General features: G+C 42.4%; 58 protein-coding genes (1 of these 58 running past the window's edge). 11 read left to right on the top strand and 47 right to left on the bottom strand.

What is annotated here, in order from left to right:
- Positions 1-474 carry the 5' portion of a flagellar motor protein PomA gene (gene pomA, locus Q4557_RS14435; RefSeq protein WP_102439523.1) on the bottom strand. It extends 294 nt beyond the left edge of the window, so the window shows 474 of its 768 coding nt (coding positions 1-474); it begins with the start codon at positions 472-474; its stop codon lies beyond the left edge, outside the window.
- Between the two features lie 398 nt (positions 475-872).
- Here pomA and xseB point away from each other — a divergent pair, with 398 nt between their 5' ends.
- From xseB to dxs, 3 genes are read left to right on the top strand one after another with little or no spacing between them, the layout of a single operon-like run.
- On the top strand, positions 873-1,109 hold the full coding sequence (gene xseB, locus Q4557_RS14430; RefSeq protein ID WP_076540313.1) for an exodeoxyribonuclease VII small subunit: 237 nt from the start codon (positions 873-875) through the stop codon (positions 1,107-1,109).
- A 2-nt stretch (positions 1,110-1,111) separates the two neighbouring features.
- Complete coding sequence (gene ispA, locus Q4557_RS14425; RefSeq protein WP_102439522.1) at positions 1,112-1,993, top strand: (2E,6E)-farnesyl diphosphate synthase; 882 nt, start codon at positions 1,112-1,114, stop codon at positions 1,991-1,993.
- 19 nt (positions 1,994-2,012) lie between these two features.
- Positions 2,013-3,890, top strand: coding sequence for a 1-deoxy-D-xylulose-5-phosphate synthase (gene dxs / locus Q4557_RS14420; protein ID WP_303413548.1), 1,878 nt, complete (start codon positions 2,013-2,015; stop codon positions 3,888-3,890).
- 176 nt (positions 3,891-4,066) lie between these two features.
- On the opposite strand, the gene grpE is transcribed toward dxs, so the two are convergent.
- Entirely contained in the window at positions 4,067-4,684 is a 618-nt protein-coding gene (grpE, locus tag Q4557_RS14415; protein ID WP_076540307.1) for a nucleotide exchange factor GrpE, read from the bottom strand.
- 98 nt (positions 4,685-4,782) lie between these two features.
- On the opposite strand from grpE, the gene nadK reads away from it, so the two are divergent.
- On the top strand, positions 4,783-5,661 hold the full coding sequence (gene nadK, locus Q4557_RS14410; RefSeq protein WP_102439520.1) for an NAD(+) kinase: 879 nt from the start codon (positions 4,783-4,785) through the stop codon (positions 5,659-5,661).
- Between the two features lie 114 nt (positions 5,662-5,775).
- Here the strand turns inward: nadK and Q4557_RS14405 are convergent, their stop codons facing one another.
- Complete coding sequence (locus tag Q4557_RS14405) at positions 5,776-6,816, bottom strand: GTP-binding protein (protein WP_303413544.1); 1,041 nt, start codon at positions 6,814-6,816, stop codon at positions 5,776-5,778.
- 59 nt (positions 6,817-6,875) lie between these two features.
- On the bottom strand, positions 6,876-8,201 hold the full coding sequence (locus Q4557_RS14400) for a DEAD/DEAH box helicase (RefSeq protein ID WP_102439518.1): 1,326 nt from the start codon (positions 8,199-8,201) through the stop codon (positions 6,876-6,878).
- Between the two features lie 282 nt (positions 8,202-8,483).
- Here Q4557_RS14400 and Q4557_RS14395 point away from each other — a divergent pair, with 282 nt between their 5' ends.
- The 4 genes from Q4557_RS14395 to Q4557_RS14380 all read left to right on the top strand — a co-directional run bounded on the left by Q4557_RS14395 (position 8,484) and on the right by Q4557_RS14380 (position 12,960).
- On the top strand, positions 8,484-9,101 hold the full coding sequence (locus Q4557_RS14395) for a peptidylprolyl isomerase (protein ID WP_102439517.1): 618 nt from the start codon (positions 8,484-8,486) through the stop codon (positions 9,099-9,101).
- Positions 9,102-9,400: 299 nt separating this feature from the next.
- Positions 9,401-10,549 carry an L-threonine dehydrogenase gene (gene yiaY / locus Q4557_RS14390; RefSeq protein ID WP_102439516.1) on the top strand — a complete coding sequence of 383 codons (1,149 nt, stop codon included), beginning with the start codon at positions 9,401-9,403 and terminating at the stop codon, positions 10,547-10,549.
- 331 nt (positions 10,550-10,880) lie between these two features.
- Positions 10,881-11,246, top strand: a complete 366-nt coding sequence (locus Q4557_RS14385) for a cytoplasmic protein (protein WP_303413540.1) — start codon at positions 10,881-10,883, stop codon at positions 11,244-11,246.
- A 412-nt stretch (positions 11,247-11,658) separates the two neighbouring features.
- On the top strand, positions 11,659-12,960 hold the full coding sequence (locus tag Q4557_RS14380) for an NAD(P)/FAD-dependent oxidoreductase (protein WP_102439514.1): 1,302 nt from the start codon (positions 11,659-11,661) through the stop codon (positions 12,958-12,960).
- Between the two features lie 164 nt (positions 12,961-13,124).
- Here Q4557_RS14380 and Q4557_RS14375 read toward each other — a convergent pair whose 3' ends face one another.
- The 5 genes from Q4557_RS14375 to Q4557_RS14355 all read right to left on the bottom strand — a co-directional run bounded on the left by Q4557_RS14375 (position 13,125) and on the right by Q4557_RS14355 (position 16,884).
- The gene (locus tag Q4557_RS14375) at positions 13,125-13,493 is read right to left on the bottom strand and encodes a hotdog domain-containing protein (protein ID WP_076540291.1); all 369 of its coding nucleotides are present in this window, start codon (positions 13,491-13,493) and stop codon (positions 13,125-13,127) included.
- A gap of 257 nt (positions 13,494-13,750) precedes the next feature.
- Positions 13,751-14,776: a low-specificity L-threonine aldolase gene (gene ltaE / locus Q4557_RS14370; protein ID WP_303413538.1), complete on the bottom strand. Its 1,026-nt coding sequence runs from the start codon at positions 14,774-14,776 to the stop codon at positions 13,751-13,753.
- 88 nt (positions 14,777-14,864) lie between these two features.
- Entirely contained in the window at positions 14,865-15,449 is a 585-nt protein-coding gene (gene tpx, locus Q4557_RS14365) for a thiol peroxidase (protein ID WP_102439548.1), read from the bottom strand.
- Positions 15,450-15,536: 87 nt separating this feature from the next.
- Complete coding sequence (locus tag Q4557_RS14360; protein ID WP_102439512.1) at positions 15,537-16,361, bottom strand: mechanosensitive ion channel family protein; 825 nt, start codon at positions 16,359-16,361, stop codon at positions 15,537-15,539.
- A gap of 25 nt (positions 16,362-16,386) precedes the next feature.
- Positions 16,387-16,884, bottom strand: a complete 498-nt coding sequence (locus tag Q4557_RS14355; protein ID WP_277869331.1) for an OmpA family protein — start codon at positions 16,882-16,884, stop codon at positions 16,387-16,389.
- Between the two features lie 615 nt (positions 16,885-17,499).
- On the opposite strand from Q4557_RS14355, the gene Q4557_RS14350 reads away from it, so the two are divergent.
- Positions 17,500-18,969 (top strand): peptide MFS transporter, encoded by a 1,470-nt coding sequence (locus tag Q4557_RS14350; protein WP_303413535.1) that lies wholly within the window; start codon positions 17,500-17,502, stop codon positions 18,967-18,969.
- Positions 18,970-19,083: 114 nt separating this feature from the next.
- On the opposite strand, the gene Q4557_RS14345 is transcribed toward Q4557_RS14350, so the two are convergent.
- The gene (locus Q4557_RS14345; RefSeq protein ID WP_102439509.1) at positions 19,084-20,229 is read right to left on the bottom strand and encodes a response regulator; all 1,146 of its coding nucleotides are present in this window, start codon (positions 20,227-20,229) and stop codon (positions 19,084-19,086) included.
- 51 nt (positions 20,230-20,280) lie between these two features.
- Complete coding sequence (locus tag Q4557_RS14340; protein ID WP_241901018.1) at positions 20,281-21,018, bottom strand: VacJ family lipoprotein; 738 nt, start codon at positions 21,016-21,018, stop codon at positions 20,281-20,283.
- A gap of 481 nt (positions 21,019-21,499) precedes the next feature.
- Here Q4557_RS14340 and Q4557_RS14335 point away from each other — a divergent pair, with 481 nt between their 5' ends.
- Positions 21,500-23,299 (top strand): hypothetical protein, encoded by a 1,800-nt coding sequence (locus Q4557_RS14335; RefSeq protein WP_303413532.1) that lies wholly within the window; start codon positions 21,500-21,502, stop codon positions 23,297-23,299.
- 34 nt (positions 23,300-23,333) lie between these two features.
- A complete protein-coding gene (locus Q4557_RS14330; protein WP_303413531.1) occupies positions 23,334-23,633 on the top strand; it encodes an EscU/YscU/HrcU family type III secretion system export apparatus switch protein in 300 nt (99 codons plus the stop codon).
- Between the two features lie 20 nt (positions 23,634-23,653).
- Here Q4557_RS14330 and Q4557_RS14325 read toward each other — a convergent pair whose 3' ends face one another.
- From Q4557_RS14325 to Q4557_RS14150, 36 genes are all read right to left on the bottom strand, one after another.
- Complete coding sequence (locus Q4557_RS14325) at positions 23,654-24,052, bottom strand: DUF2802 domain-containing protein (RefSeq protein WP_102439505.1); 399 nt, start codon at positions 24,050-24,052, stop codon at positions 23,654-23,656.
- Between the two features lie 89 nt (positions 24,053-24,141).
- Entirely contained in the window at positions 24,142-24,636 is a 495-nt protein-coding gene (locus Q4557_RS14320) for a chemotaxis protein CheW (protein ID WP_076540271.1), read from the bottom strand.
- 8 nt (positions 24,637-24,644) lie between these two features.
- Complete coding sequence (locus Q4557_RS14315) at positions 24,645-25,727, bottom strand: chemotaxis protein CheW (RefSeq protein ID WP_303413529.1); 1,083 nt, start codon at positions 25,725-25,727, stop codon at positions 24,645-24,647.
- Entirely contained in the window at positions 25,711-26,502 is a 792-nt protein-coding gene (locus Q4557_RS14310; RefSeq protein ID WP_102439503.1) for a ParA family protein, read from the bottom strand. Before Q4557_RS14310 ends, Q4557_RS14315 begins: the two co-directional genes overlap by 17 nt.
- Before the next feature lie 73 nt (positions 26,503-26,575).
- Entirely contained in the window at positions 26,576-26,980 is a 405-nt protein-coding gene (locus Q4557_RS14305) for a membrane anchored protein in chemotaxis locus (RefSeq protein ID WP_241901015.1), read from the bottom strand.
- Between the two features lie 13 nt (positions 26,981-26,993).
- A complete protein-coding gene (locus tag Q4557_RS14300; RefSeq protein ID WP_303413526.1) occupies positions 26,994-28,151 on the bottom strand; it encodes a chemotaxis response regulator protein-glutamate methylesterase in 1,158 nt (385 codons plus the stop codon).
- A 23-nt stretch (positions 28,152-28,174) separates the two neighbouring features.
- Positions 28,175-30,454: a chemotaxis protein CheA gene (locus Q4557_RS14295; RefSeq protein ID WP_303413524.1), complete on the bottom strand. Its 2,280-nt coding sequence runs from the start codon at positions 30,452-30,454 to the stop codon at positions 28,175-28,177.
- 16 nt (positions 30,455-30,470) lie between these two features.
- Entirely contained in the window at positions 30,471-31,208 is a 738-nt protein-coding gene (locus Q4557_RS14290; protein ID WP_102439501.1) for a protein phosphatase CheZ, read from the bottom strand.
- A gap of 14 nt (positions 31,209-31,222) precedes the next feature.
- Positions 31,223-31,606, bottom strand: coding sequence for a chemotaxis response regulator CheY (gene cheY / locus Q4557_RS14285; RefSeq protein ID WP_076540257.1), 384 nt, complete (start codon positions 31,604-31,606; stop codon positions 31,223-31,225).
- Positions 31,607-31,647: 41 nt separating this feature from the next.
- Positions 31,648-32,367: an RNA polymerase sigma factor FliA gene (locus Q4557_RS14280; protein ID WP_102439500.1), complete on the bottom strand. Its 720-nt coding sequence runs from the start codon at positions 32,365-32,367 to the stop codon at positions 31,648-31,650.
- Positions 32,360-33,241, bottom strand: coding sequence for a MinD/ParA family protein (locus Q4557_RS14275; RefSeq protein WP_076540438.1), 882 nt, complete (start codon positions 33,239-33,241; stop codon positions 32,360-32,362). Before Q4557_RS14275 ends, Q4557_RS14280 begins: the two co-directional genes overlap by 8 nt.
- Before the next feature lie 4 nt (positions 33,242-33,245).
- A complete protein-coding gene (gene flhF, locus Q4557_RS14270; RefSeq protein WP_102439499.1) occupies positions 33,246-34,631 on the bottom strand; it encodes a flagellar biosynthesis protein FlhF in 1,386 nt (461 codons plus the stop codon).
- Positions 34,632-34,661: 30 nt separating this feature from the next.
- Entirely contained in the window at positions 34,662-36,761 is a 2,100-nt protein-coding gene (flhA, locus tag Q4557_RS14265) for a flagellar biosynthesis protein FlhA (RefSeq protein ID WP_102439498.1), read from the bottom strand.
- A 115-nt stretch (positions 36,762-36,876) separates the two neighbouring features.
- Positions 36,877-38,007 carry a flagellar biosynthesis protein FlhB gene (gene flhB, locus Q4557_RS14260; RefSeq protein WP_102439497.1) on the bottom strand — a complete coding sequence of 377 codons (1,131 nt, stop codon included), beginning with the start codon at positions 38,005-38,007 and terminating at the stop codon, positions 36,877-36,879.
- A gap of 7 nt (positions 38,008-38,014) precedes the next feature.
- Entirely contained in the window at positions 38,015-38,818 is an 804-nt protein-coding gene (fliR, locus tag Q4557_RS14255) for a flagellar biosynthetic protein FliR (protein ID WP_102439496.1), read from the bottom strand.
- 4 nt (positions 38,819-38,822) lie between these two features.
- Positions 38,823-39,092 carry a flagellar biosynthesis protein FliQ gene (gene fliQ, locus Q4557_RS14250; protein WP_076540242.1) on the bottom strand — a complete coding sequence of 90 codons (270 nt, stop codon included), beginning with the start codon at positions 39,090-39,092 and terminating at the stop codon, positions 38,823-38,825.
- 18 nt (positions 39,093-39,110) lie between these two features.
- Positions 39,111-39,818 carry a flagellar type III secretion system pore protein FliP gene (fliP, locus tag Q4557_RS14245; RefSeq protein WP_241901019.1) on the bottom strand — a complete coding sequence of 236 codons (708 nt, stop codon included), beginning with the start codon at positions 39,816-39,818 and terminating at the stop codon, positions 39,111-39,113.
- A 35-nt stretch (positions 39,819-39,853) separates the two neighbouring features.
- Complete coding sequence (gene fliO / locus Q4557_RS14240) at positions 39,854-40,282, bottom strand: flagellar biosynthetic protein FliO (RefSeq protein ID WP_241904031.1); 429 nt, start codon at positions 40,280-40,282, stop codon at positions 39,854-39,856.
- 30 nt (positions 40,283-40,312) lie between these two features.
- A complete protein-coding gene (gene fliN, locus Q4557_RS14235; protein WP_076540237.1) occupies positions 40,313-40,696 on the bottom strand; it encodes a flagellar motor switch protein FliN in 384 nt (127 codons plus the stop codon).
- 152 nt (positions 40,697-40,848) lie between these two features.
- On the bottom strand, positions 40,849-41,874 hold the full coding sequence (fliM, locus tag Q4557_RS14230; protein WP_102439494.1) for a flagellar motor switch protein FliM: 1,026 nt from the start codon (positions 41,872-41,874) through the stop codon (positions 40,849-40,851).
- A gap of 26 nt (positions 41,875-41,900) precedes the next feature.
- A complete protein-coding gene (gene fliL, locus Q4557_RS14225) occupies positions 41,901-42,425 on the bottom strand; it encodes a flagellar basal body-associated protein FliL (RefSeq protein WP_102439493.1) in 525 nt (174 codons plus the stop codon).
- Between the two features lie 91 nt (positions 42,426-42,516).
- Positions 42,517-43,989: a flagellar hook-length control protein FliK gene (locus Q4557_RS14220; protein ID WP_303413515.1), complete on the bottom strand. Its 1,473-nt coding sequence runs from the start codon at positions 43,987-43,989 to the stop codon at positions 42,517-42,519.
- Between the two features lie 147 nt (positions 43,990-44,136).
- A complete protein-coding gene (fliJ, locus tag Q4557_RS14215; protein WP_102439491.1) occupies positions 44,137-44,583 on the bottom strand; it encodes a flagellar export protein FliJ in 447 nt (148 codons plus the stop codon).
- Complete coding sequence (fliI, locus tag Q4557_RS14210; RefSeq protein WP_102439490.1) at positions 44,583-45,920, bottom strand: flagellar protein export ATPase FliI; 1,338 nt, start codon at positions 45,918-45,920, stop codon at positions 44,583-44,585. The genes fliJ and fliI overlap by 1 nt, the downstream gene beginning before the upstream one ends.
- The gene (gene fliH / locus Q4557_RS14205) at positions 45,889-46,866 is read right to left on the bottom strand and encodes a flagellar assembly protein FliH (protein ID WP_102475401.1); all 978 of its coding nucleotides are present in this window, start codon (positions 46,864-46,866) and stop codon (positions 45,889-45,891) included. Before fliH ends, fliI begins: the two co-directional genes overlap by 32 nt.
- Before the next feature lie 44 nt (positions 46,867-46,910).
- Complete coding sequence (fliG, locus tag Q4557_RS14200; protein WP_102439488.1) at positions 46,911-47,954, bottom strand: flagellar motor switch protein FliG; 1,044 nt, start codon at positions 47,952-47,954, stop codon at positions 46,911-46,913.
- Complete coding sequence (gene fliF / locus Q4557_RS14195) at positions 47,944-49,638, bottom strand: flagellar basal-body MS-ring/collar protein FliF (protein WP_102439487.1); 1,695 nt, start codon at positions 49,636-49,638, stop codon at positions 47,944-47,946. The genes fliG and fliF overlap by 11 nt, the downstream gene beginning before the upstream one ends.
- A gap of 54 nt (positions 49,639-49,692) precedes the next feature.
- Complete coding sequence (gene fliE, locus Q4557_RS14190) at positions 49,693-50,034, bottom strand: flagellar hook-basal body complex protein FliE (RefSeq protein WP_102439486.1); 342 nt, start codon at positions 50,032-50,034, stop codon at positions 49,693-49,695.
- A 228-nt stretch (positions 50,035-50,262) separates the two neighbouring features.
- Entirely contained in the window at positions 50,263-51,606 is a 1,344-nt protein-coding gene (locus Q4557_RS14185; protein ID WP_102439485.1) for a sigma-54 dependent transcriptional regulator, read from the bottom strand.
- On the bottom strand, positions 51,599-52,774 hold the full coding sequence (locus Q4557_RS14180) for a PAS domain-containing sensor histidine kinase (protein WP_303413506.1): 1,176 nt from the start codon (positions 52,772-52,774) through the stop codon (positions 51,599-51,601). Before Q4557_RS14180 ends, Q4557_RS14185 begins: the two co-directional genes overlap by 8 nt.
- Positions 52,775-52,926: 152 nt before the next feature.
- The gene (locus Q4557_RS14175; RefSeq protein ID WP_102439483.1) at positions 52,927-54,357 is read right to left on the bottom strand and encodes a sigma-54 dependent transcriptional regulator; all 1,431 of its coding nucleotides are present in this window, start codon (positions 54,355-54,357) and stop codon (positions 52,927-52,929) included.
- A 401-nt stretch (positions 54,358-54,758) separates the two neighbouring features.
- Positions 54,759-55,163: a flagellar export chaperone FliS gene (fliS, locus tag Q4557_RS14170; protein WP_303413503.1), complete on the bottom strand. Its 405-nt coding sequence runs from the start codon at positions 55,161-55,163 to the stop codon at positions 54,759-54,761.
- Between the two features lie 12 nt (positions 55,164-55,175).
- A complete protein-coding gene (locus tag Q4557_RS14165; RefSeq protein ID WP_303413501.1) occupies positions 55,176-55,490 on the bottom strand; it encodes a hypothetical protein in 315 nt (104 codons plus the stop codon).
- A 15-nt stretch (positions 55,491-55,505) separates the two neighbouring features.
- Positions 55,506-56,873 (bottom strand): flagellar filament capping protein FliD, encoded by a 1,368-nt coding sequence (fliD, locus tag Q4557_RS14160; protein WP_303413499.1) that lies wholly within the window; start codon positions 56,871-56,873, stop codon positions 55,506-55,508.
- A gap of 35 nt (positions 56,874-56,908) precedes the next feature.
- Positions 56,909-57,298, bottom strand: a complete 390-nt coding sequence (locus tag Q4557_RS14155; RefSeq protein WP_303413497.1) for a flagellar protein FlaG — start codon at positions 57,296-57,298, stop codon at positions 56,909-56,911.
- Positions 57,299-57,395: 97 nt separating this feature from the next.
- Positions 57,396-57,671 (bottom strand): flagellin (locus Q4557_RS14150; RefSeq protein WP_303413495.1); only part of this gene is annotated, 276 nt, incomplete at its 5' end.

Genomic DNA, 57,671 nt, shown 5'->3' with positions numbered 1-57,671 from the left:
GGTACCAATCATGCCCATGGCTGGGGCCACATCACCTAAGGATTTAAAAATGCCAATGCCGGTTTTATGCCTTTCCTCGGTCAGGGCAATATCTTTTTCTAAGGCTTCACGCACCACATCACCATCATGGCCATCCACTAACATGTCGACCGCTTTTTGCATAAAACTGTTACCGATCTGCGCTTCTTCTAATGCTAAAAAGCCCCCTTTACGGGCTGCATCAGCCATATTCACTGATTGGTCAATTAACTCCTCAGGCTTATCAATTTTAAACATGAAAGCTTTAGCGCCAATTTTTACCGCGCCTAAAAATTGCTTAAGATTATATTTCATCATCACAACGAAAAGAGAACCAATAAGCACAATCATCACCGATGGCGCATCAATAAAAATCGAAATCCCACCACTGTTCACCATAGAACCAATAATAAAAGCGAAGGCGCCTATTAAACCTATTAGGGTTGCTAAATCCACAATTTCTCCTTGAGCGCAGTCTTAATAATGCTGCCTTACTTCTATGAATACCAATGTAACACTCTGAGCTATTAGGACAAATGTTCAAACGAACAAAAAAAACTCATACAGTGACACTTTCATCGATTAATTGGCTGGTTTATCAAAAAAGCATCAAAAAATGCTATTACGACTACCATTATTACTACCATGGATTTCAAACTTCGCTTAAAGCGACCGCTTGACACTGGTATTCATTATCTATATCGGTCAAACTTAGCCCAAGTTTAGGAATATTTTATGAATTATATAAATATTCAGTCACAAAGCGTGCTATTGAGCAAATAAACAACGACTGAATTTGACCCTTAGCGCGGCCTGATATACCTTGTCCCCGCATAATAGAAGGAATAAGAATTGTGGCAAAAAAACCTGAGAATCTAAGTTTTGAAGAATCCTTATCGGAGCTTGAAAACATTGTTGCAGATCTTGAGCAAGGTGAAGTCACTTTAGATAATGCCCTTAAACAATTTGAGCGCGGCATTAAGCTAGTGCGCCAGAGCCAATCTAAGCTAGAACAGGCTCAACAAAAAGTTTCCATCTTATTAAATGAAGACGATACCAACCTCAGCCCATTTACCGTTGAAGGCGAATAAGTGTGTTAGCCCAGTCAATTGAACAATACCAACAACGCGTGAACCAAGTTTTAGCAACTAAACTTGCCCAGCTTGATGACGCTGCCCCTATATTAAAAGCCGCAATGACCCACGGCGCCTTATTGGGCGGCAAACGCATTCGACCTTTTATGGTTTATAGCATTGGTGAAATGTTAGGTGCTGATTTAAAGCAGCTTGATAACGCCGCAGCCGCTATCGAATGTATTCATGCCTACTCATTAATCCATGATGATTTACCTGCCATGGACGATGATGCCCTGCGCCGCGGCCAGCCAACGGTGCATATTGCTTTTGATGAAGCCAGCGCTATCCTTGCAGGCGATGCCCTGCAAACCTTAGCCTTTGAACTTATTTGCGAGCCTAATGAGAGCATTAGCGCCTCTCAGCAACTTGCTATGGTAACCGCTTTAGCTAAAGCATCGGGTTATAGTGGTATGTGCGGCGGACAAGCTATTGATCTAGGCGCCACCAATAAGCGTATAGACCTTGAGCAGCTAACCCTGTTACATAATAAAAAAACCGGTGCCTTAATTAGCTGCGCTGCAGAACTTGCCTTAATCGCGGCATCAGCATCAAGCCTAGACCAACAAATTATCAGAGACTTTGCCGCCAATATTGGCTTAGCCTTTCAAGTACAAGATGACATTTTAGACATCATTGCCAGCACTGAAGAATTAGGTAAACCCCAAGGCAGTGATCAAGAGTCCAATAAAAGCACATTTCCTAAATTATTAGGGCTTAAGGGTGCAAATGAATGCGCCGAGCAACTAATTAACGATGCACTATCAGCGCTGGCAAAATTGACCTACAATAGCCAGTTAATTGCAGACTTCGCCCGCTATATCATTGCGCGAAGAATATAAAGAGACAGTTTACCGCCATATGAGTTTCGATAATTCTCAATTTCCGGTATTAGCTCAAGCTAATACCCCTGACGATTTGAAAAAGCTGCCGCAAGGCATGCTGCCACAGTTATCCGATGAATTAAGACAGTTTTTGCTTAAATCAGTCAGTAACTCAAGTGGCCATTTTGCTTCAGGCCTTGGTACTGTTGAATTAACAGTAGCACTTCATTATGTCTATAATACGCCTTTTGACCGCGTAGTATGGGATGTAGGCCACCAAGCTTACCCCCATAAAATTCTCACTGGTCGTCGTGACAGAATGCATACCATTCGTCAAAAGAACGGTTTACACCCTTTCCCATGGCGTGAAGAAAGTGAGTACGACACCTTTAGTGTCGGGCATTCTGGTACCTCTGTTAGTGCAGCATTAGCCATGGCTGTGGCTGCCCAAAAAGAGCAGAAAAATCGTAAAGTCGTGGCCGTTATCGGTGATGGTGCGATGACCGGCGGTATGGTGTTTGAGGCCATGAACCATGCAGGCGATCTGCACAATGACATGTTAGTGGTGTTAAATGACAATGAAATGTCTATCTCAGAAAATGTCGGCGCACTGAATAACCATTTAGCCCAACTAATGTCAGGCCGCTTCTACACCACCATTCGTGAAAGCAGCAAAAAAGTGCTCAAAGGTATGCCTGTCATTAAAGAAATGGCAAAGCGTACTGAAGAACACCTTAAAGGTATGGTCGTACCTGGAACCTTATTTGAAGAACTAGGTTTTAACTATATTGGCCCGATTGATGGTCATGATGTTGATTCATTAGTTGAAACCCTGCGTAATATGCGCGATTTAAAGGGCCCGCAAATCCTGCATATCATGACTAAAAAAGGTCGTGGATATGAGCCTGCTGAAAAAGATCCTATCGGTTGGCATGCAGTACCTAAATTTGACCACACTCAATTTAGAAAGCCGAAAACAAAACCAAGTTCACCGACATTTTCGCAAATTTTCGGTAAGTGGTTATGTGATGTTGCTGAAAAAGATGACAAGTTACTCGCCATTACACCAGCCATGCGTGAAGGCTCGGGCATGGTTGAGTTTTCACAGCGTTTTCCAAACCAGTATTTTGATGCCGCGATTGCTGAGCAACACGCGGTCACCTTAGGTGCTGGTTTTGCGTGTGAAGGCTACTCAGCTGTTGTCGCTATCTATTCAACTTTCTTGCAGCGTGGTTACGATCAGTTAATTCACGATGTAGCTCTACAGCGCTTACCTGTGTTATTTGCTATCGATCGCGGTGGTATTGTTGGCGCTGATGGCCCAACTCACCAAGGTGCTTTTGATTTAAGCTTCCTGCGTTGTGTTCCCAATATGGTCGTTATGGCACCATCTGATGAAGATGAATGTCGCCAAATGCTCTATACCGGTTATCGCTATAAAGATGGCCCAACGGCGGTTCGCTACCCTCGTGGTTGTGCGACAGGTATTGAACCAACTGAAGAAATGACTCCTATTGCGATTGGTAAAGGCTTGGTTAAACGTCAAAGCCAACAGCAGACGCAACGTGTAGCCATTGTTAACTTTGGTACTACTCTTGCTGCAGCGCTTGAAGCCGCTGAGACGCTCGATGCCACCGTTGCCGATATGCGCTTTGTTAAGCCATTAGATTTAACCCTGCTCGCTGAGCTTGCTCATAGTCATGACGTGATTGTCACCGTTGAAGAAAATGCCATTATGGGCGGTGCGGGTAGCGGCGTCATTGAAGCGCTGCATCAAATGAAAATCTTAAAGCCTGTGCTGCAAATTGGCTTACCTGATGAATTTATCAAGCATGGTGGACCGGATGAAATCATCCAAGAGCTTAAATTAGATGGTGCGGGTGTTTTAGCCCAAATCCAAGACTATTTAAGTTAACCGCCTCAGGGAGTTAAGCCAATTTGATTGGCGCTACTAAAAATCACAAAAAAGGACTGCATTGGCAGTCCTTTTTATTAACTCTTTATTACTAACGCTTGATTACTAACTATTGCTTTGCCAACCCTTTGCTTATTGATTGGCAAACCAAGAAGTCAGTTTTCAATTGTTATGCATTACGCTTGTGTATCAACACTTGCGCCACCTTGAGACACCATAACCATCGCAGGGCGAAGTACACGGTCTTTTAAGATGTAACCTTTTTGCATAACTAGCATCACGGTATCTTTAGGGTATTCTGCACTTGGCTGCATACCGATAGCTTGATGATGATTTGGATTAAATGCTTCACCTAATGGATTAACAAGCACTACGCCATTTTTCTCAACTGCTGCCATTAACCCTTTCATGGTCAATTCAACACCTTCAGCAATCGCTTTAGTTGCTTCATCTTCAGCATCAACACCAGCAAGTGCACGTTCCATATTATCTAATACAGGCAAAAGCTCATTCACGAACTTTTCTAATGCGAAGGCACGGGCTTTTTCAACATCTTTTGCTGCACGAGCGCGGATGTTTGCCGTTTCAGCAGCGGCGCGAATTTCAACATCTTTACGCTCAGCTAAGGCTGCTTGAGTTTCAGCAAGTTGTTGCTCTAATGCTTCAATTTTAAGGTTAGCTTGAGTTAACGCATCAACTTCGGTGGCCTCTTCTGCTGCGACTTCAGTTTCCGTTTCATTGACGACTTCTGCATCAATGATCTCTTGATCTACTTTGTTTGACTCGTTGCTCATTTTCACTCCAGCTAAAAATGCTTTGTTTCTGATTACTATGGGCATATTATGGGGATCATTTTCTTCGTTTCAAGCCTTTGTGCAAATCAAATACTAATATGACTAAAAAGTTTCAAACAATCGGCCTCATTGGCAAGCCACATCATCAAGGTACCAATCGCACTTTAAAGCGTTTGCATCATTGGCTTTCCATGCAAGGCTTCGACATATTAGCCGAAGAGCGAGTGGCTTCTGAGTTAAAAGTTGAAGTGGAATCTGTTGATTTAACTGAATTAGGTGAGCGCTGCGATCTCGCTATTGTCGTCGGTGGTGACGGTAATATGCTCGGCGCCGCGCGGGTATTGTCTCGCTTTGACATTGGGGTTATTGGGGTTAACCGTGGCAACCTTGGTTTTTTAACGGATTTACCACCCGATAACTTTGAAGAATCACTTTCTAAGGTACTTGAAGGCGAATACGATACAGAGAACCGCTTTTTGCTAGAGGCTGAAGTGCATCGTCATGGGATTTTAAAAGCCAGTAACTCTGCGGTTAACGAAGCGGTATTGCATCCGGGTAAAGTGGCGCACATGATCCAGTTTGAGGTCTATATTGATGAGCAATTCATGTATAGCCAACGCGCCGATGGCATGATTGTATCAACCCCAACGGGCTCAACAGCTTATGCCTTGTCTGCTGGCGGCTCAATTTTAACCCCTAACCTGCAAGCATTAATTTTAGTGCCTATGTTCCCTCATACACTATCGTCTCGCCCTATTGTGGTGGATGCATGTAGCACCATAAAATTAGTGGTATCACCGGATAACGGCGAGAACTTAGAAGTCAGCTGTGATGGTCACGTTGATTTAGCTGTGTTGCCTGGGGATGAAATTTTTATTCGCCGTAGCAATAATCATTTAAGAATGATCCACCCTAAAGGCCACAATTACTTTGATGTTTTGCGCGCTAAATTGGGCTGGGGCAGCAAACTGTTTTAAGGGCTAATGTTAGCTGCAGTGGTTGAAAATAACTGATGCTTTAGTAACTGTTGTTACTTTAGTAGCAGTTGTTTTAGGAAAAAATTTAACAACAACCACTGTGATCTAGCCCGTCTAAGCCATGTCACTCAAGCAATTGAGGATTTGCTCTGTTAATAATGCCTCTGATAACGGGTTTAAGCTAATTATCTCTAATCTTGAGTCCATGACTTCATCAAGCTCGTTAATCGACAGCCTGCCATCGACAGCATTAAAAGCGCCAATGCCTTCTTCTGTGATCATTACCGCTTTTATGCGTAGCACCTCATTAAGTAAGCCGTCACACCAGGCAACTAACTTATCAAAGTCAAAACAATGCTCGGCGCTAAAAATCCAGCCAATACTATGCGCTCCTTGCGCTTGATTTAACTTGGTTATAAAACCTTGGCCATTGAACTCATCATCAACCACAGCAGCATTTGAGTCAAACAGTGATTGGCTAGGCTTGGTCACTGACTTGGCTAAATAAGATGCTTGAGTGCTTGAACTGCTGAGACTAATTGCTCGCGGCTTTATCAACGCCCAATAAACATGATTAAGCACATCAGCTGTGTTAGAGGCAATACACAGTTTTTTATCATTAGCTAAGTAAGCTGACAAAGAGGCAAAATCATCTTGCTGATATAAATCGGCCTTGCTGGCGTAAATCACTTCTGCAATGTCTATTTGCTGATTAAAGTTACTATTTTCAGTGTAGCGAGTGTCTTTGAGCTTGCGCGCATCAACCACACATAAGGTTTGATTTAACTGCAATACTTGCTGATTAAACTCATTGGTCAGTACCTTGAGTATTTCAGCAGGATGGCCAAGTCCAGTTGGTTCAATTAACAATCTATCTGGCTTAGCTTTTTGAATAATTTGATTAATCGCCACTTGCATCGGTACGCCTGCAGCGCAACATAAGCAGCCACCAGCAACTTCTTTTATGACCACTTGTTCGGATGAGTTGCAGCCAGTTATCAGGCTCGCATCAATACCCACTTCGCCAAACTCATTAACTAGCACAGCCCAAATTTCACCCTTGGGTTTGATTGCCAGTAACGACACAATTAAGCTGGTTTTACCTGCCCCTAAAAAGCCGGTAATGAGGTTAGTATTAATGCGTTTACGGATCACCTGATAAATTCCACTAAATAACTAAATTAAACCCATGTAAATAATAAGCATTGTGATTATTATTTTTTAGCGTACTTGCCTTGTCTAGTCGGCTTAGCGTTCCCATCAGCACGACTACCTTTACCAGCAGGGCCACTTTTAGCTGCGCCGCCGCGATTTCGGTTGCCACCTTGGCGTTTATGTTTAAACAGCTTTTTAGGTTTTTCAGCATCGACTTCTCTATATCGAGCCGGTAATGGCGCGCCAAGTTCATAACCGGGTAACACTACCACAGGTATTGAGGTGCTAATGAGTGCTTCAATGTCTTCTAACAGCTCCATTTCATTTTGTGCGACCAATGAAATGGCCTGACCGGTTAAGCCTGCGCGGCCCGTACGGCCAATACGGTGAACATAATCTTCAGGCTCTGGGGGTAATTCAAAATTAATCACTAATGGTAAAGCTTCAATATCTAGACCCCTTGCGGCGAGATCGGTCGCTATCATGACGCGCAGCTTACCCGTCTTAAACTCTTCTAAAGCACGGTTGCGAGCGCCTTGAGTTTTGTCACCATGAAATACGGCAGCTTTAATACCATCTAACTTAAACTCTTTAAGTAAGTGCTCAGCCGTTTCTTTTAGGCTGGTAAATACCATCACCTGTTGCCAGTTATTACGGCCAATCAGCTCTGACAGTAACTCTGCTTTACGGCGTTTATCTACTTGATATACCGATTGGGTTACCGTTTCAGCAGGTTTTTGATTCGATATATGCACATACTCGGCATTTTTGAGCATTTTTGCCGCTAAGCTTTTGACATCATTAGAATAGGTCGCTGAAAACATCATGGTTTGATGTTGACGATTGATCATCCGCTTCACTTTTTCGATATCTTTAACAAAACCTAAGTCCAACATGCGATCGGCTTCATCGATAACTAAATGGGTCACAAAGGATAAATCAAGGTCATGCTGACCAATAATATCGAATAATCGCCCAGGAGTTGCTACCAAAATGTCGACACCTTTAGCGAGGGCTTTTCGTTGCGGGTTGATATTCGAACCGCCATAAACCGCGAGGCTCTCAAAGGGTAAAAACTGGGCATAGTTAACCAGATTTTGTTCGATTTGAATCGCCAGCTCGCGAGTTGGGGTCATGATCAGTACCCGTAAACGTTGCCAAGCTGTTTTGCTCTCTTGTTCGGCTATTTCAAGCTCAAGACGAGTTAATAAAGGTAAAGCAAATGCAGCAGTTTTACCGGTACCAGTTTGTGCGCTGGCTAATATATCCTTACCTTCAATAGCTAATGGGATCACAATTTGTTGTACGGGGGTCATATCGCTATAACCACATGTGTTAACCGCATCCAAAATCGGTTGTGACAAGCCTAATGAATCAAAAGTCATATTGTTCTCTGAAAACTACTGTTAAAGGCGCTATTGTAGCGACTTAGGTTAATATTAGCGAAATAAAAACCACAGCTAAATAAAGGCACTTAGGCTTAATGCAATGCATTAACCTGTAAAATCAGCCAAGTACATATAAGTTAGCTCTGTTTTATAACACGCTAAGATATGTTATTTCGGCCTTTAGGTAACACTTTGTATCTTATGGTTTTATTTATTGATTTAATTGGCACATTTTAGCAACATAGGTCTCACAATAATAAAACAACTAATAGGCCTGTGATGAAACTGCTATACCCGTTATTATTTGCATTAACCCTTAGCGCTTGTGGTGGCTCAGACTCTGACTCTCAAGTTCCAGAAACTCCTGAGACTACACCACCTGTCGAACCTACTGAGCTAGTTGCCGATATTTGCTATGTTATGTCGACAACAATGGGCGACATCAGCTTAGCCATCGATACCACTAATACACCCATTACTGGAGCGAATTTTAAACGCTATGTCGATGAGCAGTTTTATGATGGCACACTATTTCACCGCGTTGTCTATCAATTTGTTTCACAAGGCGGTGGCTTTACCACAGGATTAGTGAGCAAGCCTGGCTTTGAAGCTATCACATTAGAAGACAATGTCGGCCTAACTAACGCACGTGGCACCATAGCGATGGCGCGCACCACAGTGGCAGATTCAGCCACATCACAGTTTTATATCAACGCCCTCGATAATCCTCAATTAGATTATTCCAGTGGCCAACGTGGTTATGCGGTTTTTGGTCAAGTGTATGACGGTATGGCTGAAGTGGTCGATCAAATTAACATGGTATCGATTAATAGTAATAGCGTACCTGTAACAGATATCGTCATCAACAGCGTTGAAGAAACCAGCTGCCCACAATGATAACCTAGCAAAAAATTTGTATGTGACTAATGTATAGCGCTTTATTATTAACGCCCGCAACAATTATTGTTGCGGGCTTTTTATTGGTTTACAGCGCAAATAAAACCAAAAGTACAATCAAGATTACACTTCACTAGCAAAATCAGAGCTAGCTCCGCTAATTACGATTAAAACCACAGAAACAACATGAACAAGTTTAAATGTATGAAATAAGTCACAAATTATAGTCAATATGATTGGTAATTTAATGACATTAAAGAATTCTGTATTAATTATTTTAATCATTAAAGAGGTTTCCCATGGCGACTAAATTTTTCATTCCTAGCGTAAATATTCTCGGTCAAGACAGTGTTAATGAAGCAATCAATGACATCAAAACACTGGGCTTTAAGCGCGCACTTATTGTTACTGATGCACCGTTAGTAAAAATTGGTTTAGTTGATAAAGTAGCGGCTAAGCTTATGGACAATGGCATTGCAGTATTTATCTTTGATGGCGTACAACCTAACCCAACCATGGGAAATGTTGAAGCAGGCTTAGCAATGCTTAATGCCAACGAGTGTGATTTTGTTATTTCGTTAGGTGGCGGCTCGCCACATGATTGCGCTAAAGGTATCGCTTTAGTGGCGACCAATGGTGGTAGCATCAAAGACTACGAAGGCTTAGATGTTTCAACAAGACCACAAATGCCGCTAGTCGCAATTAACACTACGGCTGGCACAGCCAGTGAGATGACCCGTTTCTGTATTATTACTGATGAGTCACGTCATATTAAAATGGCGATTGTCGATAAAAACACCACCCCTATTTTGTCAGTAAATGACCCTGAACTCATGGTTGAAAAACCTGCGGCGTTAACAGCCGCAACCGGTATGGATGCATTAACTCATGCGGTGGAAGCTTATGTATCAACAGCTGCGAACCCAATTACCGATGCTTGTGCAATTAAAGCCATCGAGCTGATTAAAGCTAACTTGGTTAATGCGGTTGAACAAGGTGATGATATCAATGCTCGTGAGCAAATGGCTTACGCGCAATTCTTAGCGGGAATGGCATTTAATAATGCTAGCTTAGGTTATGTTCATGCGATGGCCCATCAACTTGGCGGCTTTTATGATTTACCACACGGTGTGTGTAATGCACTATTACTGCCGCATGTACAAGCTTACAATGCGCAAGTGGTGCCAGGTAAATTAAAAGACATTGCTAAAGCAATGGGTGTAGATGTGGCGCAATTAGATGATACTCAAGGCGCAGCGGCTGCAATCGAAGCCATTAAAACCTTGTCTGTTGCAGTCAATATCCCAGCAAATTTAACTGAACTTGGAGTTAACCCAGAAGACATCCCTACACTGGCTGATAATGCGTTAAAAGATGCCTGTGGCCTCACTAACCCAAAACAAGCGACCCATGGTGAGATTTGTGAAATATTCACTAACGCACTATAGGTTACAACCGTAAGTTTCATATATTCGCGGCTCAAGCTGATCCGCGAATAAAGCCTGTCAATGGCTGGCATTCTCTACTAGAGAACAACCTGACTAAAACACAGCTTAAGGCCAATAAAATTGCCATTAAGCTATTGAAATAGCGCCAGCCACAGCGCTAAAAATAATAGTCACACTTAAGTATTCTAACTACAAACTGATACTTTTATTTAATAAATAATACACTTACACACATAACTGTTAACCGCGTCTAACTTCTCAAAATAACCATTGACCTGCCTTAAAATAGGGGTCTATGATGAAGTTACATTCTTAAATAAGTAGGTAAGCTATGACTGCAATCACTCATGTGTATAACTACACAGTAAGATGTCCTCACTATAAAGAAAAAAATAAAACAGCTAGCTGGTTAAACCACATAGAAATCAACCAATCCTCAGAAATTGCACTAAACCGCATCACCAAATGGCACAATGCACCCGGTTCAAAATCATTTGAAAGCGGAAAGTTTGTCGTTAGAAAGTCGGACACCGACAACACTTATTACTCAATGCAAAGCAATCGCCTGTTAAATGATGCCCACGCTATGGTCACCTTTAAGATATTCCTCGATGATTGCTGCCAAGATGCAGATCCAGAGAAAATCATTGCCCACTTAGTCGAAGACTATAACAAGCGTCTTGCTAAAGCTCAGTAACGTTTCCAAGGATTACTGAATCACCGAAAAACGCTGTTATGTTTTTCGGTGACAATCTCAAATATTACCAAAGCCAATACGTGATCCAGTTAACACTATTCCAAACTAGTTAACCATCAGTTCACAGTTCCACACTCTTATTAAGACATCCCAGCTTTGTTTACTATATAAACTGCTTCTCATAATTTTTAACACGCTTTACGACTGCCTTTTAACGCTTCGATATGCTGCGTTCTTTTTTAATCTTATAAATTAACTCGCTTTACTCTGATTACCTTTACATGACAAGTGAGTTTGCAACGCTAAAGCGCATAATTTTTATAAGATTTTGTCGATTCTGTTCCTTGTCGTTAAAGCCATACCGATAAAAATATAACCGAATTATTTTAACTTCACTAAAGGAGCATCTTAGATGCAAGCAGTTCCGAATATCGTCATCGTTGGCGGCGGCGCAGGTGGCATGGAAATCGCCACTAAATTGGGTCATAAAGTTGGTAGAAAAGCCAAAGCAAAAGTCACACTCGTGGATTGTGCCGAAAGCCATGTGTGGAAACCACTGCTTCATGAAGTGGCTACTGGCGCCTTAGATATTGGCATTGATGCAATTAGCTACCGTGGCCACGCCTCAGCACATGGTTACCATTTTCAACAAGGTGCAATGATTGATATTAATCGTGATGATAAACATATTATTTTAGCGCCAATTAATGATGAAAACGGGGATGAACTCTTACCCGCTCGTCATATTCCTTATGACTATTTAGTGATTGCCATTGGCAGCGTAGCCAATGACTTTAATATTCCTGGCGTCAAAGAGCACAGCCTGTTTTTAGATAACACTGAACAAGCGATGCAAATTCGTAAGCTGTTATTAAATAAATTTATGCGCTATGCCAGTCATCATCAACTGGATGATAAAATAAAAATTGCTGTGGTAGGTGCAGGTGCGACTGGTGTGGAAATGTCGGCTGAAATGCATCATGCGGTAGAGCAACTCAGTGGCTTTGGCTATAAAATTGATACCAGTTTGCTGGAAGTTTCCCTCATTGAAGCTGATGAGCGCATTTTACCTAAAGTCGGCAAAGTAGAAATTTCTGACTCAGTGACCCGTGAACTCAAGCAATTGGGAGTGAAGGTCATGACAAACACCCGCATTACACAAGTGACACCAGAAGGCTTATCGACAACAGATAACACCTTGATCCCTGCAGATATGGTTATATGGTCAACAGGTGTTAAAGCACCAAACTTTTTAAATAATATTGGTGGTCTTGAAAGTAATCATATTAACCAAGTGATGGTGAAGCAAAATATGCAAACCACCCTAGACCCCTCAATCTTCTCTATTGGCGATTGTGCAGCTTGCCCACAAGCTGATGGCAGCTGGGTACCTCCACGAGGCCAGTCAGCAAGACAAATGGCATTAATGACAGCTGATAACATTATGTTGATGCTTGCTGGCAAAGATCCTAAAAATGAATACGTTTACAAAGATTTAGGTTCGCTGGTGAACCTGTCGAAGTTCCACACTGTCGGTAACCTAATGTCATTTATGGGTGGCGGGGTTTTGGTTGAGGGTAAAATTGCCCGTTTTGTTTACACCTCACTTTATCGTCGTCACTTAATTGAGCTGCACGGTGTGGTGAAAGGCACCTTAATGATGCTGGCAAAAGGGATCAGCCGCATTATTCATCCGCATCTTAAATTACACTAAAGTGGAATTAGGCGCTTAAGCGCTAACTGATAAAGATAAAACATTAACCTTGCCAGCTTTAGATCAATTAAAGCTGGCAAGGTTAACGCCAGTGAACGACTCTATTGGGGCTAGTTTGCTAAACACTTACCTTTACCGGTACTCGCAATGATTAAACCATCCCCTTAGGCGGCATTCGCTCTAATGCCATGAGGGATCGGTAAACCTCTTTCATTAATGTTCACAAACACAATTTTATCGATATAAGCGATCGGTGCATTGCTAAGGCTATTTCTCACTTTACATCTTAATGTAATAGAACTTTGCCCTAAGCTAATGGCTTCCATACCAAACTCAATCACATCACCCATTTTAGCGGGACTCATAAAATTAATTTCTGACACTAACTTAGCCATTAGCTGCTTACTGTGCATTTGACAGCGGGCAAATATCGACGCTTCTTGATTAAGCCACATCAGTAGCTGGCCACAACATAGACTTTGTTCTGCATTTAAATTTACTGGTTTTACAATATGACGGCCTAAATATTCCATAATATTGCTCCTTGAATTACTATACCACTTTATAGGTAGCAACTTTAAAGCCAACTCTTCAAGCTGTTGAAATAATTAAAAATGATAAAACCATGATTTAAATATGGTCTCTTAACTGCGCCATAATATTACAACCTCAGTACTTGCTTGCACCAAAAAAAAGCACCTCTTGGCAGAAGTGCTTTTAAAGACAATCAATAACTGATTGAGCGCTCATTTATGGGTGCCACATTTGAGCTAAGACAGTTTTATCTGGATTATTTATTATTCAGCTGGACAATTATTTGCTTCAAGGTAGTGATAAAAGTCACAATATCCTGCCGGCTAATATCTTTGTGGGTCACCAAGCGTAATGACGATGACGGACTGATAATGATGCCCTTTTGCGCCAATAGTAAAGCGAGATGCTTGACATCATATGCCTTATCTAAAGATGCAAACACCATATTAGTTTGAACTAAATTGATATCCACTGAAAACTCAGGCATTTCAGATAACAGCTGTGCTAAAAGCGCGGCATTATCATGATCTTCTGCCAACCTATCCACTTGCTCGGTAATAGCCAATTGGGCTGCTGCTGCAATAATACCCGCTTGCCTCATACCGCCACCGAGCACTTTACGCCAGCGTATAGCTTTTTGTATTAAGCGCTCATCCCCAAGCAATATTGAACCTATTGGCGCAGCTAAGCCCTTTGATAAGCAAATTGAAACCGAATCAAAATACTGAGTAATCTCACTAATGGGTATATTTTGTGCCACTGCAGCATTCGCTACGCGCGCGCCATCTAAGTGGATTTTTAAATTATGATTAAAGGCTAATGCTTGGGCATCAGCAAGGTATTTCTGCGGTAACACCTTACCACCAATGGTATTTTCAAGGCTCAATAAACGAGTATGCGCAAAATGAATATCATTAGGCTTAATAGCAGCTTCAATATCTGCAAGTAAAATTGAACCGTCTGGCTGATTGTTTAACGGTTGCGGTTGAATACTGCCCAGTACTGCTGCCCCGCCACCTTCAAATTTATAATTATGAGCCTGTTGACCACAAAGGTACTCATCACCTCGCTCACAATGTGCCATTAAGGCCAATAAATTAGCTTGAGTACCAGAACTAACAAACAAAGCACTATCAAAGCCATATAAGTCAGCAGCCATATCTTGTAAATGGTTTACCGTGGGATCATCACCATAAACATCATCGCCAACCTCGGCATTCGCCATGGCTTTACGCATGACATCTGTGGGTTTTGTTACCGTATCACTGCGAAAATCAATCATATCCACTCTCAATAAACTGGCGCGAGTACTGTTTCTAGTACTGTAAAATTAGCTTATTCTACCCCAGTTATTCGTGCTTAAGCTTGTGCTAGTCGGCAGAAATTTTATTTAATGCCGATAATGCGGCGTCGTAATCTGGATGATTAGCCACCTCAGCTACAAGTTCTTTATATTTGAGTGTTCCGTTCGTATCAATAATCAAAATAGCTCTCGCAAGTAAACCGCGGTCTTTGATCAGTAAACCATATTTATGACCAAAATCTCGCCATACAGCATCTGATAGCACTGTTATTTTATCCACTTGCTCTGCCTGACAAAAACGCTTTTGAGCAAAAGGTAAATCGGTGCTAATAGTTAACATCACCACATTGTCGTTGTATTGACTGACTGATTTATTAAATCGCTTAGTCTGCAACGCACAGACCCCAGTATCTAAGCTAGGCACAGCACTAATTAATACGGTTTTTCCTTTAAAGTCAGCCAGGCTTATGGGCTCGAATATCTCATTAACAAGGGTAAAGTCAGGCGCTTGAGTATTAACGCTTAATTGCTGGCCTACTAACTCCATCGGCTTACCGCCCATAGTAATTGTCGTCACTTCACTGCCAACACTGACATTAGGCAAGGTAAGTGCAATAACCACTGCGACTGAAGATAGAATATTATTGTACATTTTTAACCTCACGAAATCATTGCGATAAAATGGCCATAAAAAAGCCAGCATAATAGCTGGCTTTGTGAACAAAATGCACTAAATAGGCTATTTAGCTGGCATTTCTTTTAAATGTAAATCCATTTGTGGGAATGGAATTTCAATAGCTGCAGCATCTAGCGCATTCTTAATCTGTTCTAGTAACTCAAAATGAGCTGGCCAGTAATCGGCAGTGTTAACCCATGGACGAACCACGAAGTTAATAGAACAATCTGCTAGTTCACCTAGTGCAACAGTGTATGCAGGATCTTTAAGAACATATTGATTATTGTCTAATACAGAAGAGATAACTTTCTTGGTTGCTGCGATATCTGAGGTGTAACCCACACCGATAACTAAATCAACTCGACGTGTTTCTTTAGTTGAGTAATTAATAATAGTGCCATCCATCATCGCTGAGTTTGGAGCAATAATGGTCTTGTTATCGCCAGTACGAAGTTTAGTTGAGAAAATAGTTATTTCTTCAATCACTCCCGCTACACCAGCGGCTTCAACAAAATCACCTACACGACAAGGGCGGAAGATAACCATCAACACACCTGCGGCAAAATTTGACAATGAACCTTGCAGCGCTAAACCTACAGCTAAACCTGCAGCACCCAATACAGCGACTAGTGATGCTGTTTGTACGCCAATTTGACCTAAGGTTGCGATAATCGTAAATACAAATACCACGCCCCAAACCAAATTACCGACAAATGATGCTACGGTTTCATCAATTTTACGGCCCAGTAATAGTTTTGTAGTTAATTTCTTAGCTACGTTAGATAGATATTTACCTACGATAAATATCAAAATGGCCATCACAACTTTTAATCCATAAGTGATTAAAAATTCAGGCGCTTGTGCCATCAAACTCTCGATGCTTTCCATGGTTTACTCCCTTTATTAATAATAATTATTCAAACTTGAATTCAACGCGTCTATTTTTTTGCCTACCTAGCGCGGTACGATTTGTTGATATGGGAGCCAAACTCCCCATACCACTAACTTCTATTACATCGGCATCAATCGCAAACTGCTCGACCAAAATATCTTTAACTGATTGGGCTCTTTTTACTGACAAACTGGCGTTTAATTGCTCACTACCAATGTTGTCGGTGTGACCTAGTAAAGAAATACTAACAAGCTTATTGTCCTTAATGAGCTGGTGCGCCCGCTCAATACTGGGTAATTGCGACCTTAACACCCGAGACTGGCCAAAATTAAAATATATCGGGCTGACGCTCACTAAGCCCAAGCTTTGCTGGCAACCGTTGGCAAGTACAGCTGTATTAATCTGTGTATTGGGACAGGCATCTTTTTTATCTGGTACGCCATCAAGATCACTATCAACCCAAGCAAGCACTGAACTGCTAAAAACTAAGCTGCATAAACAAACAAGTTGTCGATACAAGATCCTGCCTCCGCCATCAAAGTCAGTTAATTACACTCAATGGCCAGACACTTAATATGCAATAAAACTAAAAATTGTTTTTTTGACACTAAAATCCAATGAGTTACATTTTATATACTTGTTAAAAATTTGCAAAGCGTTTACACAATTAAAACAAGTATAGATTCTATTTGTCAGCCCGCTAACCGACCTCATACTAAATAATCGTCACAAATTCTGTTATCCGTTGTTATGGTGACTTTAATAGCATTTGCCAGCTAAAAGCTTGCCAACTAGCACCAAAAAACCAACAAAGGTATCTTTAGCTTGCGGTTAAAAACTGATCCAACGTCTACATTTAGATTCTCAGATCGCCCGCAGCCATTGACTTTTAAGACCTATAAGATGTATATAAGGGTAGCTTTTTATGGTTTTAATCCTTAAAACTTTAAAATGACAACATTTACTATAATAAATAAACAACAAAGTGATTAGATTTAAAGCAACTAAATTGAAACGAGACAGAATGTAATTCTGAAAATATCAATACGTTGAACATAATCACAATTGCAAACAACAATTTCTGTGGCGACAGTGGTCCCGCAGGCAAATCACAAGCTTAAGGTGGAAGACTTAATGAGCAATGCAAAACCACAGGGGACCATGCTTGGTCATCCCAAGGGGCTTTTCCTGCTGTTTACAACAGAACTATGGGAAAGATTCAGTTATTACGCTATGCGTGCCATTTTGGTGCTCTATCTGGTCGATAAAGTACAAACAGAGGGCGGCCATGGTTTAGGTTGGTCCCAAGCAGATGCAATTTCACTTTATGGTACTTTTACTGGTCTTGTATATTTAACCCCACTCATTGGTGGATGGCTAGCCGATGCCTATTTAGGTCAACGTAGAGCAATTATGATTGGTGGCGCCTTAATGGCCGCGGGTCAGTTCCTATTAGCATTACCTCATAGCTGGATCCCTGGTCAAGAAACAATGATGTTCTATATTGGCCTAGGTACACTTATTATTGGTAACGGTCTATTTAAGCCAAATATTTCTACCATGGTTGGTGACTTATACGAAGAAGGCGATCATCGTCGTGATGGTGCATTTACTATCTTCTATATGGGTATTAACGTTGGTGCATTCCTGTCTGGTATTATCGTAGGTTCTGTTGTTGCAGCCTATGATGGCAACTTCCAAATGGGCTTCTTATGTGCTGGTATCGGTATGATATTCTCACTTATCATCCAGTTTATCTTCTCTCAAAAGCTACTTGGTGACATCGGCCGTTACCCTGCTGCAAAGCTTGAAAAAGAAAGAGACGCCGCTGCAGGTAATGTTCGTAAAGAACCTCTGACTAAAATTGAACGTGATCGCATTAAAGTGATCATGGTTATGGGTCTATTTACTATTATTTTCTGGGCGGGCTTTGAGCAAGCTGGTGGTTTACTTAACTTATTCACCCACGACTTTACCGACAGAATGATTGGCGGCTGGGAAGTACCTACCACTTGGTTCCAATCACTTAACGCTATGTTCATTGTTATTTTTGCACCAGTGATTGCTTCTATTTGGGTACGCCTTGGTAAGAATGAGCCTAACTCTCCTGTTAAGTTTGCCTTAGGTCTAGTGTTACTTGGTATTGGTTTCCTATTCATGATCGGTGCAGTACTTGAAATGGGTGGCGATGCAAACGCTAAGTCAAGCATGTGGTGGTTAGTCGGTGCATACTTCTTCCATACCATGGGTGAATTATGTTTATCTCCAATTGGTTTATCAATGGTCACTAAATTGGCTCCTCTGCGTATTGCATCATTAATGATGGGCGCATGGTTCCTATTTATCGCTATTGCGAACAAAATTGGCGGCGTAGTTGGCTCATTTATTGGACATGACGGCGGCAAAGAAGAGCAACTTGCAAACGCAATGGCTATCTTCGCTGGTATCGCGATTACTTCTGCTATTTCAGGTATTATTCTTTACTTCATGGCAGACAAGTTAGTTAGCTGGATGCACGGTGCTGAAGGTCACAACGAAACTGAAGAACAAGCGTTAACTGAAGAAATTGCAGTGACGGCTGAACATGAAGCAATAAAGCATTAATACTTAGCTTTAGTGCATCATGAATTAAAAAACCTCGCCATTTGCGAGGTTTTTTATTTCAGCTTTATTTATCCAATACTGTGTTTATGACGTGGGCAGCTTGCATTTAATCTATTACAGCTTAAGAGCTAACTCCATAAAGCCGCCAGCGGCTAGCGCTTCATCATAGAACAAGCCATTAAATTGGTTATTCAGTAATCGAGCTCGATGATTTGCATCACTGCTGACAATACAGATCTTTTCTTCTGGCAGTAAACTCCTAAACTGCATACTAGGCTTATTCCACTCATCTGAGCCTAGTTGTCGTGAAGGTGAAATCGCCAATGGTGCTAAACCGTTATTATTACGTAAATAGCAACGCAGTCCGCTACCAGCTTGGCCAATCGCAACTCTGAAGTGTTCAAGCTCAACACACACATACACCATATCCACATACAAGTTCAGGCCTGAAGTCACCATACGCTCATTCAAGTAGCTCAGCATATTGTAAGGCTCGATTAAGGTATTACTGACGCCATTACGGTATTGTTTTAATTTTTGGTTAACAAAGCTTCGCATTAATACACAGCCGAATGCGGCGCGATTATCTTCAGGATAAAAATGCGCCATGTACATCATTAAATGCTTATCTCCCACCATAGTGGAATCGATAAAATAAGCACTTACATCACTATTTTTACACAAGCTATAGTGAACATCGGCGTTAGGGTAACCAATATTTGAGGTAGGAAACAATTGCTGCTGCACACTCTTAGCTGCTTCAGCACTGCTTTCCAGTAGGCTAAAGTTATCAGCTAATTCTTGATATGATAAATCTTCGCTCATCTTAGCGGCAGAGTTGATAACTGCATGGCTGTCATTAAAATCAAGCTTATCGGACTGAGCCTGCGGCGCTATAGCTTGTTCAATGGCTTGCTGGATGATAAAAAGATCAGAAACGGGTTTGACTAAGTAATCGCTGGCGCCATAGCGCAAAGCTTCCACGACATCAGCCATCACATTATTACCTGATATGACAATTGAAGGGACTGAAGGGTTTAACTCGATTATCTGTTTAAGCATACCAAGGCCCCCTAAGCGTGGCATGCTTAAATCAGCAATGACGATATCAACAGGCTGTGCTTGAAAGGCTTTGACGCCCTCTTCACCATTTTCTGCTTCAAAAACCACAGCGCCTTGCTGAGTTAAAAAGTCAGCGACTAACTGCCTAAAAACTGCATCATCTTCAACTAATAACACGGCGACATTGGTTAATGCCATAAAACTCCCCCGATAGCACTGCTGTCGAAGAAGCCTCATCGTTCAGCAATATCACTCAAGCTCTAATAAATATTCTTCTAGTAATTCATCATCATCTTGTTTGACTGGCACGTTGCCATCATAAACTTTGTAATCCATATATTGAAAATAGGCTTCTTTGACAAATGTGTATGGATCAAGTGCATTATCTAATAGACGTTCTTGATCGATGGCTGATGCTCGTGAGTCGAGGTTTTTCAAGCCCCACTTAAGGACTGACTGCCATAACAAGAACTCTGACAAAGGAAAGTATAGACTATCAACCCAATCTGAGGCGAGTTCCCTTGTCACATAAGGACCAAAAAAAGGCGCCATAAAATAAGGGCCGTTTGGCACGCCGTAATAACCTAACACTTCATTGAAGGCATCTTGTTTGCGGGTCATGCCCATCATGTCTGCCACATCAATCACCCCAAAAAGTCCTAGAGTGGTATTAACGGTAAATCGGCCACCAGCATTGGCTGCCCAGCCCCACTTACCTTGTAATGCGTTATTCACTAACGAACTTGGTTCTTCAAAGTTACGCACAAAATTATTAACCCCAGACTTTACTGGTGTTGGCAAATAATCATTATATCCATGGGCTATGGGGCGGAAAAAATGACGATCAAGATAGTGGTAATTAAAATCCCACATGGCACGGTTAAATCCCTCTATGGGATCGCGAGGATCATCATAGATGACTTCGACATCAGGCTTGTTTGCCTGCTGAATAGGTTCGGCTTTTAATGAAAAAACACTGCAAGCCATCAATAAAGAAAGCAACAACAATTTATACTTCATACATCTCTCTTTCGGGACAATTCAATACTGAAATACTCTGAGTTAAGGGTCTATTTCAGTCGCGCTAGATTACAAATTCAACTTGTATTCACTTACCAGTAAAGCTTACAGATTAACTCTAGCAAAGATTTACATTGAAGATTAAAGCAAAGGACTATCAAGTCGATACAGTCTGTATAACCTATTCTGTGTAACGCTATTTAAGTTAGCCAAATAAACTTTTAAGATTTCATTTACAGTATTAATTGCGCGAATTTATCACTGTTGATAGTCAAAAATACTACAACTACAACACCTATAGTCAACAATTACGGCTAAGGATACTCAAGGAGTGTAGGAGATCAACGCTTAAATTGTAATAGAACATATTTAAAGGTGATAGTTAGGTAATGGTTTCGTAAATTGTTACGTAAATAGCAATAAACAACTTGAGTGACGATAAAAAAATATGACACAAGGCTTAATCACAGCAAGACTGGCGACAACTGAAGCCTCAAAAATGCGCCACAATTTAACCAGCGCGAATATCGCTAAACCAGCAAGCTTAGTGCCTGTTACGCTGCCATCTTCAATACGGTCATCATCGACAACACAATCATCATCGACACCGCTATTATCAGCTACAAACCAAGCGTCTACAGCCTGCTCATCATCTATACCCCTGTTATCTCAAGATACCAAAAACCATGCCGCGGTTACCTTTGCCGTCGCGAATAAAACATTTCAATTTTCAGCCTGCCATCAAATACAGCAAATCCTGCGTTCTGGTGGGCAGTTAATGTTAAACAATGACACGATAAAGCAATTAACTAAGCTCACTGGTACCGCATCTCATAAACAGGCCACAACGAGCAGTCTCACCAATAAGCAGTTAGTGCTAGTCGCACCTGCGATACAAACTAAGCTGCCTATTGAGCTGCTAAAACTGGCACAAAGCAATAATATTTCATCACCGCAATTATTGGCCTTGGCCGCCAGAGCACAAGGTTACCCGCTACCTGTGGTTGAAATAAAACATAATCACTTGCGCTTTAATACCGGGGCTGAGATTTCAGTGTCAGCATCAGCAAAATTGCCTCAAGGCCAACACCTTGCTCATATCAACCAAGTGGCTGGGAAACCGCTGTTAACATTAACCCCAATATTGCATGTTGCGACTGCTGATTTGTTTGCGATTGACACCAATAGCCACAATGACAACAATCACAATAAGTTAAAGGCGATCTCAGAACATATTGTGGTAAGAAAAGATGAACCGGCCCAATTACTGAGTCAGCTATTAAAAAAGCTTGAGCAACTACCTTTAAGAGCCAGTGTTGAAACCACGGTGACCAATGTAAAACCACCTCAGCAACAGGTAAACTCGCATCAACACGCTGCAAGCTCAACTGTGGCTCAAGTAAACAAAAGCCCCGTTGAAGTACTGAAACAAAATTTACATAAAGCTGGCGCAATGCCACTTAAAAAGGCTTGCAGCAATAATGCAACTAATACCCTTGTCAGTGCTTTATTAGCATTACTGCCGAGCTTAAATCCACGGCCATTAACCCAACTTGCAGATCAAAGCTTATTAAAACAAGAGCTACTGAGCTTAACCAACTTAAATCTGGCCAATACGCAGCAGCTACCCAATACAGCATTAACAGCTGGGGCAATTAGCGCACTATTTCAGTTGCTCATTGGCTTTAAACGCCAAGGCGCTCACACCCAGCTGAGCCAGTCATTGCAGCACTACCTTGATAAACTGCAGCAAAAAGTACTCAACAACACTGACCAAAGCCAATTGCTTTTAAGTGCCTTAGATAAAGCCCGCAGCGTCGAGTCCTTAGGCAAACTAGCCTCTAGCTTTGGCGGATACCAACAAGCGAGTAGCGACGCTAATCAGCATCTCGCTTGGTATATAGCGCTGCCTTACTCCATTGGCCCACGAAAAGAGCAATTAGAGGGCAAGTTTGAACGGGGCTCTTCTAATGATAACAGCGCGATAACAAGTTGGCGGTTGCAATTAAAATTTAATCTGGCTCAGGGGGCTTTATTGGTTAATGCCCATAAGATAGGAGATTTTCTTGATGTTAAATTTACCAGTGAAAATCAAAGCCTGTTAGATAAAGTGAGTGATTTTCAAGCGCTATTAAGCATAAAAATAAATCAGGCAGGCTTTGTCGCGCGAGAGTTCACCACGGTAATTGATAATGTACCCGCAACCTTATTACCAGGCGATCATTATCTAGTAAAAACCAATGCTTAAGATGCACTTTAAGACGTGAAATTAGGAGCAAATAATGACTAAAATTAAGAAAGCGGTCGCGCTAAGCTTTGATGGCATTAGCGCGCCAACGGTCACTGCCACCGGCAAAGATTTGGTCGCCGAGGAGATAATAGCACTAGCAAAAGATGCTAGCGTCTATATCCATCAAGATGAGAATTTAAGTGAATTTTTACAGTTATTAGCACTCGGTGAACAAGTGCCCCAAGAGCTCTACACCTTAATCGCCGAGCTCATTGCATTTGTGTATATGTTAGATGGTAAATTTCCAGAGCAATGGGATAACTTACATCAAAAAATCATTGAACAAGCTTAGCGCTTTCGCAAAATGACGAGCTACTTTTTATGTAAACGGATAATTAATTCCGCTTCTGCTTTAGGTAGTTCACACTCATTAATCAGCTCTTCCACTCCAGCACCTAACCCCACCATTTTTAATGCTCTAGAGTATAATTTAGATTGTGGGTCTTGCTGACTTGCCTCTTCTAGGCGCTGTGATTGTTTAGTTAATTTTTGCTCTAACTCTAAAACACGCTTACCAACACCGATAGTGCCACTGCGTAATTCCTGCAGCTCTCGTTTAACGGTTTCTCGCTGGCGATCATTTTCTTTTACCAACACAGTTAATGCATCTACTTTGCTTTGCAGCTTGCTGGCTCTTTTTGAAAAAAACATCGCTATTGCGGCACAAGTGACAACATAAATAACAATAGTGATAAGCAATTCTTGCGACATTCATACTTCCTGATAAGACTGATTTTTGTCATTAAAACACAAAAGCCAGCAAATAATAATGCTGGCTTTAGTTGAAACGCAAAAAACGCTTATAACTGAGTTATTTCTGCCCACTCATCGTCAGATAGTAACTTATCAAGGTCGACTAAAATCAATAACTCATTATCTCGGTTACTGACTCCCTGAATGAATTTAGCACTTTCTTCAGTGCCGACATTCGGGGCATTATCGATTTCAGAGCGGCGAAGGTAAACCACTTCGGCAACGCTATCAACCAAAATACCAATCACTTGCTTTTCTGCTTCAATGATGACTATTCGCGATGAGTCATCAACTTCTGCAGCATCAAGGCCAAAGCGTGAACGAGTATCTATCACAGTGACGACATTGCCACGTAAATTAATGATACCAAGCACATACATAGGCGCACCGGGAACGGGGGCAATTTCGGTATAACGTAATACTTCTTGAACTTGCATGACGTTGATACCATAAGTTTCGTTATCTAACTTAAAAGTAACCCACTGTAAAACTACATCTTCTTTACCTGCAGCAACCGCTGCTACATTTCTTGAATCTGTCATAAATAACCTCAGACAATCGAATCTTGACAACCTAATCCTGCATCTAGCATTTCAATGAGCGCTTGCACATTTAAAATGCCACACATTTGTTCTTTTACTACGCCGGCAAGCCATGGACGCTTACCCGCTTTTTCACGCCAATTGACATGAGATTTATTAATTTTTACCGCGTTAACTAAGGATTCACATGCCAGTCCCCAGTCACTGTTTTCAAGCATGACGATATACTGATAATCAATAGATTGCGCCATTTCGGTGGTGTACTTTTCTGGCATCACCCAGCGGCAACTATCTACAACATTCACCTTTTGATCTCGACGAGTTTGTACCCCTAAAAACCATTTGGGGCGCCCTATCAGGTGATTAATATGTTCAATTTTTACGATACCGCCCAAACTCACCAATGGCACCGCAAGCGTCAAGCCTGCCACATTGAAAAATAACACCTGAAATTCATCATCTAAAACATCTTGTAAATCTGTGGTGATACTTGGCGGAATCGATGCTAATTCAGCTTTAGCGGGCGACTGACTGACGTCGATAACCGCGGTTTCAACATAAGCTCGCTTATGATTATCTATATCGGCTGAGATTTGAGAATCTTTATTATCCACTACGGATAATTTCGCGGCCAGTGCTGCAGGTTGAGCTATTGGCAGCTTTGCCTGTTGCACCGTACCTTTAAGTACTTGCTTTACCTCAAGTGGAGATTCAACACATTGTTCTGAAGTTGTTGATACTGGTGCTGAGACTACCGCCAATAATTTAGATAAGGCATTTTTATCCACTTGCGGCTCAGCAAATGACGAACTTAAAGATTCACCCAGCGTCGCGACCGTTTGCAAGCGAAGACTTGGAGCCGCCAACTTAGTTGTGGCATGTAAATATTTATCTTCACTATTGTGCAGGGAGCCTTCATAAATTTCTGCAACCTCTGTACTGCTAGTAGAGTCTGTGTGTTGAGCGACTTGTAGTCTGCTGATTGAAGTCTGTTTATTGCAGCTTGTAGCAGCATCTAAAGCCTTATCAGAAGGCTCTTGTAATAATACTGAGAAGAAATCAAAAACAGTTTCATCAACCGATTTTGACATGAGTTAACTCCCTAGACATTAAAAAATCCAGTAAGCGATTATAGGCTTTCATCCCACGGCTGCTGGGCATATGATGGGATAGTGGCACATGGGCTAAACTGGCATCTCTAAATTTAGTATCCACAGGAATAACATCAGGCCATAAAGTTTCTGGATAGCTTAGCTGCAAGGATTGTAACGCTACAGGTGACGCTTTAGTGCGCCGATCATACATGGTTGCTAAAATGGTAAAGCTGTAATCTGTTTTCTTTGAACGCCCCATTAGTGCCATGGTTTTCACCATTCGCTCTAAGCCTTTTATGGCCAAAAACTCAGTTTGAACTGGAATGATTATATGTTCACTTGCCGCCAGAGCATTAACCATTAACACCCCTAAAATAGGCGGGCAATCAATGATAGCAATATCATATTTGTCATCTAGCAAGGCTAATAGGTTACGTAAAACCAGTCCCATCCCTTCTTGATGTCCCAAAGCTCTATCTAATGTGGCTAGCGCCATTGAGGCAGGAATAAGATCTAAACCATCAATTGAGGTCGGCACAATATGCTTTTCAACATCCGCTAAAGATAACGGCTTATGCGCCAAAAAAATATCGTAAAGTGAACTGGGGATTTGCTCAGAATCAATCCCTAAATAATAACCTAGCGATGCATGAGGGTCTGTATCAATCATCAATACCCTTTGACCACGCTTAATTAACGCGCCAGCAAGGCTGGCAACCGTAGTTGTTTTACCTACGCCGCCTTTTTGATTTGCGATTGTCCAAACTTTCAAATGACGCCTCACAGCTTTATTATTGTTATGATTCAATTGATTATTAACTGACTACACTAGATTACAATCTGCTCTAAAGTGAGTCTGATTCACGGGTGGTTATCCTGATCCCACCATGGGGTAAGGGGATTACTTTTACCCCTTGAGCGTTTTCAAGCGTTTGTATATTCTGCTGTTCCTTTGGCTGAAAGTGCTGGTTATTTTCAGCTGTCGTTCCAGGCCCTAGGCTTAATGTCACCGCTTCACCATTCGCCGCCTTTTGCACTAATGCTTTGGTGGGTTCTGGATGTTTTCCAAGCCAAGCAGCAATGTCCGCTGCCTGCTCATCAGGCACCATTAACAACACTTGCGATGCTTTTAGTTGCGCAACTTGTTGAGACAATTCGCGGTTAGTTTTTGCCGCCTCAAAATATAATCCTGCCAGCGTAATAACCGCGATAATCAATAAAAACACCACTGACATTTGTTGGGTGTTCATTGCCTTGTTGACCTTAGCCACGGGCCGTCTCTTTGATAATGGACTCCGCCATACTGTCGATAGCAATGGAATGAGTTGATAAACCTGCTACGGTAACCGCTTGCGGCATACCATACACCACACAACTAGCTTCATCTTGTGCCCAAATCGTTGCTCCAGCGGCTTTCAGCATTCTGGCGCCTTCTCTGCCATCTGCGCCCATACCGGTAAGTACAACCGCTAATACATCACCGCCAAACACTTTTGAGGCTGATGCAAAGGTAATATCCACACTGGGTTTGTAGTTCATCTCGGCATTACCGGCGATAACTTTTAAACGTCCAAATGAACCACTTCGCTCCACCATCAATTGCATGCCACCTGGGGCTAAATAAGCACAACCGGGTTGCAGTACATCCCCATTTTGCGCTTCTTTTACCGTAATCTGACATAAGCTATTTAAGCGACTGGCAAAAGCAGGCGTAAACGCAGCCGGCATGTGCTGAATAAGTAATATTGGGTGTGGGTAATTTGCAGGAAATGCCGTTAAGACTTTTTGCAGTGCAACAGGCCCACCCGTTGAAGTGCCTATCAGCAAGGCTTTATATTTTTTACCGCTCGCTCTAATGGCGCTGGCAGAACACACGTTTTGGGCGCTACTGGCCTGTGAATTATTCGCTTGCGAGCGATTATTTAAGGCCGGTTTCGATGCTAATGTGGTTCTCAAGCTTGCAGGGTTAGCTGCATCTGCTGCATTTCGAGCTGTAACCGTTCTTGGTAATGGCTTATATAATCGTCTTCTGCCTAAGGTTTTAACCCTTAGTTGCAGTAGCTTAATGGCCTCTTCTTTTTTAGAGGCTATATCTTCAAAGCGTTTCGGTAAAAAATCCAATGCGCCGGCATCAAGCGCATCAAGCGTCGCTTTAGCGCCATCATGGGTTAAAGACGAAAACATCATTATCGGTGTTGGGTTAGTTGCCATTATTTTACGCACAGCAGTAATGCCGTCCATCACTGGCATCTCGATATCCATGGTGATGACTTGTGGCTTTAATTTCTCAGCCATGTCGATGGCTTCTTGGCCATTGACTGCAACACCCACCACTTCGAGGTCGTCATCTTGATTCACTATTTCGCTGACTCGACGTCTAAAGAAACTTGAATCATCAACAACTAAAACTTTGGTAGCCATTTCATTCCTTATCAATTGGAATTTTATCTTTTACTTTTGGCGTAATATTTTAATAAACCCGGTACATCAAGGATCAATGCAATACCTCCATCGGAGGTAATTGTTGCCCCTGCCATACCCGGCGTACCTTGCAGCATACTGCCTAAAGGCTTAATCACAACTTCTTCTTGACCGATTAATGCATCAACCACAAAACCAATTTGCATGGTTCCAAGTTGCACAATCACTACATGGCCTTGCTTTTTATCGCCATGAGTAAGCGTGGTCTTGTTGCGATGTAACCATTGCTCTAAATAAAACAGTGGCACGGCTTTATCGCGCACTATGACCGTGAGCTGACCATCGACAACATTAGTTTTAGTTAAATCGAGGTGGAAAATTTCATTAACGCTTGAAAGCGGTAAGGCAAACACCTGCTTAGCAACATCCACCATTAATGTGGGCATAATCGCTAATGTCAGTGGCACTTTAATTTCTAAAATGGTGCCTTGGCCTTTTACCGAATCAATATGCACTGTGCCGTTTAATTGGCTGATGCGGGTTTTCACCACGTCCATTCCAACGCCGCGGCCTGAAATATCTGAAATTTCAACTTTGGTTGAAAAACCTGGGGCAAAAATTAAGTTATAAGCTTCATTATCAGTCATTCTTGCGGCTGATTCTTCGTCTAGAACCCCGCGGCTAATGGCGATTTCTTTTAGCTTATCGGCATCCATCCCTGCGCCATCATCTTCAATTTTAAGAAGAATATGGTCGCCTTCTTGGCTTGCAGAAAGAGTTATCGTACCGGTTCTTGGTTTGCCATTCGCTTCGCGAGTAATAGGCATTTCAATGCCATGATCAACCGAGTTACGTACTAAATGGACTAATGGATCTGCCAGTGCTTCAACTAGATTTTTATCAAGATCGGTATCTTCACCTACCATGATTAAATCAATTTCTTTATTCAGTGTTCTGGCTAAATCGCGAACCACTCTTGGGAAGCGGCCAAATACTTTCTTAATTGGCTGCATGCGGGTCTTCATTACCGCGCCTTGTAGGTCGGCAGTAACCAGATCTAAATTGGCAAGTGCTTTCGACATTTCTTCATCATCGCGAGAAATACCTAAACTCACTAAGCGGTTTCGTACCAGCACCAGCTCACCAACCATATTCATAATTTGGTCAAGGCGCGAAGTATCAACCCTTACGGTGGTTTCACCCTGTGGCATGGCACCTTGGGTTTTAGCAGGTTCTGCTTTTTTTACTGGCGCGGCAGCTTTAGTGGCTGGCACTGGTTTTGTGTCTGTCGCACTTGGCTGTGCTGGCGCAGCTGTGTTTGAGACGGCTTTTGATGGCGCAATATCTGCGGGCATTGAAACGGGAGTTGCAGGAGTTGCGGGAGTAACTGCTGAAGGCGCTAGGCTAACAGCCTGAGGAGCGGCACCTTTACCATGTAATTCGTCTAATAACTTTTCGAACTCATCGTCGGTAATATCATCGCCATCAACAATTGGATCTTGTTCTATTACCGCAGGTTTTACTTCTGCAATTGGGGTACTCGCGGCTTTAAAACTACCAGCGCCGTGCAATTCATCCAGTAAGGCTTCAAACTCATCATCACTGATTTCATCACTGGCAACAGCAGTGTCACCATTAGCGACTGAAGCACTCGAGGTATCATCAATAAGGTCTTTTGTTGAATTAGAGGTAGGACTGTTTCCTGCGCCATGAAGTGCATCGAGTAAGGCTTCAAATTCACTCTCGTCGATATCATCAATAGAGCCCACTGATGCTTCAGAGTCTGCAGCAATCGGCTCAACTTCAGCTAAAGTCTCTTCAATTAAAGTCTCTTCAATTAAAGCCTCTTCAATTAAAGCCTCTTCAGCAATTAACGCGTCTTCGGGCGTGCTGGCAAGCTCTGAGGCTAATGGCGCTCCAGAACTTAACAGCTTTAAACGAGCTAATAAGTCGGCGTCGGCATCATCTTGTGGCTGACCTTGCTGGGTCTGTGCAAACATCGAATTAATCGCATCAACAGCTTGCAAAATGATGTCCATCAATTCGGCATTTACTTGACGCTTACCCGTTCGCAGTAAGTCAAAGGTATTTTCAGCTTCGTGGCACACATCGACCATAGGGCCTAAGCTCAAAAAGCCTGCGCCACCTTTTACAGTATGAAAACCTCTAAAAATCGCATTCAGTAAATCAGCATCATCAGGATTATTTTCAAGAGCGACGAGTTGCTCTTGTAGAAGCTCTAAAATTTCACCAGCTTCAATCAAAAAGTCCTGGAGTATCTCTTCATCAACATCAAAAGACATTAAATTTGACTCCTAATTAGAAACCCAGACTTGATAGCAGATCATCCACTTCATCTTGGCCAGTCACCACGTCTTCGCGGGTGTCAGCATTTAAGATAGGGCCTTCTGCTTCAATTTTATTATCATCAATGACTCGATCCGAGTCGGCTGCATTTTCGCCAAAGATTGTCAGCATAGACACTAAACTGCTTTCAACTTCGATGACTAAGTCAATAACTCGGCGGATCATTTGGCCAGTCAAATCTTGAAAATCTTGCGCCATCAATATTTGATTGAGCAGTTCTCTTAGTCGATTTGAATCATGTTCGCTATGGGACATGATATGTTGAACGTCATGACACAAGGACTTAAATTCCACTAAGGAAATGTCCCTACGCATCAATTTGTCCCACATTGGCGTGACCGATTGAATGTTATTTATTATTGTATCGGCCAAAGGTAAACATTCTTCAACTGCATCCATGGTTTTATTTGCAGCTTGCTCTGTCATATCAATGACAAAGTTGAGTCTTTCTTTTGCATCGGGTATTTCATGGTTAGCAAGTTCAACCAGACGGGTATCCAATTGAAAGTCATTTAGTGAACTGTGTAACTGACGGGTCAGCTTGCCAACTTCATCAAACAGTTCACGTTGTATTGGCACTGACAGGTCACGAATGACCGCATCAGCTTGCTCTTGTTGTCCATCTTCAAGCAATTTAACAAGTTGCTGGGCTTGCTCAAGATCTATGAGCCCTGATATTGCTGCCTGCATAACTTATCCTTTGCTTAGGCTAAACGTTCAAAGATTTTATCGAGTTTTTCTTTTAACGTTGCTGCGGTAAAAGGTTTAACCACATAGCCATTAACGCCAGCTTGCGCTGCGGCAATAATTTGTTCACGTTTTGCTTCTGCTGTTACCATTAATACTGGCAAGTGTTTTAATGAATCGTCAGCTCTAATGGCTTTTAACAAATCAATCCCTTGCATACCCGGCATATTCCAATCGGTTACGACAAAGTCAAAATCGCTTTTTTGTAACATCGGTAGTGCGGTATTGCCATCATCTGCTTCTTGAGTATTATTAAATCCCAAGTCTCGCAACAAGTTCTTTATGATACGTCTCATTGTTGAAAAATCATCAACAATCAGTATCTTCATATTCTTGTCCAAGGTTTCCTCCGGTGAGCTTAATTCGTTGCTCTTATTAGTAATTATACCTGTGTCCAATGCTTGAGTTTGCCTTTGAGACGCAGCATTGCCTGACTTAAAATCTGGCTAACACGCGACTCGCTGACCTCAAGAACGGCACCGATTTCTTTTAAATTTAACGCTTCGTCATAATATAGCGACAAAACTAGCGCATCTCTTTCGGGTAATGTGGTAATTGCTTGTGCTAATGCCGATTTAAACTGCACTTCGGCTAAAGAATCAAAACTTTCATCCTCAGTTAATTCATCAGACACAATCACATCTTCTGAAACACCTAAGTCTTCAATCCCAATAACTTTTCCTACTGAAACATCGTTTAAAATATGGTGATACTCTTCAAGAGATATTTCCAATTTTTCTGCGATTTCAGTATCTCTGGCATCACGACCTAATTCTTGACCCAGTTCATCGATAACTTGTGCAACACGGCGTTGGTTACGATGTACCGAGCGCGGCACCCAATCACCACGGCGAATTTCGTCGATCATCGAACCACGAATTCGGATCCCAGCAAAGGTTTCAAATTTGGCGCCTTTAGAGCCATCAAACTTTGATGATGCTTCCAGCAGCCCCATCATCCCAGCTTGCAATAAGTCATCAAGTTGTACCGATGCTGGCAGCCTTGCCAACATATGATGTGCAATTCTTTTTACCAGCGGTGCATACTGTTCAACAATTGAGGTTTTATTATCAAACTGAGTATACGCGGCGGCTTTATTCACTCGGTGTATCCTCTTTTACTTCTTTGCGCTGAACAAGACGTTCAACAAAGAACTCTAGATGACCACCAGGCTGCTGTGGCACAGGCCAGCTCATGATTTTATTGGCTAAACCGTGGTAAGCAATGGCTGCTGGTGATTTTGGAAATGCTTCCACAACCAACTTCTGCTTACGTACTGATTTACGTAAATTTTCATCAAATGGCACTGTCGCAACAAGCTCTAAAGCCACATCTAAAAATCTATCGGTTACTTTACTTAACTTGGCGAATAACTCCATGCCTTCTCGCAAACTGCGCACCATATTTGCCACAATTTTGAAGCGGAACACACCGTGCTCACGACTTAATATTTTGATCAGGGCATAGGCATCGGTTATTGATGTCGGTTCATCACAAACTACAATCAATACATCTTGTGAGGCACGGGAAAAACTCAGCACCATATCAGAGATACCCGCTGCGGTATCAACGATTAAAATATCAAACTGGGTTTTCATATCGCTAAAGGCACGAATTAATCCAACATGTTGCGCTTGGGTCAATTCCACCATCGCTTGAGTGCCTGATGTGGCAGGTACAATACCAATGCCTTTCGGGCCTCGAACAATAATGTCGTCTAATTCTGCTTCGCCAGATAATACGTGAGATAAGTTTTTCTCAGCTCGAATACCTAACATCACATCAACGTTGGCGAGTCCTAAATCGGCATCGAGTACTAAAACCCGTTTGCCTTTCTCAGCAAGTGCTACCGCGGTATTAATCGACACACTGGTTTTACCCACGCCGCCTTTACCACCGCTGACTGCAATTACTTTTACTTTATCGTTATTTGGTTGATTCATCATACGTAAACCACTTGCTTGATCTCGGGTCATATCTTTACTCGAATGCATAGGCCATGTCATTTGACCACGCAGTGTCAGGTGACGTTTGAGGTTTTGTTTCGTTAAGTGCTGCTAACGCTTGTCTTGCTAATGAAAGCGTATCGGCAACCTGCATATCTTCTGGAACACGTTGCCCATCAGTAACATAACTTAGTGGCAACCCATTTTGGATTAATACACTTAATGCGCCAGCAATAGATACTGACTCATCTAATTTTGTCAGTATACACCCAGATAACGGGATTCTTTTAAAATGTTCTACGGCATCGAGTAACACTCTTCGTTGAGAGGTTGCCGACATCACCAAATAACTACGAATGGGTATTCTGGTGTTTGCCATCAAATCATCTAACTGCTGATAAAGGCGTAAATCTCGTTGCCCCATACCCGCAGTGTCAATCAATACTAACTTACGATTCTTAAACTGATAAAGAATTTGTTCTAATTCAGTTAAATCATGTGCTTGTTTAACTGGACAGCCCATTATTTTGCCATAAGTTGCCAATTGCTCAAAGGCTCCAATACGATAATGATCTGTGGTAATTAACGCAACTTGTTCTGGGCCATGATGAGCGGCAAATCTGGCAGCAATTTTAGCCAATGAAGTGGTTTTGCCGACACCAGTTGGACCGACAAATGCGACTACGCCACCAGTGCGCACAATATCGTCACCTTGGTTATCGAGCAGGTTGGCCAAACTTTGGGGTAAGGCTCTGACTAAATCGGCGGGAGAAAACTGCTGACTTAGGCTGGATAACTTGGCAGCGACAGCAGGCGAGAACTCTGCGGCAATTAATTTGCTTTCAAGCATCGCGCCCACAGGATCGGTGCGTTTTTTCTGTTCTTTCATTAATGAAGAAACTTGATGAGTTAGCAAACCACGCAGTGACGCCATCTCTTCGCGCATTGCTTCCATTTCAGCTGAATGACCTTTATTTGGAGATCTAGACGGCTCAATGTGTTGCTGATGCTGTCTTGGTTCTTTAGCTGCAGGTTTGCTTGCTTCTAACTGTTTAGCCCAATCTGGTAATTCCGGCTCTTCATGTTGCTGGGAAATTTGTTGCTGCAGGCGGCTATGCTGCTTTTCTAATAACGCCTGTAATGAATCAGCTACTGGCGGTGGGCTGACTTTAGTGTGTGCTTTAATAGCAGGTTTATTAGCACCAATTGACACACGGTCTTCAGTCACATTCATAAAGGCTGCAACGGGCGATTTTACTGCAACATCAACTTTAGGCTCATCGTAGTCAACTGCTGCAACAATTTCGATGCCACCAGTTACTTTCTTATTCGACATGATCACCGCGTCAGAGCCCAAAGTCTCTTTGACTTGAGCTAATGCTGAGCGCATATCCTTGGCAAAAAATCGTTTAATTTTCACTACGTACCTCTTTCAAACTGAAAGTCATTGCTATTGCCCAACTGCAGATACTATGCGTATTTGCTTTTCATCGGGTATTTCTTGGTAAGAAATAACCCGTAAATTAGGAATGGTGTATTTCACAAACCGCGACAAAGTTGACCTAAGCATGCCTGATGTCAATAAAATGGCTGGTTGACCGACCATTTCTTGCTTCTGAGAAGCATCTAATAATGACTTCTGCATACGTTCTGCAAGGCCTGGCTCAATATTGGGCCCTTCACCGCCGGTTGCCTGCATAGACTTGTGCAACATCTGTTCCAACTCTGGCGCCAATGTTATGACAGGGATTTCCAATTCGGGCCCAGAGATCTCTTGCACTATCATTCGTTTCAAGGCAATACGTACTGCAGCGGTTAACACTTCAGTATCATTACTTTTGCTGCCGTATTCTAACAGTGTTTGCACGATTGTGCGCAAGTCTCGGATAGAAACTCCTTCATTAAGAAGGTTTTGCATCACTTTTACCACTGAACCTAGCGGCATAACGTCTGGTATAAAGCCATCCACTAACTTCGGCGAGTTTTTCGATAGCATATCCATTAACTGCTGCACTTCTTCATAGCCCAATAATTTAGCCGCATTATTGGTCAGTAACTGGCTTATATGAGTAGCAACAACAGTCGCGGTATCAACCACGGTATAACCTAATGTTTGCGCATGTTCACGTTGTGCTGGAGCTATCCAAACGGCTTCTAAACCAAAAGCTGGATCTTTGGTCTCTATGCCATCAAGCTTGCCGTAAACCTGACCTGGATTAATCGCTAACTCGCAATCATGTCTTACTTCTGCTTCGCCAACTACCACGCCCATTAAGGATATTTGATAGCAGTTGGGGGATAAATCTAAGTTGTCACGAATATGCACTGCCGGTACCAAAAAGCCCAATTCCTGCGATAATTTTTTACGTACCCCTTTAATTCGACTGAGTAACTCGCCGCCTTGACCTTTATCTACCAGCGGAATAAGTCGATAGCCCACTTCAAGGCCAATGGTGTCTACATGATGTACATCTTCCCAGCTTAGCTCTTTGGGCTCAGCCTCTTTGACATCGCTTGGGCCTTTAACTGCTTTTTCTAGCGCAAGGGTTTTATTGTCGTTATTGCGTTTATAAATAAAGTAAGCTGCGCCTGCGGTAATAAATGCAAACGTTAAAAACGCGAAATGTGGCATACCAGGTACAACACCCATAACAAAAAGCACGGCTGATGCAATGGCCATAGACTTAGGACTATGGAACATTTGGCTGATCATCATCCCGCCCATATCGCCAGACTCATTTTGGCGCGTCACCATCAAGGCGGCGGCGATAGATAAAAGCAATCCGGGTATTTGCGCCACCAAACCATCACCAATGGTCAGTAAGGTATAAATCTCCACCGCGCTTGAAAAATCCAAGCCGTGCTGCACCATGCCGATGACAAAACCGCCAAGGATATTAATCACCAGAATCATAATCCCAGCAATAGCATCCCCTTTCACAAATTTTGACGCACCGTCCATCGCGCCATAAAAGTCAGCTTCTTTCGTCACTTCAGCACGGCGAATACGTGCCTGATCTTGAGTTAATGTACCGGCATTTAAATCGGCATCAATGGCCATCTGTTTACCCGGCATGGCGTCCAAGGTAAAACGTGCGCTCACTTCTGAAATACGCCCCGCACCTTTGGTTACTACGGCAAAGTTGATGATGATCAGGATTAAAAACACCACTAAACCCACAGCATAGTTACCGCCAATCACCACCGAACCAAAGGCTTCAATCACTTTACCCGCGGAGTCACCACCGTTATGCCCCTCAAGTAACACTATTCGTGTTGAGGCCACATTCAATGCTAAGCGTAATAAGGTGGCCACCAGTAAAACAGTCGGAAATGCGGCAAAATCTAGTGGGCGATCACTATAAATAGCGACAAGTAACACGATTAAAGCGAGGGAAATGTTAAAGGAGAATAGAATATCAAGCAGAAATGGCGGCATCGGCAATACCACCATACCTAATGCAGCCAGCACCAATAAAGGGGTACCAATACCTTTGAATGTGCTAAATCGTATTTGCTTTGCTTGACCTAGCGCTGTCTTTACATCCATTAACCGTAAACCCTTTCGTAATATTTTTGACGCTGACATCAGCGAAATGCAATTACTAAGCCAAGCTATTAGTTAATAGCATCTGTTGCGGTTTGAGTGCCTAAAAACACCGCAGCTAATGTTTTAAATCATCCGGAATAGGTTGATTAAGCGGAATAGGTTTTGGACGTTTACCGCGACCCTTTTGGTATTGTTTTAACTGAAATACGTAAGCTAAGATTTGTGCAATGGCGGTAAATAGTCCTTCCGGTACCTGTTGGTCAATTTTAGTTGTATGATATATGGCTCTGGCTAGCGGCGGCGCTGATACAATTGGCACTTCGTGCTCTCGGGCTATTTCGCGAATTTTAAAGGCCACATCATCAACCCCTTTTGCCACTAAAAATGGCGCAGATGAACGACTAGCATCATATTTTACTGCCACAGCGTAATGCTCTGGGTTAACCACAATCACATCGGCATTGGGCACTTCAGACATCATGCGTTTATTGGCCATCTCATGCTGCAATTGCCTAATACGGCCTTTTACTTCAGGCTTACCTTCAGAGTCTTTATACTCGTCTTTAACTTCTTGTTTGGTCATTTTAAGCTGTTTATTGTGGTTCCATATTTGAAATGGCACATCAATCACCACAATCAATAGCATTGATGAACACAATAAAATAAACATCCATACCAATAGATCCAGCGCGTGGTAAATATTTCCCGGTAAATGACCCATAGATAAGGTCAAAATATCGTAAAAATAAAACGACAATAAAAAATACGCCGATATTGCCACCACCAAAAATTTAGCAATACCTTTAGTTAGTTCAACTAAGGCCTGGGTGCCAAACATTCTTTTAAAGCCTTTAGCAGGGTTCATTTTACTGCCCTTAGGCATAAAAGCTTTAACCGAAAAAGTAATACCGCCTAAGACAATATTGCCAAGGAAGGCAATAAAGGCGAGAAAAGCAATGAAACTGAATAATGGCCAAGCAAGCTCAGCGCCAATAACCCCCCAAACTAGGAACATAGAGTTGGTGTCATAGATCTGATCCCGCTCCATGGTGAGCATTTGCGTCATCACGCTGTGTAAGCTGCGCGCCAGATCTTGGCCAACAAACGCAAACCCCACAGCAGATGCTAATAATACTGCTGCGGTTCCTAACTCTTTAGAGCGGGCGACCTGACCTTTTTCACGGGACTGTTCCAGTCGCTTGGCGGTGGGGTCCTCGGTGCGTTCTTGACCGGTATCTTCTGCCATCTTGTCCCTACTGGCTTATGGAACCGTCAATGTGACAGGTCAGTTGTAAAATATCACACATCAGCAGCTGGGCTTGCAGCCACACCTGATCAAAATGAGACATGATAGGGCCTAGGGTCAGCCAGAGAATAAATAAGCCACTGACCATAGTCACTGGAAAACCGATGGCAAAAATATTCAACTGCGGTGAAGCCCGGGTCATTACTCCAAACGAGAGGTTAATAAGCAATAATGCCACAATCGCTGATATTGACATGGTTAACGCCGCGCCAAACATATAACTGCCAAACTCGGTAAGTTTTTTATAATTGGCAATGCTAAAGCCTTCGGTTGAAACCGGAATGGTTTCAAAGCTGGCCACCAGCATTTTAAACATCAATAAATGACCATCTACACTTAAAAAAATCAAGGTCGCCAGCAATAAAAAGAAGTTACCCACTACCGGGGTTTGCTCACCGGAGCCTGGGTCCACCATGGAAGCGAAGCCTAAACTGGTTTGCATACCAATAATTTGCCCTGTTAATACAAAAGTTTGCATCACTAAAATGGTCACAAAACCAATAGCTGTGCCCACTAAAATCTGCTGAGCTGAAACAAATACTGCAGTTAATGAAAATAGCTCCACATATGCTGTTTTTGGCAGTACCGGCGCAACGGCAATGGTGATGGCCATCGCCAATAATAAGCGGATCCGCGACGGAGTCGTATTGGCGCCAAAGACCGTCATTACCATTAGCATTGAAGAAATACGAAACAGCGGCCAAATATAGGCGGCAATGGTTTGGCTAATTTCCTCGAACAGAATATCCAATGACCTAACCTATAACCTGCGGGATCATATCCACCATATTATAGAAAAAATCCATCATGGTTTGCACCAGCCAATGGCCTAAAAACATCAGTGAAAACAGGGTCATTAATAGACGCGGTAAGAAACTTAAGGTTTGTTCATTAATGGAGGTGGCAGCCTGAAACACCGCCACAATCAAACCGACAAATAAACCCGGTAAGATAATAGCCGAGACAATGAGCACGATAACGGAAAGCGCCTCACGAAAAATATCAATCAATGACTCTGGTGACATTAGCCCTGCTCCCTAAACCTAAGTGCCGAAACTACTGGCCAAGGTGCCCAGTACTAAGCCCCAACCATCAACCAAAACAAACAGCATGATTTTAAAGGGCAAGGACACAATCATCGGCGATAACATCATCATACCCATTGCCATCAAAATACTGGCGACCACCAAATCCAATACCAAAAATGGCACAAATAACATAAAGCCAATTTGAAACGCGGTTTTAAGCTCACTGGTGATAAACGCTGGTATCAAAACGCTCATCGGAGCCAGCTCAGGGGAAGTGATATCGGTATAACCTGAAATTTCGACAAAGGTTTCTAAATCTGTGGTTCTGACTTGCGCCAACATAAACTGCCTTAAGGGCTCTTTACCCACTTCAAAGGCTTGCTGCATTGTCAGAGTTTCATTCATGTAAGGTTTTACCGCTTCAGCATGAATTTTATCAAATACTGGCGCCATGATAAAAAAGGTCATGAACATGGTAATGCCAATGAGCACCTGATTTGATGGGGTTTGCTGCAAACCTAATGCTTGGCGCAAAATTGATAGCACCACGATGATGCGGGTAAATGAGGTCAGCATTATTACCATTGCTGGAATAAAGCTCATGGCCGTCATTAGCAGTAAAATCTGCATAGTGACTGAATATTCGGTACTGCCGTCAGCCCCTGCAGTCACTGTCACTGCTTTTAGTAAGCCATCTTCTGCAAAACTAACAGGCGTGAACATTAATCCAGCCAACAAAGCCAGCACTATCCATCTTTTCATGATTGCAGATCCTTGGCCTTGACTGTTGCTTGCGCTTTGGCTTGCTTGAGACGAGTGGCAAAACTAGTGCTTTCTATTTCAACGTTTGTGTCTAGCTTATCAATAAGGTTAACTTGCTGTGAGGTCACCCCTAACAGATATTGCTGACCTTCAAGCTCAACCAGAACCAGCTTTTCTTTTTGACCAAGTGGCGTCATGGCAATGGTTTTTATCACCCCTTGATTTGACTGCACTAAGTTTAATTTTTTGACAATAAATGCCAGTAAAAAGATGATGGCGATAACGAGAATAAGCCCGCCCACCATGCTTGAAAGCGCAGCCACATTTGATGTTTCTGGGGCTTTAGACACGGTTGTGGCAACTGCGGTTGTTGCCGTGTCAGTAAGCGCAGAGCTAGCTAACGCTAGCGAGGAGAACACATTCAACACAGGGTTAAATCCTTAATGCTTGTTCGATTACTTTAACTTCTTAATGCGTTCTGTTTGGCTAATCACATCTGTCAGACGAATACCAAACTTGTCATTCACCACAACCACTTCGCCATGAGCGATAAGCGTGCCATTTACCATCACATCAAGGGGCTCACCCGCCACCCGATCTAGCTCGACCACCGAACCTTGGTTCAGTTGCAGCAAGTTACGAATACTAATAAAACTGCGACCGACTTCCATCGAAATCGTTACCGGTATATCCATAATGGCATCGAGCTTTTCAGCTTGATCATGCGAGATTGGCGCGGCTTCATCTACCAGTTCATCAAGGGCGACTTGTTCAGCTTCTTTTGCTTCTTCAAGTGCCTGCTCTGCCATTGCTGCAGCCCAATCATCGGTATCACTCATTTATTTCACCTTAAAATTCTGACATGTTATCCGTTAAACATTCACGGACAATAATTATTAAATCTATAAATTATTATTAATTTCAGCACCTTGTTTAAAAAAACTTTTTAAAAAAGATTGTTAAAATAAAACTTTTTTTGAAATAAGCCTGTCTATAGCACAGTAAGATCGCGGGCTTTGCCTTTACGAGTAATTAGCTGTAATTCTGATTTCGCCGTTTCAGGCCTTGGAATAACTTCGCTAATTTTTAATGCCAGATTTTCGCGGGATTGACCTAGCTTACAGCGGTAAGTCGGTAAGTCCTCAACTCGCATCATCACATGCTCAGGCAGCTCAATAGGAATAATATCCCCAGCTTTAAAGCCCATCACATCTCTTAATGTCACTTCATGCTCAATGATGTTGGCATCAATCCCTACTTGCACATCCATGATCTCATCACGTAATGCTTGTCCCCAACGCATATCAGTATCTTGTTTATCACTTTGAACACCGGCATCAAGCAGCTCACGAATAGGCTCGATCATCGAATATGGCATGGTGATATGAAAATCACCGCCGCCGCCATCCACTTCAATATGAAAAGAGTTAATGACCACCACTTCTGTTGGGCTAACAATATTGGCCATGGCAGGGTTGACCTCTGAGTCTAAATACTCAAACTCAACATCCATTACTGGTGCCCAGGCATCTTTATAATCTTCAAAAATGATTTTCAATAGCAGCTGGACGATACGACGCTCTGTGGGAGTAAACTCACGCCCTTCAATTTTTGCATGAAAGCGGCCATCACCACCAAAAAAGTTATCCACCAAAATGAAGACTAACCTTGCTTCCATGGTGATAAGCGCCGTGCCTTTTAACGGACTAAAGCGCACCATATTCAGGCTGGTTGGTACGAATAGGGTATGAACGTACTCACCAAACTTAAGCATTTGCACGCCGTTAATAGACACTTCAGCAGCACGGCGCATCATGTTAAACATGCTGATGCGTAAGTGACGAGCAAAACGTTCATTTACAATTTCAAGGGTTGGCATTCGCCCACGAACAATGCGATCTTGAGAGGAGAAATCATATGCTCTGGTTTCATCAGTATCATAAATATCATCTTCATCAACATCGTCGACGCCATGGAGTAGCGCATCAATTTCGTCTTGGCTTAATAAATCACTCACATCATCACCTTGGATTTTTCATGGCGTTATTGCATTACAAAACCAGTAAAAAGTACTCTTTCAACGACTTTTTGGCCGGTTATGGGTTGCAATGTATTTTGAACATTTAATAGGGCTAATTGGCGTAATTCATCTTTACCCGCTTGGGTACTTAGCTTTTGTACATCTGCTGCGCTAAATGTGTTTAAAAGCGCATGTTCAATTAAAGGAATGTGCATTTTTGCAGTAACGCCGTCATCGCCTCGCACCATTAACTGCACTTTTATTTCAACTAAACGTGAACGATTAGCACCCGCTAGATTGAATAAAAATGGTCTTGGCATACCCACATAATTTGCCTTACCAGTAGCAGCATCAGTTACTACAGTTGCAGTACTTATGTCAGTTGCAGGTGAGTTTGCAGTCGCTTTCGCATTGTCGCCAATAAAAAACAGCACTGTCACAGCAATGCCTGCCAGCAGCAACATGCCAACCACCAAAAAAATAATCATTTTATTGATACTTTTTGGTGGGTTCTGGGTAGTTAATTCTAAAGAAGCTTCTTCTGGCATAAATGATTCCATCACGCTGTTGTTATTATTGTGTTAACTAAGTTTCAGCTTAGTTTTTGATTTTGCGATCATTAACCCATAGGTTACCGACTTAAGCGTAATAATCTATAGCTGAACTGCCACTCATGGCATGTTTTGTGACTATCTCAAGTTCTTGTGCTGAAATTTCATCCAAAAGCCTGTCATTACTAGCACTCGACTCATCATAATCAGCGTTTTTCTGCTGTTCGCCGTCTTGAGAAACATGACTGTCAGCCAATTGCAGCCCTTCTTCTGCTAGCATTTCCCGTAGCCGCGGAATAGCTTGCTCCAATAGGTCTCGGGTTTGTGTCTGCGCCACTTGAAATTGCACTTGGGTTTGATCGCCATTAACTTGAACTCTGACCACCATATGGCCAAGCTCTGCCGGATCTAATCGAATTTCCGCATGTTGAATGCCCTGTCCTACCATAGTCATGAGTTGTTGCTTCATCACAGGGGCGAACTTTTGGATCATCTCCTGCATTTGCCCTACCGACTCAGCTCCTTGGCGTAACGATAATTGAAATTGCGGCACGTCACTTTTATGCACTGACGTTAAGCTACTTTGATTTTGTATCGCCTTGAGATCCACAGATTCTGCATCAAGAGTAAACTCACCAGCGCTAAGGGCAATGGCATTATTTGCTAGGGCATTACTACTAGGACTATTGGCAGAGGAAGGAATAGCAGACTTATCCATGGATACCGAGAACTCAGCTTTACTCAGGTTAACCCCAGATTCCTTTGAGGTTATTTTGACTTCAATACTGTCAGGATCGCCTAAAGTTTTGTTTGCATCAACTAAGCCTTTGTTTACATCAACTAGGTTTTTGTTTACATCAACAGCAGCGCTATTGTTATCCATTATGTTTTTATGAATTGAACTAAAGCCACTGCTAAGTGCAAGGGCTGGTTTTTCAGCATTATCTATGGCGCTGGTTGTTGCTAACTCAATCAAAGGGAGTAAGGCTCCACCTTGGATGGGAGTTTGCTGGTTAAAGTCAGTGATCAGCTGATTTAACTCCTTGACTGATAATGCTGACAACTCAGCTGCAGACATTGCACTAAATTCAGATAAATTTTGTAGTTGCTCAGCTGAATAGTCACTTAAAAATTCTGTAGTTGAACTGTCGGTATCTGCTGCCATAGCATCTATTTGGGGCATTGAAATCGCTTCAGCTAAGTTACCTAAAGCCTCTTGTGACAGTTCAGCTGAATCGGCCTCAATAGCCAGCGGCAATATGTTGCCACCTGTTGGTTGGCTATTGGTTTCAAAATTTTCTGCTAAGTCAATTTGAGCAAAGATTAAAGCAATATCGGTTTCTGCAGCAATATGCTCTTGTGAGGCATTGTCATCCACCAGATTGATATCTGTGTTATTTTCAGAAGCTTGCTCAGTGTTACCCTGCATCTCATCAGTTTGAGAAACTTGATTAAGCGCCGATAAAAAAGATGAGCTATCAGTACCTTGCGGCGTCTCTCCCGTTGGGGAATTCGCTATTTTATTGCTATTTCCAAGTAAAATATTACTCACTTGCTGCATAACAAACTCCGAGTTAATAACACCGAAAACCTATTGGTGCTATAAAATTATGAAAGTCACATTGCTGACGCTTTTATTATTAATAACGAACCAAGCAATAAGAGTGCCAGAATAAAAATTAATTAGGCTAAAAACGGATAAGGGAATTTAACGCGGGGTTTTACGAATAAACTGCTGCATCGCAAATTCATCTGAGGCTTTTTGCTCTTGTTTATTGGCTATTTGCTGAGCTTTTTGATCATTTTTAGCTAACAACAATTCAACCGCTTTACGCTTTTGTTGCTTTTGCTGCCAATTAACTTGTCGATGTTGGGTCTGATTTTGTGCTTCTTTAACGGTATTAACTTGCTGCACTAGTGCTTGGTCAATTTGCTTAATAAATTCATGAAAAGAATGATATTCACTGGCACTTAGCGTTTTGCCTTGATTTTCATTCATTTGCTTCATGTACTCGAGACGATAATTATTTAACGCCTCTAATTGCCCCTCACATTTTTGTAGTTCTAATTGTGCAGATTTAAGCTGTAAAGCCGCCTGTTCTTCTGCTTCTTTATTGAGTTTAAGCACTGTGATTAATGGATCAGCCCGGCGCATTATTTACACTGAGCAGCAATCTGCCCAACCATGGTTTGACTGTTATCAAAGGAAATAACATCTTTAAATCCTTGGCGTAAAAATGCATTCATCGCTGGTTGTAACCGAATAGCGTTATCAATGCGTGGATCGCTGCCTTGGGAATAAGCCCCAATTGAAATTAAGTCTCTGTTTTGCTGATAAAGTGAATACATCTGTTTAACCAGACGCATGGACTCTAAATGCTCAGTGCTAATCACCATAGGTGCGACGCGGCTAATGGACTGCTCAATATCAATCGCGGGGTAATGGCCAGAATCTGCCAGCGTTCTTGATAACACAATATGACCATCTAAAATCGCCCGTGACGCATCGGCAATGGGATCTTGTTGATCATCACCTTCGGTAAGCACGGTATAAAATGCGGTAATCGAACCTTGACCTGGGCCGCCGTTACCTGCCCGTTCGACCAAGCGGGGTAATTTAGCAAACACCGATGGCGGATAACCTTTGGTCGCCGGAGGCTCACCCACTGCCAAGGCTACTTCACGCTGGGCTTGGGCGTAACGGGTTAAACTGTCCATCAATAACAATACGTTATAGCCAAGGTCTCTAAAATACTCCGCAATACGTGTTGAGGTTTCACAGGCGCGTAATCGCATCAATGGTGAAGTATCAGCAGGTGCTGCGACCACCACAGATCTGGCTCGGCCTTCTGGGCCTAAAATCTCTTCAATAAACTCTTTTACTTCACGGCCACGTTCACCCACCAGCCCCACCACAATAATGTCAGCAGTGGTGCCGCGAGTCATCATGCCTAACAGCACACTTTTACCCACACCAGAGCCGGCAAACAGGCCCATCCGCTGGCCTTTACCTACGGTCAACATGGCATTAATGGCTCTAACCCCCACATCTAATGGTTCGGTAATCGCGCGGCGCGATAAAGGGTTAATAGGCGGCGCATGGCGCGAGGCATGTTGCTCAGTATTTAATGGTCCAAGGCCATCAAGGGGTAAACCACTACCGTCTAAAACTCTACCAAGTAAACTTAAGCCGACATTTAACCCTGACTGCTCACCTAAAGGCTGCACTCTTGCTCCCGGTAACACCCCTCTTAATTCATCAACGGGCATGAGATAAAGTAATTCATCATCAAATCCAACGACTTCAGCCACTAGCTCACCGGCCATGGTTTCGATAGAGCATAAACTGCCAACAGGGGCTCTACAGCCGGTAGCTTCGAGGGTTAAGCCAACAACCCTAACCAGCTGACCACTGGCCACAGGCCGAATGGGGGTGACTTTATTACTATGAAGTTTAAATTTATTTAGTAACTGATGTTGGCGATTTAGCATCATCTACCTCATCAACAAGGTGTAAACCCTCTTCATGTACGACAGAAGAAACATTGTCATCAGTGAGTTGATCCCGCTTTGCTCCCACCACCTTAAGGCTACATTCGCTAGCATCCTCGGCAATGCTAGTGGTGTAGTGACTTGAATCTGACTTAATCGTTTGCACATTGGCCTGAATCGCTGCGACCTGTTGCTGCAAGCCACTAAGAGCTTGACTCATACGCGCTTCAACTCGTAAGTCGACACTGGAGCGCTCGCTGTGAATGATGCAGTCACCGTTTTTAAGAGATGGATCAGCTTCAATTTCCCAACGATTCTTAGCTAATTGCGCTTCACTGTATAATTGATTAACAAGTGCAGCATCATCTGGGCTAAACCTCAGAGTGACTTGTTGTTTTTTAATCGGTAACGAATCTACCCCTTGACGCAGTACAGATAAAATATGTTCAGGATGAGTTTGTAATTCATTACCGACGATGGATTTGGTCAGATTAATGGATAGCTGTAATAGCTCAGCTTCAATTTCAGCATCAAGCACTAATAAGGGTTGCTCAAATTGCTCAACTAAGCCAGATAAACGCTCAAGCATCTCATTAGCTTTGGCTAAACCCACTTCATAACCTTGTTGTTCTCCTTGGCTAAAGCCTTCAGCGTGACCTTGCTCTAAACCTTCAAGCCGACCTTGCTCCGTGCCTTTCGCTAGCCCATCAAGCTGGCCTTGCTCAAAACCTTCTTGTTCAGCTTCAACTCGAATTTGCTCTATTTCAGCCATGGTAGGCGGTAAAAGGGGCTTGTCTTCAGCAACAGGCTGGGAATTTTGACGTCCTAGTTGGCCAAATAAATTTGAGCCAGTGTCAGTTTTTTGTTGGGAAACATCCGGTAATTGCCAATGGCTAAAATCTTCATCAACTTCTGTTAGGTTATTATTGTTATTAGCTTTAGTCATGATTGGTCTGGTTGTACCTCGTTATAAAATCGGCTTAAATCGGACTATAGGAACTCATCACCACCGCCGCCACCGAGCATAATTTCGCCGCTGTCGCTTAATCGACGCGCAATCGCAAGGATCTCTTTTTGAGCCATTTCCACTTCACTGATCCTTATCGGCCCCATGGCTTCAAGATCATCACGTAATAGCTCACCTGCTCGCTTAGACATATTACCAATAATTTTGTCAGATAACTGATCATCAGCACCTTTTAATGCTTTCATTAGCACATCTTGTTGAACTTCACGCAGCAAAGCTTGAATACCGCGATCATCTACATCAATTAAGTTTTCAAACACAAACATCAGATCTTGAATTTGCTGCGCCATTTCTTCATCAGATTCACGCATGGTTTCCATGATCTGGCCTTCAACACCCGTATCAAGGAAGTTCATGATATTGGCCGCCGCTTTCAAGCCGCCCATTTTCGCAGCTTGTGCGCCGCCTTGTCCGGCAAATTGTTTTTCCATGATGTCGTTTAATTCTTGCAAAGCTGCTGGTTGAACTTCTTCTAAGTTAGCAATGCGCATCATTAAATCTAAACGGGTATTTTCAGGGAACTGACTGAAGATTTCAGCCGCTTGATCAGGTTCTAAATAAGATAAAACAATAGTTTGGATTTGTGGATGCTCGTTTTGAATAATGGTCGCCACTTGGCGTGCATCCATCCACTTAAGCGAATCTAAGCCTTTAGCGCCACTGCCCATAATAATTTGTTCAATCAAATTACCGGCTTTGTCTTCACCTAGGGCCGCAGTTAATGCTTTGCGGACAAACTCTTCACTGTTAAAACCAATGGAAGAAAACTTCTGAATCTCTTCCAAAAACAGCTTATGCACCCCAATGACTTTCTCTTGACCAAAGTCTTGCATGGCGGCCATGGCCATACCGACTTTTTGCACTTGTTTTGGCTCTAAGTGCTTTAAGATTGAGGCGGCATCTGCTTCACTTAAGCTCAGTAACAAAATAGCAGTTTTATCAATGCCACTCAGCTCTTCAAGACTAGCCTGTTCGCCTACGGGTGCTGCCAGAGTATTATTTGCCATCTTCTTGTAACCAACTCTTAATTACTTGGGTAGAAAGTTCAGGTTCATTAGCCACTAATGCCCTAATCGACTTAATCATATCATCATCTTTATGCAGGTTTGGTATTTGAATCGAGCCATCATCGGCATAGCTATAATCTGCTTGTTGGCTATTGAGCATACCCAAGGTATCGGCGGCATACTGATCTTCAATCTCAGCCAATTCATGACCTAAGCGCGGCTCTTCGGGCATCTCGACTTCGTCGTTATTAAACAAACGATTTAACATAGGGCGAATCACAAACAAAATCAGCACTAAGACTAAAAACGCCCCTAACACCAATCTCACCGCGCGCCAAAACCAAGGCTGCTCCCACATTTCAGCGGCGGGCAGCTCTTCAATAAGCTGGTTCATAAACGGTACTGTGACCACTTCTAAGCTATCACCACGTTGACTGGTAAAGCCCATCGCCCCTTCAAGTAAGCGACGAATATTGGTTAGCTCTTGTTCGGTGCGCGGAATGCGGGTCACTATGCCACTTTCATCAGCAGGTCCCGGTTTATAATCAATGGCCACCGACACACTGACTCTGCGCACCACACCCACTTGCTGGCGGGTATGGCTGATGGTGGTATCAAGTTCAAAATTACGGGTTGCTTCTCGATGGCTATTGCCATTAACCGCTGTAGTTTGCTCTGCGCCTGCTTCTTGTGGAATATCTGAATCCATAGGAGGCTGATTGGTTAATGCCCCTGGAATGCCACCCATTGATTGACCGCTTGAATTACGCTCTATGGTCATTTCACTGCGTACAGCGGGTAAATCAGGCGAAAAGCGTTTCGCGGTTTGCTCAATCGCGGTGAAGTCCATGTTGACATCCACTTGAGAAGTGAAGTTTTCAGGGCCTAGAATAGGCATTAATATCGAATCGATTTTGTTACGATATTCTGCTTCTTGATGCTGCACTAATTCAAGCTCGCGGCGGGCTCTTGAGGAGGCGCCATCTTGGCTACCTGAATTTAGCAGGCGGCCATTTGAATCGGTCACTGTCACCCGGCTTGGCTCTAAGCCTTGTACTGCTGAGGCGACAATATCAACGATAGAGTCAATTTCTTCTTGGCCAAGGCTACCACGACGAACGCTCACAACTACGGTAGCGCTAGGTTTAGATTTATTACGGGCAAACACATTTTCTTTGGGAATAGCTAATATCACTTTGGCGCGGCTAATACTTTTTAGCTCTTCTATCACTCTGGCTAAATTAACTTCTTGGCTTTGTTTTAGGCGGGCTTGCTCCATGCGCTGACTAACACCAAAACCGCTGTCTTGGCTTAAATAATCGGTTGGTTGACTACTGGCTTCAACGCCTGCACGGCCCAGCAGCAGTTTGACATTTTGATATTTGTTTTCAGGAATACTGACTACATCGCCGGAGATTTTATAGGCAATTTTATTCTTATCTAAAACGTCCAATACTTGGATCATTTCAGCAGTTTCCATTTGCCCTAACGGCCTATATTCAGGCTCTTGCGCCCAAATAATCATAAATACTGCCAGCACAAGACATACAGCTAAAGCCAATATCATAGTGATTTGACGCATAAAGTCAGCACTACCAAACGAGCTTTTCAAGCCAGGTTTATTTTCCTGCTGAATCCCTGTGCTATCGACTTTATCTGAATCTAATACTAGATCTGTGCTCACAATATTTACCTACTTCAATACCAGAATATCAACAACAATACTATTAACAAAAGCCTAAACAGGCATACTCATAATTTCTTTATACGCTTCTACAAGTTTGTTTCTCACTTGCACCGTTGCTTCAAATGCAACCCCGGCTTTTTCACGGGCAATCACGGTATCAGATAAGGTCACAGTGCTATCGCCCATCTCTAATCGGGTGGCTAAATTAGCTGAGTTTGATTGTAAATCAGCCACGCCACCAACCGCTTGAGATAACAATTGGCCAAAGTCAGCACCAGAAGTATTACCGACTTTTTGAATCATATCCGCTTGAATAGGTAAGCCAAGATTAGGCGAAATCTCACCCTTTAAGGATTGCATTTCTTGTAAAAAAGGATTTGAACTAATCTGCATTGTAAACTCCATTCGTCGGATATTTGACGACTTAAAAACAGTTACAATAGAATTAGCAAGTAGGATGCCAACAATAGCTTAAATACACTTAAGCCCATGAAAAGAGCTTAAAAACAACTTGAAAGGGTGAAAAATACACAAAATAGAACCGCTTTAGTATCATCAAAGCGGTTAAGCTAATATTTTAGAATTTAGAGTTAAGTATAAAGATGAACTAAACGTCGATATTTAAGCAGGGACTTGAATACCCAAGTCACGCATTTTAGCCATTTTATAGCGCAATGTTCTGGCGCTAATTCCCAGCTTCTCAGCTACGTCTTTACGGCTACCATTACATAGATTTAAGGTTTCCAAAATAATCACATGCTCTTGAGCCTGCAGTTCGCCCCCAAGCCCATCCGTTTCAGCAGCGGCCACGGGTTGCTCATTGGGGCTCAAAGTAACATCTTCAGCTTCAAGAATAATATCCGCGCCAGTTATCTCCTCGCCATTATTCAGTATCAAGGTGCGCTGAATAACATTATCCAGCTCACGGACATTACCTGGCCAGCGATAAGCCAATAAACGACGACAAGCTATCTCATCTAACTCTGGCACTGGTGAGACATTAAATGCCTTAGCATGCTTAACCAGCAAGTGCCTTGCTAAGGGTAAAATATCAGCCGGTCGTTGGTTTAATGCCGGCCAGGTTAGTGGAAATACATTAATGCGGTAATATAAATCTTCTCTAAATGCGCCCGATGTTGCCATGGACTTTAAATCACGGTTTGAAGTGGCAAGTACCCTCACATCAAGGGCTATGGTTTTACGGCCACCTAAACGCTCAACTTCACGCTCTTGCAGTACTCGCAACAATTTGGCTTGCAGCCCTAGCTCCATCTCAGAAATTTCATCAAGTAATATGGTGCCGCCTTGAGCCTGTTCAAATTTTCCAGGGCATGCCTGATAAGCGCCTGTAAAAGCGCCTTTTTCATAGCCAAATAAGGTGGCTTCAAGCATATTTTCAGGTATTGCTGCGCAATTAATGGCGATAAAAGGTTTTTCTGCTCGAGGGCTGTTTTGATGAATATAACGTGCTAGCACTTCTTTGCCCGATCCACTTGGCCCCATGATCATCACTGAGGCATCAGAGCTTGCCACCCGCTGGGCAATATTCAGTAGCGCCAAGCTTTTGTCATCGGCGACCACAGGTTGACCTAAATTTTGTTTAAGGGGTAAGTAGCGAGATACCTGATTTAACAACACTTCAGGCGCAAAAGGTTTAGCCAGATAATCCGCCGCACCAAGTTTTATGGCGCTAACCGCACTGTCAATGGTGGCAAAAGCGGTCATTAATAAAATGGGGACTTTACTATGGTTTTGCTGTAAATAGTTTAATAGCCCTAGCCCGCCAATACCTTCCATTTGCACATCACTGATAACCATATCAAACGTCGTGGTTTTCATGGCAATAATGGCCTCTTCTGCAGAGCCCACATCAACGCAGTCATATTGGGCTAACATCAAGGTATCAAGTAAGGCTTCACGCAGCGCAGCATCATCTTCAACTAACAGTAACTTGGCTTCACTCATGGGATCCCTCCACTATTTTTTTGGCTTGTTCCGTGTCTTTAGCCATAGGAAATGATAGTCGAATTAAGCTGCCTTTGTGCGGCTGCGATGTCACCTGTAATCTGCCGCCATGATTTCTCACCACGGTTTGCACTACCGCTAAGCCTAGGCCTGTCCCTTGGCTTTTAGTGGTAAAAAAAGGCTCCAATACTTGTTGCTGCATCTCTTTTGATAACCCCTTACCGTTATCAATCACATCGATATTAATGCCGTGTTCATCTTCGCCAGTCACAATCTGAATTTCTGTGGCATTGGCCTCTAGGCTGTTCATCACCAGATTGTTAATCGCCGAGCTTAAGGCATTCGTGTTAGCCATAATGTGTTTATCGGTTTGATCAATAAAGTGTAATTTACACTGTTTGTTTTCAACAATGGGCTCACAATTTGCCAGCACAGGCTCAATAATATCTGCAGTAGATGTCGACTCTGCGGCGACATCTTGTTTGTTTCTTGCCATCAGTAGCATGTCATTAACTTGACGCTCTAGCTCATTAAGCCTATCGACTAACTTGCCTTGAAAACGCTTTTTAGCCGTATCATTTAATTTAGGGCTAGCAAGGTTTGATGCATATAACATCGCGGCCGATAACGGCGTTCTGACCTGATGCGCCAAGGTTGCCACCATTTTGCCCAGTGCTGATAAGCGCTGTAAATGAGAGAGGTTTTTCTGTAATAAGCGGGTTTCAGTTAAGTCAGTTAACACAATTAACTGCCCAGGCTCTGGCGACAGCGGAGTAATCGCCAGCTTTACTCGACGGCCATCTTTTAGTGACACTTCATAACCGTCATCATCTTGGGGTGAAAAAGCGCGGTTAATAATGTCAAACCACTTGGCCCCTTGCAGCGGCCGGCCTAATAAGTCAGTTGCGACTGGGTTGGCCAAGGTCACAATACCGTCACCATTGATAATCACTACACCTGAAGGCATAGCTTGAAGAATATGCGCCATTTGATTAGACATATTAGCTGCCTTTTGCGGACGTGATGTTTCAGCTTGCAGATCGAGGTTCACTGATTGACGCAGTGTAATTGGCGCTGCTGGCGCCTCGCTGACAATTGCTGCAGGCTCGGCTAGTTTGTAGCTATCACAATACTGCGGCTGTTCTACTAGTGATTGCGCTGAATACATGGTCACTCCGTCAAAATAATAACTTTTCACAAGCTAATGCATGAGGTATGCCAGTTTCAGAACATTTATATTTCTGAAAACAAAAAAGCATGCCATAAGGCATGCTTTCTTTTCTTTTTCAATTAATTAAAGAACTTATACTCGTGAGTAATTTAATCCTTACCCATGCCATACTTACGCATTTTTTCAACCAAGGTGGTTCGGCGTATGCCTAACATTTCAGCGGCTCTGGCAACCACGTTATCTTGTTGCTCTAACGCTTGGCGGATCATGTCAATTTCAAGCTCTGCCAATAAATCCTTAAGGTTTACCCCTTCAGGCGGTAATTCACTTGGAAAGCGGGTATCAGGTAGCTCTATGGGTTCCTCATCACTGAAGATAGATGCTAATGCATCACGCTCTTGCTGCTCTTCACTGACTTCAACACAATATTCTGGCACATCGATATAACGATATTTTCTTGGTAAGTCATTCACATCAACCAAGCCACCAGGGAATAAAATCGTTAAACGCTCGACTAAATTCGACAGTTCGCGGACATTACCAGACCAATTATGGGCCTTTAATGATTCGATTGCGCGCTGGGTAAAGCGGATTTTACCGCGGCCTTCGTTAAAAACACGGCTCACAAGCTCTTGCAATAATAATGGCACATCATCACTGCGCTCACTTAATGAAGGCATTTCTATTGGAAACACATTCAAACGATAATATAAATCTTCTCGAAATTCATTTTCGCTGATCATGGTTTCTAAGTCACGGTGAGTGGCCGCAACAATGCGTACATCGGTATTGATGGTTTTAGAACCACCGACACGTTCGAATACTTTTTCTTGCAATACCCGCAGTAACTTTACTTGCATTTGCAGTGGCATGTCGCCGATTTCATCAAGAAACAGCGTGCCATTTTCAGCTAATTCAAAGCGGCCTTTACGGGTTGAAATCGCCCCAGTAAATGAGCCCTTTTCATGGCCAAATAGTTCACTTTCTAATAACTCAGGCGGAATGGCACCACAGTTGACCGGGATAAATGGTCCATCGCGGCGATCAGACATGTAATGAATATTACGGGCTACCACTTCTTTACCGGTGCCAGACTGACCCAGTACCAGCACGGTTGCGTCAGAGCTGGCCACTTGGCTAATAAGGTGTCTGACATTGGCAATACCTTCACTGCGGCCCACTAAACTTCTGAATAGTTTAGTTTGGTTAGCGCTGGTGGGTGTTTGCGGCTGTTTAGCTTGGCCATAGACTTGACAAAAATGCAGTAATTCGGTCAATTGCGGGTAGCTTATTGGCTCAGCAATGGTGCCTAATACGTTGCCACCATTAAGGTTACTTTCACCTGATAATAGCACTGGCTGCCAAGGCATTGATGACTTCACGCTTTTAATAAACTCAGCCGTGACTGATTGGGTATCAAGCACTAACGCCCGATAACGACAGTCTGCGGTTAATGAGGCAAGATCGTCTTTAGTAATTAGATGATACTTTTCATCTAAAAAATCAAAAATACAACAAAGACGAGAGACACGCTCAGAAGGGTCAGCAACAATTAATATTCGTTGTTCTATTTGCATCATTAAGAAGGCCAAAGCTCGAGTTATTATTATTTCACAGCCATTATCACGCTATACGAGATAAAACGGAAGTGCGACTTGATTGTGATTATTATATGCAATATGGATAAATATTTGGTAACAAACTTACCACAAATACATTAATACAACATCCTACCTATACGCTTTGGTTACACATAGTGTAAACACGGACATCTGCGCAATATAGTTTAAACGTTTTTATAAAATGAATATTGTATTATCAGCCAGTGAGAATCAAGTGACAAACCACAAAATTACAGCATCTCATTGATTTAATAAATTAACAGATGATTTAGTAAACAGATGCAAACAAACTGTTACTAAGTTAGCCATCATTAAACAAACAAAAGGCGCTAAAAGCGCCTGTTTTTTTACGTCACAGCTTAACTGGCTTCTGAAGTCATATGATGCATGTCCTGTGGAATAGCATCCCAACCTTCTTTAATGGTTTTTAGGATAGAGGTGACATCATCAATAGCTGCTACATCATTATTCAAATTAGCTTCAGTTATTCGGCGAAGCATAAAATCATACAGTTCAGCTAAATTGCTTGCTACAGAATCTGTATCATCCATATTTAAGCTGCCATTTAAACCATTAATGATCCCAATAGCTTTATTGATGAACACGCCTTTACTTGCAATATCATTATTTTCAATAGCATAGCGACTTTGAGCCAAACGCAGTAATGCGCCGTCAAACATCATTTGTATAATTCTGTGCGGAGAAGCAACTGCTATCTCACTATCTAAAGAGACTTTACGATAAGACTGTATTGATCCTCTCATAGGAACCACCTTTTACTTATTTGCATCAACGGATTGATATAGATTTATCTGGCGCTTATTTTTCTTTTTGAGATTAAGTAAAGATTGAATGTGTGAAAGTATTTTACGAGCTCGTTTTTCAAAAACTTGAGTGATCAATAATTGCTCATTCAAAACAGTCCGAACTACTTCAACGTTTTCATCTGCAAAATCATCAAGTAAAATTTGACGCTTCTGTACCAACACCTGCAATTTTAATACCAGCTCATCTGACTTTTCATCTTCTGAAGCTAAGTTTTCTAACTCATTAAGCGTTTCATCGATAAGCTGATTAATATTTTTTAGCAATGGAATACCCTAAACTTATGATTGCGGAACGGCACCAGGCAACGAATTAAGTCTGTCAACCAAGCCTGAACTTTGTTGATTCATCGTCGCAACAATTAAATCCATCGCATTAAACTGCTTGAATAGTCTCGCTTCTAGCATTTCCATTTTTAAACTAAACGCCTCGCGTTGGTCATCTAAACGACTTTTTTCACTGGTAAAACTATTATTACGACTATCAATAAGCCCACCGGTTTTAACATAGCCTTCTATCATGGTATCCAATCGATTTGCTAAGCCTGTAACTGGAGTAGCAAACAATCCTTCAACCAAGTCCATATTCTCACTCAGTGCTGTATCTAATTTATCGCTATTAACTGTCATTTTACCGTAACGATCTGTTTCAATACCAATGTCATATAAAGCCACTGCTTGACCATCTACATCTACACGATCACTAATCATATTTCGCATTTGCGATTCAATCGAGCGAATCATTGAGTCACCCTGAAGTGCTGCAGCTTGTTCAGTTTCAGCATCATACTTAGAAAGGTCACTAACAGAGTCAATTAAACTGTTATAAGCATCGACAAACCCTTGAATATTCTCTTTAACTGATTCATCATCTTGCTCAATTCTGAGCGTCGAGGTTTTACTCATATCAGCTTCAGTCAATGATAAAGTCACTCCCACTATGGCATCTTTAACTTCATTAGATTGTGATGTGACCTTTTGCCCATCAATGTAGACTATTGAATTTTTTGCATCACTTAATGTGGTCAAATTGCCAGAGCCAAACATGTCATTTAAACCGGAACCTGCTGTATCATTTGCAATAACAGAAACTTCATTATCAGTTCCAGTTTCATCAGAACTAAATACCAACCGACTACCTGCATCACTTTTAATGATGGTGGCTGTAATACCTGAGTTGTCATCAGCACTATTAATTTTATTAGCGATATCTTCAAGGCTATCGGTATCTTCAATATCAACTGAAAATGCTTCGCCATTCACCGATAAATCCAAACTACCTTGCCCAACTGGAATACTGGGGTCGGCGATATTTTCGCCAGCTACTTTATGGGAGCTAGCTAATTGCTCCACTTGAATTTGATAGTTGCCAGTTTGTGCGGTTTTGTCGGCTGTAGCACCAAAATAAATGCTGTCTCCAGTGAGTACTTTACGGATATTTAATGCCTCAGGATCGGTCAGTTTTTCCAGTGCGTCCTGAAAAGTTGCCAGTTTACTTTTAAGTGTGCCAATAGCGGAGACTTTAGCATCGAGGGTTTCTTCCGTTTTATCAAAAAGCGCTTCTTTAGGCAGCTTTTCAGCATCAACCAATACCCCCACAATCGTGTTAATATCAAGTCCAGATCCGATACCTGTTGCTGTTAATGCCATGATGCTCCCCTAAAATACGACTAACTAATTTTGACTTACGCTTCTGACTTAAGCAAAAAACCTGCCACTTCTGCTAGCTTTTGCGATAATTCTAATGCTTCTTCATTTGGAATTTGCCGAATAATATCGCCTGACGCAATATCTAACACACTGACGACCGATTGACCTGAATTATCATCAATTTTAAAAGCCAGTCCTTTGCGCATTAAAGAGACCGTATTGTTAAGTTCATCAACAAGTTCACTGACATTTTCTGGATTAGTTTGCTCATTACCCCTTCCCTCAGAAGGCAGCTGCGATTCAGGTAACTCAGTGACTTTTAGCTCATGCTGTTTATCTTTGATATTAGACTCTATTAGCCCTTGAGTACTATTATGTTCAGCAATGGTATTGTGCTGAGCGGTTAAATGCAGTTCTATGGTCATATTCTGCCTCCACAAAGTCTTTTATCGAGATAAAAATAAAGGGAGGCTCCATCAGAGTCTCCCTTACTAAATCAAATTAAGCTTACTTTCTAGGTGATTAAAGTAGAGACAATGCCACCTGAGGTAATTGATTTGCTTGAGCGAGCATTGCTGAACCTGTTTGCTGTAATACTTGATTCTTGGTCATTTCTGCAGTTTCTTTTGCAAAATCAACATCTTTAATTCGGCTGTTTGCATCAGCAACGTTGGCTTGTGTATTAGCATTATTTGCAATGTTATGACTTAATCGATTTTGCATCGCACCTAAATTACCACGCTCTGTATCAAGCGCTGTAATCTTGTCATCGATTGCTTGAATTGTACCCGTATCTTC

Source organism: Shewanella sp. 5_MG-2023 (genome assembly GCF_030547465.1).
Taxonomy (GTDB): Bacteria; Pseudomonadota; Gammaproteobacteria; order Enterobacterales; family Shewanellaceae; genus Shewanella.
This window is presented reverse-complemented; position numbering and strand designations above follow the sequence as displayed.

What these genes read in the sequence shown, in the direction of transcription:
- dxs (WP_303413548.1), top strand. Translation starts at nt 2,013, where the DNA reads ATGAGTTTCGATAATTCTCAATTTCCGGTATTAGCTCAAGCTAATACC.
- grpE (WP_076540307.1), bottom strand. Translation starts at nt 4,684, where the DNA reads ATGAGCAACGAGTCAAACAAAGTAGATCAAGAGATCATTGATGCAGAA.
- nadK (WP_102439520.1), top strand. Translation starts at nt 4,783, where the DNA reads ATGACTAAAAAGTTTCAAACAATCGGCCTCATTGGCAAGCCACATCAT.
- Q4557_RS14400 (WP_102439518.1), bottom strand. Translation starts at nt 8,201, where the DNA reads ATGACTTTTGATTCATTAGGCTTGTCACAACCGATTTTGGATGCGGTT.
- Q4557_RS14395 (WP_102439517.1), top strand. Translation starts at nt 8,484, where the DNA reads ATGAAACTGCTATACCCGTTATTATTTGCATTAACCCTTAGCGCTTGT.
- yiaY (WP_102439516.1), top strand. Translation starts at nt 9,401, where the DNA reads ATGGCGACTAAATTTTTCATTCCTAGCGTAAATATTCTCGGTCAAGAC.
- Q4557_RS14385 (WP_303413540.1), top strand. Translation starts at nt 10,881, where the DNA reads ATGACTGCAATCACTCATGTGTATAACTACACAGTAAGATGTCCTCAC.
- Q4557_RS14380 (WP_102439514.1), top strand. Translation starts at nt 11,659, where the DNA reads ATGCAAGCAGTTCCGAATATCGTCATCGTTGGCGGCGGCGCAGGTGGC.
- Q4557_RS14375 (WP_076540291.1), bottom strand. Translation starts at nt 13,493, where the DNA reads ATGGAATATTTAGGCCGTCATATTGTAAAACCAGTAAATTTAAATGCA.
- ltaE (WP_303413538.1), bottom strand. Translation starts at nt 14,776, where the DNA reads ATGATTGATTTTCGCAGTGATACGGTAACAAAACCCACAGATGTCATG.
- tpx (WP_102439548.1), bottom strand. Translation starts at nt 15,449, where the DNA reads ATGTACAATAATATTCTATCTTCAGTCGCAGTGGTTATTGCACTTACC.
- Q4557_RS14360 (WP_102439512.1), bottom strand. Translation starts at nt 16,361, where the DNA reads ATGGAAAGCATCGAGAGTTTGATGGCACAAGCGCCTGAATTTTTAATC.
- Q4557_RS14350 (WP_303413535.1), top strand. Translation starts at nt 17,500, where the DNA reads ATGAGCAATGCAAAACCACAGGGGACCATGCTTGGTCATCCCAAGGGG.
- Q4557_RS14345 (WP_102439509.1), bottom strand. Translation starts at nt 20,229, where the DNA reads ATGGCATTAACCAATGTCGCCGTGTTATTAGTTGAAGATGATGCAGTT.
- Q4557_RS14340 (WP_241901018.1), bottom strand. Translation starts at nt 21,018, where the DNA reads ATGGCTTGCAGTGTTTTTTCATTAAAAGCCGAACCTATTCAGCAGGCA.
- Q4557_RS14335 (WP_303413532.1), top strand. Translation starts at nt 21,500, where the DNA reads ATGACACAAGGCTTAATCACAGCAAGACTGGCGACAACTGAAGCCTCA.
- Q4557_RS14330 (WP_303413531.1), top strand. Translation starts at nt 23,334, where the DNA reads ATGACTAAAATTAAGAAAGCGGTCGCGCTAAGCTTTGATGGCATTAGC.
- Q4557_RS14325 (WP_102439505.1), bottom strand. Translation starts at nt 24,052, where the DNA reads ATGTCGCAAGAATTGCTTATCACTATTGTTATTTATGTTGTCACTTGT.
- Q4557_RS14320 (WP_076540271.1), bottom strand. Translation starts at nt 24,636, where the DNA reads ATGACAGATTCAAGAAATGTAGCAGCGGTTGCTGCAGGTAAAGAAGAT.
- Q4557_RS14315 (WP_303413529.1), bottom strand. Translation starts at nt 25,727, where the DNA reads ATGTCAAAATCGGTTGATGAAACTGTTTTTGATTTCTTCTCAGTATTA.
- Q4557_RS14305 (WP_241901015.1), bottom strand. Translation starts at nt 26,980, where the DNA reads ATGAACACCCAACAAATGTCAGTGGTGTTTTTATTGATTATCGCGGTT.
- Q4557_RS14300 (WP_303413526.1), bottom strand. Translation starts at nt 28,151, where the DNA reads ATGGCTACCAAAGTTTTAGTTGTTGATGATTCAAGTTTCTTTAGACGT.
- Q4557_RS14295 (WP_303413524.1), bottom strand. Translation starts at nt 30,454, where the DNA reads ATGTCTTTTGATGTTGATGAAGAGATACTCCAGGACTTTTTGATTGAA.
- Q4557_RS14290 (WP_102439501.1), bottom strand. Translation starts at nt 31,208, where the DNA reads ATGCAGGCAGCAATATCAGGGCTCATAGATCTTGAGCAAGCCCAGCAA.
- Q4557_RS14275 (WP_076540438.1), bottom strand. Translation starts at nt 33,241, where the DNA reads ATGACCCGAGATCAAGCAAGTGGTTTACGTATGATGAATCAACCAAAT.
- flhA (WP_102439498.1), bottom strand. Translation starts at nt 36,761, where the DNA reads ATGGATGTAAAGACAGCGCTAGGTCAAGCAAAGCAAATACGATTTAGC.
- flhB (WP_102439497.1), bottom strand. Translation starts at nt 38,007, where the DNA reads ATGGCAGAAGATACCGGTCAAGAACGCACCGAGGACCCCACCGCCAAG.
- fliQ (WP_076540242.1), bottom strand. Translation starts at nt 39,092, where the DNA reads ATGTCACCAGAGTCATTGATTGATATTTTTCGTGAGGCGCTTTCCGTT.
- fliP (WP_241901019.1), bottom strand. Translation starts at nt 39,818, where the DNA reads ATGTTCACGCCTGTTAGTTTTGCAGAAGATGGCTTACTAAAAGCAGTG.
- fliN (WP_076540237.1), bottom strand. Translation starts at nt 40,696, where the DNA reads ATGAGTGATACCGATGATTGGGCTGCAGCAATGGCAGAGCAGGCACTT.
- fliL (WP_102439493.1), bottom strand. Translation starts at nt 42,425, where the DNA reads ATGCCAGAAGAAGCTTCTTTAGAATTAACTACCCAGAACCCACCAAAA.
- Q4557_RS14220 (WP_303413515.1), bottom strand. Translation starts at nt 43,989, where the DNA reads ATGCAGCAAGTGAGTAATATTTTACTTGGAAATAGCAATAAAATAGCG.
- fliJ (WP_102439491.1), bottom strand. Translation starts at nt 44,583, where the DNA reads ATGCGCCGGGCTGATCCATTAATCACAGTGCTTAAACTCAATAAAGAA.
- fliI (WP_102439490.1), bottom strand. Translation starts at nt 45,920, where the DNA reads ATGCTAAATCGCCAACATCAGTTACTAAATAAATTTAAACTTCATAGT.
- fliH (WP_102475401.1), bottom strand. Translation starts at nt 46,866, where the DNA reads ATGACTAAAGCTAATAACAATAATAACCTAACAGAAGTTGATGAAGAT.
- fliG (WP_102439488.1), bottom strand. Translation starts at nt 47,954, where the DNA reads ATGGCAAATAATACTCTGGCAGCACCCGTAGGCGAACAGGCTAGTCTT.
- fliE (WP_102439486.1), bottom strand. Translation starts at nt 50,034, where the DNA reads ATGCAGATTAGTTCAAATCCTTTTTTACAAGAAATGCAATCCTTAAAG.
- Q4557_RS14185 (WP_102439485.1), bottom strand. Translation starts at nt 51,606, where the DNA reads ATGAGTGAAGCCAAGTTACTGTTAGTTGAAGATGATGCTGCGCTGCGT.
- Q4557_RS14180 (WP_303413506.1), bottom strand. Translation starts at nt 52,774, where the DNA reads ATGTATTCAGCGCAATCACTAGTAGAACAGCCGCAGTATTGTGATAGC.
- Q4557_RS14175 (WP_102439483.1), bottom strand. Translation starts at nt 54,357, where the DNA reads ATGATGCAAATAGAACAACGAATATTAATTGTTGCTGACCCTTCTGAG.
- fliS (WP_303413503.1), bottom strand. Translation starts at nt 55,163, where the DNA reads ATGAGAGGATCAATACAGTCTTATCGTAAAGTCTCTTTAGATAGTGAG.
- fliD (WP_303413499.1), bottom strand. Translation starts at nt 56,873, where the DNA reads ATGGCATTAACAGCAACAGGTATCGGATCTGGACTTGATATTAACACG.
- Q4557_RS14155 (WP_303413497.1), bottom strand. Translation starts at nt 57,298, where the DNA reads ATGACCATAGAACTGCATTTAACCGCTCAGCACAATACCATTGCTGAA.